Origin of the sequence: Pseudoneobacillus rhizosphaerae, assembly GCF_917563885.1 — a bacterium.
Lineage (GTDB): Bacteria > Bacillota > Bacilli > Bacillales > Cytobacillaceae > Pseudoneobacillus > Pseudoneobacillus rhizosphaerae.
Window position 1 is genome coordinate 1 of sequence record NZ_CAKJTG010000027.1, and the last position, 56477, is coordinate 56477.

Annotated in this window: 70 protein-coding genes, 2 rRNA genes and 2 other annotated features; all 72 genes read left to right on the plus strand. The window is 38.6% G+C overall.

Translation table 11 applies throughout. From position 1 onward, the window contains the following. Positions 1-117 (plus strand): 23S ribosomal RNA (locus tag LRP83_RS18720); the annotation flags it as partial. A gap of 101 nt (positions 118-218) precedes the next feature. Continuing rightward, positions 219-334 (plus strand): 5S ribosomal RNA (gene rrf / locus LRP83_RS18725). 610 nt (positions 335-944) lie between these two features. Next, positions 945-1406, plus strand: a complete 462-nt coding sequence (locus LRP83_RS18730) for a CtsR family transcriptional regulator (protein WP_230498234.1) — start codon at positions 945-947, stop codon at positions 1404-1406. 25 nt (positions 1407-1431) lie between these two features. Beyond that, positions 1432-1980, plus strand: a complete 549-nt coding sequence (gene mcsA, locus LRP83_RS18735) for a protein-arginine kinase activator protein McsA (protein ID WP_230498235.1) — start codon at positions 1432-1434, stop codon at positions 1978-1980. 2 nt (positions 1981-1982) lie between these two features. After that, positions 1983-3041 (plus strand): protein-arginine kinase McsB, encoded by a 1059-nt coding sequence (gene mcsB / locus LRP83_RS18740; protein WP_230498236.1) that lies wholly within the window; start codon positions 1983-1985, stop codon positions 3039-3041. A 22-nt stretch (positions 3042-3063) separates the two neighbouring features. Continuing rightward, on the plus strand, positions 3064-5496 hold the full coding sequence (gene clpC / locus LRP83_RS18745; protein ID WP_230498237.1) for an ATP-dependent protease ATP-binding subunit ClpC: 2433 nt from the start codon (positions 3064-3066) through the stop codon (positions 5494-5496). 184 nt (positions 5497-5680) lie between these two features. Continuing rightward, positions 5681-7057: a DNA repair protein RadA gene (radA, locus tag LRP83_RS18750; RefSeq protein ID WP_230498238.1), complete on the plus strand. Its 1377-nt coding sequence runs from the start codon at positions 5681-5683 to the stop codon at positions 7055-7057. Positions 7058-7070: 13 nt separating this feature from the next. Further along, on the plus strand, positions 7071-8144 hold the full coding sequence (disA, locus tag LRP83_RS18755; RefSeq protein ID WP_230498239.1) for a DNA integrity scanning diadenylate cyclase DisA: 1074 nt from the start codon (positions 7071-7073) through the stop codon (positions 8142-8144). Positions 8145-8217: 73 nt separating this feature from the next. Continuing rightward, positions 8218-9303 (plus strand): PIN/TRAM domain-containing protein, encoded by a 1086-nt coding sequence (locus LRP83_RS18760; RefSeq protein ID WP_230498240.1) that lies wholly within the window; start codon positions 8218-8220, stop codon positions 9301-9303. A gap of 19 nt (positions 9304-9322) precedes the next feature. Further along, entirely contained in the window at positions 9323-10003 is a 681-nt protein-coding gene (ispD, locus tag LRP83_RS18765) for a 2-C-methyl-D-erythritol 4-phosphate cytidylyltransferase (protein WP_290369583.1), read from the plus strand. Positions 10004-10030: 27 nt separating this feature from the next. Beyond that, entirely contained in the window at positions 10031-10507 is a 477-nt protein-coding gene (gene ispF / locus LRP83_RS18770) for a 2-C-methyl-D-erythritol 2,4-cyclodiphosphate synthase (protein ID WP_230498241.1), read from the plus strand. 72 nt (positions 10508-10579) lie between these two features. After that, entirely contained in the window at positions 10580-12031 is a 1452-nt protein-coding gene (gltX, locus tag LRP83_RS18775) for a glutamate--tRNA ligase (RefSeq protein ID WP_230498242.1), read from the plus strand. 50 nt (positions 12032-12081) lie between these two features. Continuing rightward, positions 12082-12305: a binding site (T-box leader), on the plus strand. A 48-nt stretch (positions 12306-12353) separates the two neighbouring features. Further along, a complete protein-coding gene (cysE, locus tag LRP83_RS18780; RefSeq protein WP_230498243.1) occupies positions 12354-13013 on the plus strand; it encodes a serine O-acetyltransferase in 660 nt (219 codons plus the stop codon). After that, the gene (cysS, locus tag LRP83_RS18785; RefSeq protein WP_230498244.1) at positions 13003-14403 is read left to right on the plus strand and encodes a cysteine--tRNA ligase; all 1401 of its coding nucleotides are present in this window, start codon (positions 13003-13005) and stop codon (positions 14401-14403) included. Before cysE ends, cysS begins: the two co-directional genes overlap by 11 nt. Next, positions 14404-14832 carry a Mini-ribonuclease 3 gene (locus tag LRP83_RS18790; protein ID WP_230498245.1) on the plus strand — a complete coding sequence of 143 codons (429 nt, stop codon included), beginning with the start codon at positions 14404-14406 and terminating at the stop codon, positions 14830-14832. Beyond that, positions 14825-15568 (plus strand): 23S rRNA (guanosine(2251)-2'-O)-methyltransferase RlmB, encoded by a 744-nt coding sequence (rlmB, locus tag LRP83_RS18795; RefSeq protein ID WP_230498246.1) that lies wholly within the window; start codon positions 14825-14827, stop codon positions 15566-15568. The genes LRP83_RS18790 and rlmB overlap by 8 nt, the downstream gene beginning before the upstream one ends. 2 nt (positions 15569-15570) lie before the next feature. Continuing rightward, positions 15571-16080, plus strand: coding sequence for an NYN domain-containing protein (locus LRP83_RS18800; RefSeq protein ID WP_230498247.1), 510 nt, complete (start codon positions 15571-15573; stop codon positions 16078-16080). Positions 16081-16152: 72 nt separating this feature from the next. Further along, entirely contained in the window at positions 16153-16803 is a 651-nt protein-coding gene (gene sigH / locus LRP83_RS18805; RefSeq protein WP_230498248.1) for an RNA polymerase sporulation sigma factor SigH, read from the plus strand. 127 nt (positions 16804-16930) lie between these two features. Beyond that, a complete protein-coding gene (rpmG, locus tag LRP83_RS18810; RefSeq protein ID WP_230498249.1) occupies positions 16931-17080 on the plus strand; it encodes a 50S ribosomal protein L33 in 150 nt (49 codons plus the stop codon). Between the two features lie 48 nt (positions 17081-17128). Beyond that, positions 17129-17311, plus strand: a complete 183-nt coding sequence (secE, locus tag LRP83_RS18815) for a preprotein translocase subunit SecE (protein ID WP_230498250.1) — start codon at positions 17129-17131, stop codon at positions 17309-17311. Positions 17312-17459: 148 nt separating this feature from the next. Further along, positions 17460-17993: a transcription termination/antitermination protein NusG gene (nusG, locus tag LRP83_RS18820; RefSeq protein ID WP_230498251.1), complete on the plus strand. Its 534-nt coding sequence runs from the start codon at positions 17460-17462 to the stop codon at positions 17991-17993. A 172-nt stretch (positions 17994-18165) separates the two neighbouring features. Beyond that, entirely contained in the window at positions 18166-18591 is a 426-nt protein-coding gene (rplK, locus tag LRP83_RS18825; RefSeq protein ID WP_192654866.1) for a 50S ribosomal protein L11, read from the plus strand. Between the two features lie 110 nt (positions 18592-18701). Next, positions 18702-19400, plus strand: coding sequence for a 50S ribosomal protein L1 (gene rplA, locus LRP83_RS18830; RefSeq protein ID WP_230498252.1), 699 nt, complete (start codon positions 18702-18704; stop codon positions 19398-19400). A gap of 79 nt (positions 19401-19479) precedes the next feature. Further along, positions 19480-19625: a sequence feature (ribosomal protein L10 leader region), on the plus strand. 35 nt (positions 19626-19660) lie between these two features. After that, positions 19661-20161, plus strand: coding sequence for a 50S ribosomal protein L10 (gene rplJ, locus LRP83_RS18835; RefSeq protein WP_230498253.1), 501 nt, complete (start codon positions 19661-19663; stop codon positions 20159-20161). A 54-nt stretch (positions 20162-20215) separates the two neighbouring features. Further along, entirely contained in the window at positions 20216-20575 is a 360-nt protein-coding gene (gene rplL, locus LRP83_RS18840) for a 50S ribosomal protein L7/L12 (protein WP_230498254.1), read from the plus strand. A 96-nt stretch (positions 20576-20671) separates the two neighbouring features. Beyond that, the gene (locus LRP83_RS18845) at positions 20672-21280 is read left to right on the plus strand and encodes a class I SAM-dependent methyltransferase (RefSeq protein WP_230498255.1); all 609 of its coding nucleotides are present in this window, start codon (positions 20672-20674) and stop codon (positions 21278-21280) included. Between the two features lie 245 nt (positions 21281-21525). Continuing rightward, entirely contained in the window at positions 21526-25080 is a 3555-nt protein-coding gene (gene rpoB / locus LRP83_RS18850) for a DNA-directed RNA polymerase subunit beta (protein ID WP_230498256.1), read from the plus strand. A 102-nt stretch (positions 25081-25182) separates the two neighbouring features. After that, complete coding sequence (gene rpoC / locus LRP83_RS18855; protein WP_230498257.1) at positions 25183-28782, plus strand: DNA-directed RNA polymerase subunit beta'; 3600 nt, start codon at positions 25183-25185, stop codon at positions 28780-28782. A gap of 143 nt (positions 28783-28925) precedes the next feature. Then, entirely contained in the window at positions 28926-29174 is a 249-nt protein-coding gene (locus LRP83_RS18860; RefSeq protein ID WP_230498258.1) for a 50S ribosomal protein L7ae-like protein, read from the plus strand. A 104-nt stretch (positions 29175-29278) separates the two neighbouring features. Beyond that, a complete protein-coding gene (gene rpsL, locus LRP83_RS18865; RefSeq protein ID WP_230498259.1) occupies positions 29279-29701 on the plus strand; it encodes a 30S ribosomal protein S12 in 423 nt (140 codons plus the stop codon). Positions 29702-29748: 47 nt separating this feature from the next. Further along, complete coding sequence (gene rpsG, locus LRP83_RS18870; RefSeq protein WP_230498260.1) at positions 29749-30219, plus strand: 30S ribosomal protein S7; 471 nt, start codon at positions 29749-29751, stop codon at positions 30217-30219. Between the two features lie 48 nt (positions 30220-30267). Next, positions 30268-32346, plus strand: coding sequence for an elongation factor G (gene fusA, locus LRP83_RS18875; protein ID WP_230498261.1), 2079 nt, complete (start codon positions 30268-30270; stop codon positions 32344-32346). Positions 32347-32469: 123 nt separating this feature from the next. Next, a complete protein-coding gene (gene tuf / locus LRP83_RS18880; RefSeq protein ID WP_230498262.1) occupies positions 32470-33657 on the plus strand; it encodes an elongation factor Tu in 1188 nt (395 codons plus the stop codon). Between the two features lie 653 nt (positions 33658-34310). Then, positions 34311-34619, plus strand: a complete 309-nt coding sequence (gene rpsJ, locus LRP83_RS18885; RefSeq protein WP_009336571.1) for a 30S ribosomal protein S10 — start codon at positions 34311-34313, stop codon at positions 34617-34619. 34 nt (positions 34620-34653) lie between these two features. Continuing rightward, positions 34654-35280, plus strand: a complete 627-nt coding sequence (gene rplC / locus LRP83_RS18890) for a 50S ribosomal protein L3 (protein WP_230498263.1) — start codon at positions 34654-34656, stop codon at positions 35278-35280. 30 nt (positions 35281-35310) lie between these two features. Then, positions 35311-35934 (plus strand): 50S ribosomal protein L4, encoded by a 624-nt coding sequence (gene rplD, locus LRP83_RS18895; protein ID WP_230498264.1) that lies wholly within the window; start codon positions 35311-35313, stop codon positions 35932-35934. After that, on the plus strand, positions 35934-36218 hold the full coding sequence (gene rplW / locus LRP83_RS18900) for a 50S ribosomal protein L23 (RefSeq protein WP_230498265.1): 285 nt from the start codon (positions 35934-35936) through the stop codon (positions 36216-36218). The genes rplD and rplW overlap by 1 nt, the downstream gene beginning before the upstream one ends. 29 nt (positions 36219-36247) lie before the next feature. Beyond that, positions 36248-37078 carry a 50S ribosomal protein L2 gene (gene rplB, locus LRP83_RS18905; protein ID WP_230498266.1) on the plus strand — a complete coding sequence of 277 codons (831 nt, stop codon included), beginning with the start codon at positions 36248-36250 and terminating at the stop codon, positions 37076-37078. 60 nt (positions 37079-37138) lie between these two features. Further along, positions 37139-37417, plus strand: a complete 279-nt coding sequence (rpsS, locus tag LRP83_RS18910) for a 30S ribosomal protein S19 (RefSeq protein WP_230498267.1) — start codon at positions 37139-37141, stop codon at positions 37415-37417. A gap of 17 nt (positions 37418-37434) precedes the next feature. Beyond that, positions 37435-37776, plus strand: a complete 342-nt coding sequence (rplV, locus tag LRP83_RS18915) for a 50S ribosomal protein L22 (RefSeq protein ID WP_230498268.1) — start codon at positions 37435-37437, stop codon at positions 37774-37776. A 3-nt stretch (positions 37777-37779) separates the two neighbouring features. Beyond that, a complete protein-coding gene (rpsC, locus tag LRP83_RS18920) occupies positions 37780-38436 on the plus strand; it encodes a 30S ribosomal protein S3 (RefSeq protein WP_230498269.1) in 657 nt (218 codons plus the stop codon). 1 nt (position 38437) lies between these two features. Beyond that, on the plus strand, positions 38438-38872 hold the full coding sequence (rplP, locus tag LRP83_RS18925; RefSeq protein WP_230498270.1) for a 50S ribosomal protein L16: 435 nt from the start codon (positions 38438-38440) through the stop codon (positions 38870-38872). Next, on the plus strand, positions 38862-39065 hold the full coding sequence (gene rpmC, locus LRP83_RS18930; protein WP_230498271.1) for a 50S ribosomal protein L29: 204 nt from the start codon (positions 38862-38864) through the stop codon (positions 39063-39065). The genes rplP and rpmC overlap by 11 nt, the downstream gene beginning before the upstream one ends. A gap of 19 nt (positions 39066-39084) precedes the next feature. Beyond that, on the plus strand, positions 39085-39348 hold the full coding sequence (gene rpsQ, locus LRP83_RS18935; protein WP_230498272.1) for a 30S ribosomal protein S17: 264 nt from the start codon (positions 39085-39087) through the stop codon (positions 39346-39348). A gap of 39 nt (positions 39349-39387) precedes the next feature. After that, a complete protein-coding gene (gene rplN / locus LRP83_RS18940) occupies positions 39388-39756 on the plus strand; it encodes a 50S ribosomal protein L14 (protein ID WP_230498273.1) in 369 nt (122 codons plus the stop codon). Positions 39757-39788: 32 nt separating this feature from the next. Continuing rightward, positions 39789-40100, plus strand: coding sequence for a 50S ribosomal protein L24 (rplX, locus tag LRP83_RS18945; protein ID WP_230498274.1), 312 nt, complete (start codon positions 39789-39791; stop codon positions 40098-40100). A 25-nt stretch (positions 40101-40125) separates the two neighbouring features. Next, positions 40126-40665: a 50S ribosomal protein L5 gene (rplE, locus tag LRP83_RS18950; RefSeq protein ID WP_230498275.1), complete on the plus strand. Its 540-nt coding sequence runs from the start codon at positions 40126-40128 to the stop codon at positions 40663-40665. 18 nt (positions 40666-40683) lie between these two features. Continuing rightward, positions 40684-40869 (plus strand): type Z 30S ribosomal protein S14, encoded by a 186-nt coding sequence (locus tag LRP83_RS18955; protein WP_230498276.1) that lies wholly within the window; start codon positions 40684-40686, stop codon positions 40867-40869. Positions 40870-40899: 30 nt separating this feature from the next. After that, positions 40900-41298: a 30S ribosomal protein S8 gene (gene rpsH / locus LRP83_RS18960; RefSeq protein WP_230498277.1), complete on the plus strand. Its 399-nt coding sequence runs from the start codon at positions 40900-40902 to the stop codon at positions 41296-41298. Positions 41299-41329: 31 nt separating this feature from the next. Continuing rightward, entirely contained in the window at positions 41330-41866 is a 537-nt protein-coding gene (gene rplF, locus LRP83_RS18965) for a 50S ribosomal protein L6 (protein WP_230498278.1), read from the plus strand. Between the two features lie 32 nt (positions 41867-41898). Further along, the gene (gene rplR / locus LRP83_RS18970) at positions 41899-42261 is read left to right on the plus strand and encodes a 50S ribosomal protein L18 (protein WP_230498279.1); all 363 of its coding nucleotides are present in this window, start codon (positions 41899-41901) and stop codon (positions 42259-42261) included. 24 nt (positions 42262-42285) lie between these two features. Beyond that, positions 42286-42786, plus strand: a complete 501-nt coding sequence (gene rpsE / locus LRP83_RS18975; protein WP_230498280.1) for a 30S ribosomal protein S5 — start codon at positions 42286-42288, stop codon at positions 42784-42786. A gap of 14 nt (positions 42787-42800) precedes the next feature. Next, complete coding sequence (gene rpmD / locus LRP83_RS18980; protein ID WP_230498281.1) at positions 42801-42983, plus strand: 50S ribosomal protein L30; 183 nt, start codon at positions 42801-42803, stop codon at positions 42981-42983. A 32-nt stretch (positions 42984-43015) separates the two neighbouring features. Further along, complete coding sequence (gene rplO, locus LRP83_RS18985; RefSeq protein ID WP_230498282.1) at positions 43016-43456, plus strand: 50S ribosomal protein L15; 441 nt, start codon at positions 43016-43018, stop codon at positions 43454-43456. Then, on the plus strand, positions 43456-44751 hold the full coding sequence (gene secY, locus LRP83_RS18990) for a preprotein translocase subunit SecY (protein ID WP_230498283.1): 1296 nt from the start codon (positions 43456-43458) through the stop codon (positions 44749-44751). The genes rplO and secY overlap by 1 nt, the downstream gene beginning before the upstream one ends. Before the next feature lie 59 nt (positions 44752-44810). After that, a complete protein-coding gene (locus LRP83_RS18995; protein WP_230498284.1) occupies positions 44811-45464 on the plus strand; it encodes an adenylate kinase in 654 nt (217 codons plus the stop codon). Then, a complete protein-coding gene (gene map, locus LRP83_RS19000) occupies positions 45461-46207 on the plus strand; it encodes a type I methionyl aminopeptidase (protein WP_230498285.1) in 747 nt (248 codons plus the stop codon). The genes LRP83_RS18995 and map overlap by 4 nt, the downstream gene beginning before the upstream one ends. Before the next feature lie 65 nt (positions 46208-46272). Continuing rightward, positions 46273-46491 carry a translation initiation factor IF-1 gene (gene infA, locus LRP83_RS19005; protein ID WP_230498286.1) on the plus strand — a complete coding sequence of 73 codons (219 nt, stop codon included), beginning with the start codon at positions 46273-46275 and terminating at the stop codon, positions 46489-46491. A gap of 36 nt (positions 46492-46527) precedes the next feature. Continuing rightward, positions 46528-46641, plus strand: a complete 114-nt coding sequence (rpmJ, locus tag LRP83_RS19010) for a 50S ribosomal protein L36 (protein WP_000868344.1) — start codon at positions 46528-46530, stop codon at positions 46639-46641. A gap of 24 nt (positions 46642-46665) precedes the next feature. Beyond that, on the plus strand, positions 46666-47031 hold the full coding sequence (gene rpsM, locus LRP83_RS19015) for a 30S ribosomal protein S13 (protein WP_230498287.1): 366 nt from the start codon (positions 46666-46668) through the stop codon (positions 47029-47031). Between the two features lie 22 nt (positions 47032-47053). Further along, positions 47054-47443 (plus strand): 30S ribosomal protein S11, encoded by a 390-nt coding sequence (gene rpsK, locus LRP83_RS19020; protein WP_230498288.1) that lies wholly within the window; start codon positions 47054-47056, stop codon positions 47441-47443. Between the two features lie 168 nt (positions 47444-47611). After that, complete coding sequence (locus LRP83_RS19025) at positions 47612-48556, plus strand: DNA-directed RNA polymerase subunit alpha (RefSeq protein ID WP_230498289.1); 945 nt, start codon at positions 47612-47614, stop codon at positions 48554-48556. A 71-nt stretch (positions 48557-48627) separates the two neighbouring features. After that, positions 48628-48990 (plus strand): 50S ribosomal protein L17, encoded by a 363-nt coding sequence (gene rplQ, locus LRP83_RS19030; RefSeq protein ID WP_230498290.1) that lies wholly within the window; start codon positions 48628-48630, stop codon positions 48988-48990. Between the two features lie 367 nt (positions 48991-49357). Beyond that, positions 49358-50197, plus strand: a complete 840-nt coding sequence (locus LRP83_RS19035; RefSeq protein ID WP_230498291.1) for an energy-coupling factor ABC transporter ATP-binding protein — start codon at positions 49358-49360, stop codon at positions 50195-50197. Next, positions 50173-51042 (plus strand): energy-coupling factor ABC transporter ATP-binding protein, encoded by an 870-nt coding sequence (locus LRP83_RS19040; RefSeq protein ID WP_230498292.1) that lies wholly within the window; start codon positions 50173-50175, stop codon positions 51040-51042. Before LRP83_RS19035 ends, LRP83_RS19040 begins: the two co-directional genes overlap by 25 nt. Then, positions 51039-51836 (plus strand): energy-coupling factor transporter transmembrane component T family protein, encoded by a 798-nt coding sequence (locus LRP83_RS19045; RefSeq protein WP_230498293.1) that lies wholly within the window; start codon positions 51039-51041, stop codon positions 51834-51836. The genes LRP83_RS19040 and LRP83_RS19045 overlap by 4 nt, the downstream gene beginning before the upstream one ends. 12 nt (positions 51837-51848) lie before the next feature. Next, positions 51849-52586, plus strand: a complete 738-nt coding sequence (gene truA, locus LRP83_RS19050) for a tRNA pseudouridine(38-40) synthase TruA (protein ID WP_230498294.1) — start codon at positions 51849-51851, stop codon at positions 52584-52586. Between the two features lie 179 nt (positions 52587-52765). Then, complete coding sequence (gene rplM / locus LRP83_RS19055) at positions 52766-53203, plus strand: 50S ribosomal protein L13 (protein ID WP_230498295.1); 438 nt, start codon at positions 52766-52768, stop codon at positions 53201-53203. Between the two features lie 21 nt (positions 53204-53224). Next, complete coding sequence (gene rpsI / locus LRP83_RS19060; protein ID WP_230498296.1) at positions 53225-53617, plus strand: 30S ribosomal protein S9; 393 nt, start codon at positions 53225-53227, stop codon at positions 53615-53617. A 268-nt stretch (positions 53618-53885) separates the two neighbouring features. Next, the gene (locus tag LRP83_RS19065; RefSeq protein WP_230498297.1) at positions 53886-54902 is read left to right on the plus strand and encodes a DUF3231 family protein; all 1017 of its coding nucleotides are present in this window, start codon (positions 53886-53888) and stop codon (positions 54900-54902) included. Between the two features lie 162 nt (positions 54903-55064). After that, the gene (locus tag LRP83_RS19070) at positions 55065-55508 is read left to right on the plus strand and encodes a YbaK family protein (protein ID WP_230498298.1); all 444 of its coding nucleotides are present in this window, start codon (positions 55065-55067) and stop codon (positions 55506-55508) included. A gap of 141 nt (positions 55509-55649) precedes the next feature. Then, the gene (cwlD, locus tag LRP83_RS19075) at positions 55650-56360 is read left to right on the plus strand and encodes an N-acetylmuramoyl-L-alanine amidase CwlD (RefSeq protein WP_230498299.1); all 711 of its coding nucleotides are present in this window, start codon (positions 55650-55652) and stop codon (positions 56358-56360) included. The last annotated feature ends 117 nt before the right edge of the window (positions 56361-56477 follow it).

A 56477-nucleotide genomic window follows, 5' to 3' on the forward strand; every position in this document is an offset into this window, starting at 1 on the left:
ATTTCCCATAGCGTAAGCTAGTAAGAACCCTGAAAGATGATCAGGTTGATAGGTCAGAGGTGGAAGCGCGGTGACGTGTGGAGCTGACTGATACTAATCGTTCGAGGACTTAACCAAATTTTAAAAGCGATATGATTTACTTCTTCTTCTATTACATTATCTAGTTTTGAGGGAATAAAGTTTTTGCGTAAGCAAATAACATTTCCTTATGAATACAGTCTGGTGGCGATGGCAAGAAGGTCACACCCGTTCCCATACCGAACACGGAAGTTAAGCTTCTTTGCGCCGATGGTAGTTGGGGGATTCCCCCTGTGAGAGTAGGACGTCGCCAGGCAAATTAAAGAGCAACCCATTTGGGTTGCTTTTTTGTATGAAGAAAATAATAGGGTTATTGTGACAAAAATGTGAAAAAAGCGCATAATGTTGTTTTTTAGACGCATTAATGCCGAAAATAGGCGCATAACATGGACAAAATGACCCAAAGACGCCGTAAAAAGGCGCATAAATCAAGAAAAAGTCATCAGCATCTGAAAATCAGCGAATTTCTTCGCTGATTTTTTTCTGTATACCCATCCAAAATACAAGAAAACAAACGTTTTTTCCCCTGCTTGTACTAACTAATATGATAACTATGAAGGAAATAGTGGTAGGTTCACTAATTTAAATACATAAACGACCCTTTTTTTAGATTTAGGTACTGCACTAGAAGTTACCATTCCGGAAACGAAATTAATAAACGGCACATATAGTATTTTTTAAGGCAGGTAGATGCTAAGAATCAGCTCATAAATCCGAACAAAAAACTCTAAATTCCACAACAAAACGTTTCGACCTGCCCATTTTTGGCGAAAATGAAAAAAGGGGAATCATGCAAGTTGATTCTTAAATATTGATTCGTTATAATATAGTCAAAGATAGTCAAAGTCAGATTAGGAGGTGTTCGGATGAGAAATATCTCTGATATCATTGAAAGTTATTTAAAACAAGTATTAGACATTAGTGATTCTGACTTAGTTGAAATAAAGCGGAGTGAGATCGCTGATAAATTTCAATGTGTTCCATCCCAAATAAATTATGTCATTAATACTCGATTTACAATTGAGCGAGGTTACATCGTTGAAAGTAAGCGTGGTGGCGGTGGATATATCAGAATTATGAAAGTACAAACAGACGATCATGCCCATTTAATTGAACAGCTACTGGCGCTATTTGCAAACCGAATAAGCCAAAACAGTGCTGAAGACGTGATTTTCCGTCTTGTGGGAGAAGAGGTTATTAACAATCGTGAAGCAAAAATTATGATGAGTGTGATAGACCGTTCTGTTTTATATATTGACCTTCCTTACCGGGATGAATTGCGAGCAAGAATGCTTAGAGCAATGTTAACATCATTAAAATATAAATAGATTAATTTTAAGTGGGTGAGCAAACATGATTTGTCAGGAATGTAATCAGAGACCAGCTACTCTACATTTTACAAAAATCATGAATGGTGAGAAAACGGAAATTCATCTTTGTGAAAAATGTGCCCATGAAAAGGGTGAGATGTTCATGATGAATGGTACATCCGCTTTTCCTATTCATAATCTGTTAGCAGGACTTTTAAATGTAGACCATGATTTTCCGAAGCCTAAACAAGATGCTTTTCAACAGAATGAGATTCAACAATGTGATCATTGTAAGATGACTTTTCCTCAGTTTGTTAAAGTAGGGAGATTTGGATGCTCTCATTGCTATGATGCTTTTAAGGATCAGCTAAAGCCTATTTTAAGAAGACTTCATAGTGGTAACTGGAGTCATAACGGTAAGATCCCGAAAAAAATGGGTGGAAATATTCGATTACGTAAAGAAATAGAAGATAAGAAGTCTCGCCTGAAGGATTTAATTTCTAAAGAAGAGTTTGAAAGTGCAGCTGTCATACGTGATGAAATCCGTTCGTTAGAGAGACTCTTGAACATCGGGTCTGAAGGAGGGGAATAAAGGTGTCATTAGAACGTTTTTTGAGTCAGGCAATCAGCTCATGGATGAGTGAGGATGGTCCTGATTCTGACATTGTCTTAAGTTCGCGAGTAAGGTTAGCGCGTAACTTACAGGAGTACAAATTCCCAACTTTAGCTACAAATGAAGAAGCTGCATTGATTATTCAAACTCTAGAGCAAGTCATACAAGATGGCTCCCCTTTGAAGTCACTTGAATTGTTAAAAATGAATGAGCTTCAATCCTTACAAAAGCGAGTTTTAGTAGAAAAACATTTAATCAGTCCCCATTTAGCAGAGGATTCTCCTCATGCTGCGGTTTTACTATCAGAAAATGAAGAAGTAAGTATTATGATTAACGAAGAAGATCATATTCGAATACAATGCTTGTTCCCGGGATTACAATTAGTTGAGGCATTACAATTAGCTAGTCAGATGGATGATTATTTAGAACAGTATGTGAGATATGCCTTTGATGAAAAGCACGGTTATTTAACTAGTTGCCCAACAAATGTCGGAACAGGATTAAGAGCATCGGTAATGATGCATTTGCCTGGACTTATCTTAACTCAACAAATGAATAGGATTATTCCAGCTATTAATCAACTTGGGTTAGTAGTTAGAGGGATATATGGTGAAGGTAGTGAAGCGTTAGGTAATATATTTCAAATCTCCAATCAAATTACTCTAGGTAAGTCGGAAGATGATATTGTCTCAGATTTAATAAGTGTTGTTAGTCAACTAATTCTTTCGGAAAGAAACGCACGAGAAGCATTAGCGAAAACTTCTAACATACAATTAGAAGACAGGGTCTTTCGATCTCTAGGAATTTTATCAAATTGTAGAATCATTGAATCAAAGGAAGCGGCAAAGTGCTTGTCAGATGTTCGTTTAGGGATTGATATGGGTTATATAAAGGATATCTCTAAAAACATACTAAATGAATTAATGATTTTAACTCAACCAGGATTTCTTCAGCAATTTGCAGGCGGGGCACTCCGCCCAAATGAAAGAGATATAAGAAGAGCTACTTTGATTAGAGAGAGACTTAAATTAGAGAAATAATACCCGATAGGAGGAATGTACGATGATGTTTGGACGATTTACAGAAAGAGCACAGAAGGTGTTAGCTCTTGCACAAGAAGAGGCTATTAGACTAGGACATAATAATATTGGTACAGAACATATTTTGCTTGGATTAATTCGTGAAGGGGAAGGAATTGCTGCAAAAGCATTAAATGCTCTTGGTCTAGGGTCTGATAAAATCCAAAAGGAAGTAGAGAATCTGATTGGAAAAGGCCAGGATACTTCACAAACCGTTCATTATACTCCTAGAGCAAAGAAGGTAATCGAGCTTTCTATGGATGAGGCGAGAAAGCTTGGCCATTCCTATGTGGGCACGGAGCATATATTATTAGGTCTGATTCGAGAAGGTGAAGGTGTAGCCGCTCGAGTATTAAATAATCTGGGGGTTAGCTTAAATAAAGCTCGCCAACAAGTCCTACAACTACTAGGGAGCAATGAATCTGGTGGGCATCAAGGGGCAACAGCTAATGCAAATACCCCGACATTAGATAGTTTAGCACGTGACTTAACAGCGATTGCTCGTGAAGGAAGTCTTGACCCTGTTATTGGGCGTAGTAAAGAAATTCAACGGGTTATTGAAGTTTTAAGTCGCCGTACTAAAAATAATCCAGTCCTAATTGGTGAGCCAGGTGTAGGAAAGACAGCGATTGCTGAAGGTTTAGCTCAACAAATTGTGAACAATGAGGTTCCTGAAATTTTAAGAGATAAACGTGTGATGACTTTAGATATGGGTACAGTAGTAGCCGGAACAAAGTATCGCGGTGAATTTGAAGACCGTCTGAAAAAGGTAATGGATGAAATTCGCCAAGCTGGAAACATTATTCTTTTTATTGATGAGCTTCATACCCTCATCGGTGCAGGTGGAGCAGAAGGGGCTATTGATGCTTCTAATATTTTAAAACCATCTTTAGCACGTGGTGAGTTACAATGTATAGGCGCCACTACACTCGATGAATACCGTAAGTATATTGAGAAAGATGCAGCTTTAGAAAGACGATTCCAGCCTATTCGTGTAGATGAGCCAACTCTTGAAGAATCCGTACAAATTTTATACGGACTACGTGATCGCTATGAAGCTCATCATCGTGTGTCGATAACAGATGAAGCTATTGATGCAGCGGTTAAGCTATCCGATCGCTACATTTCTGATCGCTTTTTACCAGATAAGGCCATTGATTTGATGGATGAAGCAGGCTCTAAGGTTCGACTTCGTTCCTATACAACTCCTCCAAATCTAAAGGAGTTAGAGTTAAAGCTTGAAGAGGTAAGAAAAGAGAAGGATGCTTCCGTTCAGAGCCAGGAATTTGAGAAAGCAGCATCTTTAAGAGATACTGAACAACGTTTAAGAGAAAAGCTTGAAGAAACAAAGAAAAGTTGGAAAGAAAAACAAGGTCAAGAAAATAATGAAGTCACAGTGGAGGATATCGCCAATGTGGTAGCTAGCTGGACTGGAATTCCAGTGTCTAGATTAGCACAAACCGAAACAGATAAACTATTAAAGCTTGAGGAAATTCTCCATTCTAGGTTAATTGGCCAAGAGGAAGCAGTAATAGCGATTTCTAAAGCTGTTCGCCGAGCTCGTGCTGGTTTGAAGGACCCTAAGCGTCCTATTGGTTCTTTTATCTTCTTAGGCCCAACAGGTGTAGGTAAAACAGAGCTTGGTCGAGCGTTGGCTGAAGCGATGTTTGGTGATGAGGATGCGATGATTCGTATTGATATGTCCGAGTACATGGAGAAGCATTCCACTTCTAGACTAGTAGGTTCGCCTCCAGGATATGTAGGCTATGAAGAAGGTGGACAATTAACGGAGAAGGTTCGTAGAAAGCCTTATTCCGTCATACTGTTAGATGAGATTGAAAAGGCTCACCCAGATGTATTCAACATTCTACTTCAAGTACTTGAGGATGGTCGTCTGACCGATTCTAAGGGTAGAACGGTCGATTTTAGAAATACAGTCTTAATCATGACGTCAAATGTTGGGGCTCAGTCACTTAAGAGCAATAAATATGTTGGGTTTAATATTCAAGATGGCGAACATAGCTACAAGGATATGAAAGGGAAGGTGATGGAGGAGCTGAAGAAGGCATTCCGCCCTGAATTCCTAAATCGTATTGATGAAATTATTGTTTTCCATGCATTAGAGAAAAAACATCTTAGAGAGATTGTTACGTTAATGTCCGATCAATTAGTAAAACGTTTGAAAGAGCAAAATATTGATATTGGCTTAACGGAAGCGGCTAAAGATAAAATCTCTGAAGAAGGATACGACCCAGAATACGGAGCACGTCCATTACGCCGAGCAATTCAAAAGCATATTGAGGATCGATTATCTGAAGAGCTACTAAAAGGTAATGTATTAACTGGACATCAGGTTTTAATTGATGTGGAAGACGGTGAGTTTGTCGTCAGAACTGCCCAACCAACTGAAAGCTAAACTTAAAACGAGACTGAGGTACACGAATGACACAACTCGTGTACCTCTTTCGTTTTTTGAGGAATGCTTATTTTGTCCTAATCTTCTACTCTAAAAACAAAAAAGCGTCTTAATCATTATAATAAAATAAAATATTATCATAAAAATGATCAAAACTTGGTAATTTAAAGAGAGGAAGAAATATATGGCAAAACAGAAGACAAAATTTATGTGCCAGGATTGTGGGTATGAATCTGCTAAATGGATGGGAAAATGCCCAGGCTGTGGCGAATGGAACAAGATGGTCGAGGAAATCGAGCGAACTGGGCAAAATAGGAGAGGGGCATTTGCTCATTCGAGTCCTGATAAATCGATGTCTAAAGCGCAACCCATTACATCCATTGTGACAGAAAATGAGCCTCGAGTTCAAACAAAGTTAAACGAATTGAACCGTGTTCTCGGAGGAGGTGTCGTTCGTGGTTCTCTAGTTCTAATTGGTGGGGATCCAGGAATTGGGAAGTCAACATTATTGCTTCAGGTTTCATCACAATTAGCGATTCTTAATCACCGTGTCCTTTATATTTCTGGTGAGGAATCTTTACGACAAACGAAGCTGCGCGCGGACCGTTTAGGTGTGATGTCAGAGAATTTACTAGTTTATTCTGAAACAAATCTAGAGGACATCAATCAAACGATAGAAGCGATGACTCCTAACTTTGTTATTATTGATTCCATTCAAACGATATTCCATCCGAATGTTACTTCGGCACCTGGTAGTGTTTCACAGGTCCGTGAATGTACAGCTGAACTGATGAGAATTGCTAAAACAAAAGGAATTGCTATATTCATTGTCGGACATGTAACAAAAGAAGGTTCAATTGCCGGTCCGAGACTTTTAGAACATATGGTCGATACGGTTCTTTATTTTGAAGGAGAAAGACATCATACATATCGAATTTTACGAGCAGTTAAAAATCGGTTCGGTTCTACTAACGAAATGGGTATCTTTGAAATGAAGGAATTCGGTCTCGAAGAAGTGGAAAATCCATCTGAAATTTTTTTAGAAGAGCGTTCTAAAGGGACGGCTGGATCGACAGTAGTTGCTTCTATGGAAGGAACTCGACCTGTGTTAGTTGAAGTTCAAGCGTTGATTTCTCCAACTAGCTTCGGAAATCCAAGACGAATGGCAACAGGAATTGATCATAACCGCGTTCCTCTTTTAATGGCTGTTTTAGAAAAACGAATGGGAATGCTCCTTCAGAATCAGGATGCTTATTTAAAGGTAGCGGGTGGGGTAAAGCTTGATGAACCAGCCATTGATTTGGCCATAGTGGTTAGTATAGCATCTAGCTTTCGAGATAAGCCGACAAGACCAACGGATTGTATTGTAGGAGAAGTAGGTTTAACTGGGGAAGTAAGAAGGGTATCAAGAATAGAGCAGCGTGTCCAAGAAGCAGCAAAGCTAGGATTCCTTAGGGTCATTCTCCCGGCTAATAATCTAGGTGGCTGGAAGATTCCTGCTGGCATCGAATTGATTGGAGTTTCAACGGTAGCAGAAGCTCTTAAAGCGACATTAGATTAGGAGGAACCAATAGATGGATCCAAAAAAGCAAAGCGATAAGAAAAAGAGTGAGGTTTTACAATTTGTGGCCCCAGGTACACCGATTCGTGATGGGATAGATAATGTACTCCGTGCTAATACAGGTGGACTCATAGTTCTAGGCTATAATGATAAGGTGGCACAAATAGTCGATGGTGGCTTTCAAGTAAATTGTGTATTCACTCCAAGCTTTTTGTATGAGTTAGCCAAAATGGATGGGGCAATTATTTTAAATGAACAAGGTAATAAAATACTAATTGCTAATGCCCAGCTAGCTCCGGATTCAGCTATTCCTTCGTCTGAGACAGGTATGCGTCATCGTACAGCTGAAAGGGTCGCTAAGCAAACGAAGGCCCTTGTCATTGCTATTTCCCAACGTAGAAATGTTATTACCTTGTATCAAGGGAATTTTCGTTATACGATTAAAGATATTGCCGTAAATTTAGCAAAAGCTAATCAGGCACTTCAAACGTTAGATAAGTATAAAAATGTATTAGAACAAGCTATTACGAACCTAGGTATTCTTGAATTTGAGGAGCTTGTTACATATGGGGACGTTCTCCAGGTATTGAGACGAGTTGAAATGGTACAACGTATAAAAAATGAACTGTTAAACTATTTGAATGAATTAGGTATAGAAGGTAGATTAATTTATCTTCAAATGAACGAGCTATTAGCCGATATGGAAGAGGAAGCAGCACTTGTGATAAAGGATTATGCAAATGATCGAAAAATTGACCATCAACAAGTACTTTGTAAATTCCAGGAGATGACTCATGAAGAAGTGATTGAAGATTCCTTTTTCTTAAAGCAACTTGGACATTCAGGCTATGTTCATTTAGATGAATTTATCTGTCCAAGAGGCTATCGCATGCTTCATAAGGTACCAAGATTACCAGTAATTATTATCGAAAACCTTATTAATCGATTTCAAACCCTACCACATATAGTTTCAGCTACAGTTGAAGAATTGGACGATGTCGAGGGAATTGGGGAAGTACGTGCTAGAAAGATTAAAGAAGGCTTACAGTTAATCAAGGAGCAATTATTTGCGGACAGACAACTATAATAGTTAAAATATTACTGGATAACACGTTTCAAACGATTGAAATTGTTTATAATGGTTATAAGGAGGTGAAGGAATGTTAAAACGTGTTGTGCAGGCATGCTTCCTTATTATTGGAGGTACTCTAGGGATATTTTTAATCCCTGATTTGCTAAGATTAATAAATCTTGATCACATTCCTCTTTTGAATAATGGATATATTTCAGCTGTTTTAGGTGCAATTATTTTTTATTTTATTACTTTTTGGGCAATCGATTACGTTGTTGATTTCGTAAAATGGGTAGAAGAATCCTTACTGAAAGTTCCTATTACTGATGTTCTATTTGGGAGTATCGGTCTTATTTTTGGTTTGTTCGTCGCCTTTTTAATCGGTTTCGCGCTTAATGCGATTCAAGTTCCAGTTGTTAATACAGTTGCGCCAATCATCCTTACGCTTCTATTTGGATACTTAGGATTTCAGGTAGGGTTTAAAAAACGCGATGAATTATTGAGTTTGTTTGGGAATAAAGGACGGAAGAAGTCTGGTGAAGAGGAACAAGAGAAACTGGACAAACATTCCTTTAAAATTCTAGATACGAGTGTTATTATTGATGGTCGAGTAGCGGATATTTGCCAAACCGGCTTTTTAGAAGGGACAGTTGTCATCCCTCGTTTTGTCTTAGAGGAATTACAGCATATTGCTGATTCATCAGATGCTCTAAAAAGAAATCGCGGAAGAAGAGGATTAGATATTTTAAATCGAATTCAAAAGGAACTATCCGTGAAAGTTGAAATCCATGAGGTAGATTTTGAAGATATTTCAGAAGTGGATAGCAAGCTTGTAAAATTAGCAAAATTATTAAATGGTTATGTCGTAACGAATGATTTTAATTTAAATAAAGTATGTGAGCTTCAACAAGTTGGGGTTTTAAATATCAATGATCTCGCAAATGCAGTAAAGCCAGTGGTATTACCTGGGGAAGAAATGAGCGTTCAGGTAATCAAAGATGGTAAGGAGTATCATCAAGGTGTTGCCTATTTAGATGATGGAACCATGATTGTTGTAGAGGATGGCAGAGAATTTATTGGGAAGCGAATAGATGTTCTTGTGACAAGTGTACTCCAAACCTCTGCTGGAAGAATGATTTTTGCAAAGCCTAAATTATTAGAGAAAGCATTATAGGAGTTAGGGGTTATTTTTTATGGTGTATCAAGTCATTCTACCTGCTGCAGGTATGGGTAAGAGAATGGGTGCGGGCAAAAATAAGCTATTTTTAGAATTACAAGGAATTCCTGTATTTATTCATACATTGCGTACTTTCAATTCTGATAATCAGTGTCAAGAAGTCATTATGTCGGTTCATCCTGATGATCAAGTAGAAATGAATCATCTAATTAAGAAGTATCAAATTGAAAAAAAGGTAACCTTTGTATCGGGTGGAACAGAAAGACAACATAGTGTTTATAATGGTTTAAAGAACATAACGGTTGACGGAATTGTGCTTGTTCATGATGCGGCAAGGCCATTTATTCAAAAGGATCTTATTGCTGAATTGGTAGAATCAGCTGAAAACTTCGGAGCAGCTGTTGTGGCAGTTCCTGTTAAGGATACGATTAAAAAAGTGGCAAATGGAATGGTTATAGAAACTGTGGAACGTTCTAGCTTGTGGGCAGTTCAAACCCCACAAGCTTTTCGTATTCCGTTACTATATAAAGCCCACCAACATGCTGAAAAAATGAGTTTTTTAGGGACCGATGACGCAAGTTTAGTAGAGTTTTTAGGTGAAAAGGTCGCTATTGTTAAAGGGGATTACAATAATATTAAGCTAACGACCCCTGAAGATTTATCGTTTGCGAATGCTATTTTATCTGGCTTAATATAAGCTTTTTAGTTGAAGGGAGTTAATGAAATGTTTAGAATTGGGCAAGGGTTCGATGTTCATCAATTAACTGAAAATCGACCATTGATTATTGGTGGAATTACCATTCCGTATGAATTGGGTTTGTTAGGTCACTCAGATGCAGACGTACTTTTACATACTGTAGCGGATGCTTGTTTAGGTGCGATTGGTGAAGGGGATATCGGTAGACATTTTCCAGATACTGATCCAGAATTTAAAGATGCAGATTCAGCTAAGCTTATGGAGCAAGTATGGGAAATTGTAAAGGAGAAAGGCTATCGTCTAGTAAATATCGATTGCACCATTATTGCCGAAAAGCCAAAAATGGCTCCATATATTCCGCAAATGCGTGAACGAATTGCTGATTTACTAGAGGCAACTGTTGATCAAGTGAATGTTAAGGCAACAACTACTGAAAAACTTGGGTTTACTGGTCGAGGAGAAGGAATTGCTTCTCAAGTAGCGGTATTACTACAAAAAGTGTAATGAAATTCAGGCACAATATGTTAAAATATATGGGCAATTAGCCAATATTATTTTTTGGGAGGATTCATAAATATGTCAAGCGAGGTTCGCGTTCGTTATGCACCAAGTCCGACGGGACATTTACATATAGGAAATGCACGTACAGCTCTTTTTAACTACTTATATGCACGAAATAAAGGTGGAAAATTCATCATTCGAATCGAAGACACCGATAAAAAGAGAAATATTGAAGGCGGAGAAGAAAGTCAACTAAAATATTTAGCTTGGTTGGGTATCGATTGGGATGAAAGTGTAGATGTTGGCGGAGAGTACGGTCCTTACCGTCAATCGGAACGTAATGATATTTATGAAACATACTACTCTCAACTGTTAGAAGAAGGAAAAGCGTATAAATGCTACTGTACTGAAGAAGAACTTGAAGCGGAGCGGGAAGCTCAAATTGAGAAAGGTGAGAACCCTCAATACTCTGGGAAGTGTCGCCATTTAACTACGGAGCAAAAAGCGGCTTTTGAAGCAGAAGGTCGTTTACCAAGCATTCGCCTTAAAGTCCCGGCTAACAAAATTTACTCTTTTGAAGATATGGTAAAGGGTAACGTTTCATTTGAATCTGATGGAATTGGCGACTGGGTAATGGTTAAAAAGGATGGAATTCCAACCTATAATTTCGCCGTTGCCATTGATGATTACTTAATGAAAATCACCCATGTACTAAGGGGAGATGACCATATTTCTAATACACCGAAGCAATTGATGGTTTATGAAGCTCTTGGCTGGGATGTTCCCCAATTTGGTCACATGACTTTAATTGTTAATGAAAGCCGTAAAAAATTAAGTAAGCGTGATGAGAGTATCATTCAATTTATCGAACAATATGAAGAGTTAGGCTATTTGCCAGAAGCCTTATTTAACTTCATTACGTTATTAGGTTGGTCACCATCGGGTGAGGAAGAGATGTTCACAAAGGAACAATTTATTGAGATTTTTGATGCAAATCGTCTTTCAAAATCACCAGCTTTATTCGATAAACAAAAACTTACTTGGATGAATAACCAATACATTAAAAACTTAGATGTAGATAAATTGGTAGAAATATCATTACCGCATTTAATCAAATCTGGTCGTCTTCCAGAGAAATTATCTCCAGAGCAAACAAGCTGGGGACGTCAATTAATTGCTTTATTCCAAGAAAAAATGAGTTTTGGGGCGGAAATCGTGCCATTAACAGAATTATTTTTCCAGGATGAAGTAAACTATGAAGAAGAAGCAAAAGAAGTATTGGCTGGAGAACAGGTGCCTGAGGTTCTGCAAGCATTTGCCAATGAGGTCGAATCCCTATCAGATTTTAAAGCAGATGAAATTAAAGCTGCAATGAAAGCTGTTCAAAAATCTACTGGTCAAAAGGGTAAAAATTTATTTATGCCAATTCGCTCTAAGTTAACAGGTCAAACTCATGGGCCAGACCTGCCTGAGGCTATTTCTCTATTAGGGAAGGAAAAAGTTCTTGCACGTTTGAGACAATTATAGTTAACATTTTTAGCGATTTGTAATATAGTAAAAGTATTATAAAAGTATATGTGAAAATGTTGATGAGGAAGAGTAAGGAAATGAAGCTTATTAGAGAGAACCATCACCGGCTGAAAGTGGTTTAAGTCAATCATTTCTTGAAGTGCCCCTCTGAGTCCCTAATTAAACGGTTATCCAAGTAAATTAGGGCGGGACCTTCCGTTACAAGGTTTAAGTGAGATGACTTTTTTGTTATCTAATCAGAGTGGAACCGCGCCAATAAAGCGTCTCTGTCTTCGGACAGGGGCGTTTTTTTATTTTTTAAAAAGGAGGGATAAACAGTATGTTTAAAACACTAAAAGAGGATATTGAGGTTGTTTTTGAACAGGATCCCGCAGCAAGAACATATCTTGAAGTGATTCTCACTTATTCAGGATTACATGCGATATGGGCACATCGCATTGCTCATCCTTTATATAAACGGAAATTTTTCTTCATTGCACGTGTAATTTCTCAAATTAGTCGCTTTTTTACCGGAATTGAAATTCATCCTGGAGCCAAAATCGGTCGACGCCTTTTTATTGATCATGGGATGGGAGTTGTTATTGGAGAAACCTGTGAAATTGGCGATAATGTCACTGTCTTTCAAGGAGTAACACTAGGAGGAACAGGGAAGGAAAAAGGGAAACGGCACCCAACAATTATGGATAATGCTTTAATTGCGACAGGGGCAAAGGTATTAGGTTCGATTACCGTTGGAGAGAATTCTAAGATAGGAGCTGGTTCAGTCGTATTGAAGGATGTTCCGCCTAATTCCACAGTTGTTGGTATTCCCGGCCGAGTAGTGATACAGGATGGAATCCGGATTGGTAAGGATCTAGATCATTGCGACCTGCCAGATCCAATTAATGACCGATTAAAAGAATTAGAATTAGAGATTGAAAAATTAAAAATAGAACTAAAGGGAGCAACCCTTGAAAGGAGCAAAGTAAGTGGCCATTAAAATTTATAATACATTAACTAGAAAAAAAGAAGAGTTTGTCCCACTAGAAGAAGGAAAGGTAAAAATGTATGTATGTGGACCTACTGTATATAACTATATCCATATAGGCAATGCAAGACCTGCCATTGTCTTTGATACAGTAAGAAGGTATTTTGAATTCAGAGGCTACGACATAAAGTTCATCTCTAATTTTACCGATGTAGATGATAAACTTATTCGTGCGGCTAATGAGTTAGGATCAGATGTCCCAACAATTGCAGAACGTTTTATCAATGCATACCATGAAGATGTTTCAGCTTTAGGATGCAAAAGAGCTGATGCACACCCAAGAGTAATGGAAAGTATCGATATCATTATAGAGTTTATTAGTAAATTAATTGAGAAAGATTTTGCCTATGAGTCTGAAGGAGATGTATATTTTCGCACTCGGAAATTCGAAGGCTACGGAAAACTTTCACATCAATCTGTAGATGATCTTAGACTTGGAGCGCGTATTGAAGTTGGTGAGAAAAAACAAGATGCCTTAGATTTTGCACTTTGGAAGGCGGCAAAAGAAGGTGAGATTTCATGGGAAAGTCCGTGGGGTAAGGGGCGGCCAGGTTGGCATATTGAATGCTCGGCAATGGCTAAGAAATACTTAGGAGATACAATCGATATCCATGCAGGAGGTCAAGATTTAACCTTCCCACATCATGAAAATGAAATTGCTCAATCGGAGGCTTTCTCAGGTAAGCAATTTGCTCGTTATTGGATGCATAATGGATATATTAATATTGATAATGAAAAAATGTCAAAATCACTAGGAAACTTTGTCTTAGTGCACGATATTATTAAAATGCATAACCCACAGGTATTAAGATTTTTCATGCTATCTGTCCATTATCGTAACCCTATTAACTATAGTGAAGAGCTTTTGGAGAATACAGCAGCTGCTTTTGATCGAATCAAAACTTCTTATGAAAACTTAAAGCATCGCCGTGAAATGAGTGTTAACCTAAATGAACAAAAACAAGAATGGCTAGAAAAAATTGCAGCTTTAAGAAATGAGTTTATTGATGCGATGGACGATGATTTCAATACAGCCAATGCCGTTTCCGTTTTATTTGAGCTTTCCAAACAAGCCAATTATTATTTATTAGAAAAAAATACATCAATTGAAGTGATTGACGCTTTCTTAAAGGAAATGGATGAGTTGGTTACGGTTTTAGGTTTAACCCTTAAAGACGAAGAGCTTCTAGATGAGGACATCGAAGAACTCATTCAAAAGAGAATTGAGGCAAGAAAAAATCGAGACTTCCAGTTATCTGATCAAATTCGCGATCAATTAAAAGAAATGAATATCATTTTGGAAGACACGCCTCAAGGCACACGCTGGAAAAGAGGCTTCTAGATGCTTCCTTATGAACAAGAATTAGATGAAAAACAGTTAAATAGTTTAGCACTTGCCTATATGGGTGATGCGGTCTTTGAAATTTACGTCCGTCATCACCTCTTACAGGCTGGGCAGGTGAAGCCTAATCAGTTACATAAGGAAGCAACTAAATATGTTTCAGCAAAGGCACAAGCAAGTATTCTGTTTCATTTTATTGACCTGGGTATATTAACAGAATATGAAATGGCGGTTGCGAAACGTGGTCGTAACGCTAAATCAGGCTCTGTACCGAAAAATACAGATGTTCAAACCTATCGCTATGGCACCGCCTTTGAGGCCTTGATTGGATATTTATATTTATCAAAAAATGAAGCTCGATTAGAAGAAATTATCGGTATCAGTTTAGTGTTTATTGAAAACAAGGAAGGAGGAATTATTCATGAGTGAAGATCACATAATTGGTAAAAACACCGTATTAGAAGCATTAAAATCAGGTCGAGATATTAATAAAATATTTATCTTAGAAGGTTTACAAAAAGGGGCAATGGCACAAATTGCTCATTTAGCAAATGAAAACAAAGTATTAGTTCAATTAGTACCTAAGAAGAAGCTTGATCAAATGAGTGATGGTAACCATCAAGGAGTCATTGCTAGTGTAGCTGCTTATCAATATTCTGAGTTGGATGATTTATACAAAATGGCTGAAAAAAGAAATGAACCACCTTTTTTCCTTATCTTAGATGAAATAGAAGACCCTCATAATCTAGGGTCGATTATGAGAACAGCAGATGCAGTAGGTGCACATGGAATCATTATTCCGAAACGTCGTGCGGTTGGCTTAACAGCAACTGTGGCAAAGGTTTCAACAGGTGCGATTGAATATATACCTGTAGTTAGGGTTACGAATATAGCCCAAACCATCGATGAGTTGAAAGAACGGGGTCTGTGGATAGCTGGTACTGACGCAAAGGGAAGTCAAGATTATCGAAAGCTTGATGGAGCAATGCCACTCGGCCTTGTTATTGGTAGCGAAGGTAAAGGCATGGGCCGCCTAATTCGAGAAAAATGTGATTTTCTTTTTCATCTCCCAATGGTAGGCCATGTTACTTCGTTAAATGCATCAGTAGCGGCAGCTATTCTAATGTATGAGGTTTACCGAAAAAGACACTCACTTGAGGGATAGGTATGGATATCCTCCTAGTTGATGGATATAACATTATCGGAGCTTGGGCAGAGCTACGGGCTTTAAAGGAGAAGGATTTACCAGCTGCGAGGGATCGTTTAGTAGAAATGATGGCAGACTATCAAGCATTTACAGGGTATCGTGTCATCATTGTTTTCGACGCTCATTATGTCAAAGGCACGGAAAAAAAATATCATAACTTCAAGATAGAAACTATTTTTACGAAAGAGAACGAATCAGCTGACGAACGTATTGAAAAGCTGGCAATTCAATTAAATAATCGAAAAACACAAATTCACGTTGCCACCTCTGATTTTACAGAACAATGGTCTATATTTGGACAAGGAGCGTTAAGAAAGTCGGCGCGGGAATTATTTATTGAGGTCCAAGGAATTGATAATAAAATTGAAAAAAGTGTTCAGAAAATTCAGGAGCAGCGCCCTTTAACGAAAATAAGGCTAAGTTCAGAAGTGGCAGAAATTTTTGAAAAATGGCGCAGAGGAGAGCACTGACTCCCTTGACGCTTGGAAAAACCCTACTGTATAATATTCCTATCTATGCTTGTACGATTGGAGGGATCTATTGTGACTGTCGACTTAAGAACAAAAATCAACGATACATACACCCACCTAGAAGACGAAGAAATCGTTGATTTGGTCCACAAAGGTGAAAGCGAAGCGTTAGATTACCTCATACATAAGTATCGTAATTTTGTTCGTGCAAAAGCTAGGTCATACTTTCTGATCGGTGCGGATAAAGAGGATATTGTACAGGAAGGAATGATCGGGTTATATAAGGCTATACGCGACTTTAAAGAGGACAAGTTAACCTCGTTTAAAGCGTTTGCAGAGCTCTGTATCACAAGGCAAATTATTACAGCAATTAAAACAGCAACAAGACAAAAGCATATTCCGCTTAACTCTTACGTCTCTCTGGATAAGCCAATTTATGATGAAGAGTCAGACCGTACTTTAATGGATGTGATTTCTGGAGCAAAAGTGTTAGACCCAGAAGAATTAATCATTAGTCAGGAAGAATTTGACCAAATTGAATTTAAGATGGCAGAACTACTAAGTGATTTAGAGAGAAAAGTATTAGCTCTTTATTTAGATGGCCAATCATATCAAGAAATTTCAGAAGAGTTAAACAGGCATGTCAAATCCATAGATAATGCTTTGCAGCGCGTAAAGCGAAAGTTGGAGAGATATTTAGAGATTCGGGAGTTCTCCTTGTAATACAACTCCAACTCCAAGGCATTGGTTATGTTTTGTGCTTTTAAAATATTGTGACGATTGTTGACATCCTCTAGGTACCATGTTACATTTTTAAGGATATAATGATAGACTTTAGTAGGTGTCAAAGATGAATAAAAAAATCGTTCTTGCCTGTGAGGATTGTGGCTCCCGTAATTATACAACTCAGAGTAACAAGGAAACGCAGTCAGCAAGACTTGAATTAAAAAAGTTTTGTAAGGTTTGTAATCAACATAGTATCCATCGTGAAACAAAGTAAGTATATAGATAAGGTAATCCTTGTATTCCGATAGTTGGGGGTAAAGAAATGCAATTTATAATCGGTTTTTTACGTGATACTGTTCGAGAAATGAAAAAGGTTAGCTGGCCAAAACGTAAGGAGTTAACTCGTTATACGATTACAGTTATGGCTACCGTTACTTTTTTCGCTATCTTTTTTGCTGTTATCGATTTAGGGATTTCAGAGCTAATTCGACTAGTTCTTGAATAACTCCTGGTAGGTTATGGTATAATGGAAATGAAAGAAACACTCTTGTAAAAACCCGTTTAGCGGGTTTTTTAATTTGGCTTAAAAAATTTTAAAATAAAGTACTCAGATGTAACTTAAGGGAGGGAAAGGACGTTTAAGTCCTCTAACAATGGAAAAGAATTGGTATGTTGTTCATACGTATTCAGGGTATGAGAACAAAGTAAAAGCAAATCTAGAAAAACGCGTTGAGTCAATGGCGATGCAAGATAAAATATTTCGGGTAGTTGTGCCTGAAGAAGAAGAAACAGATTTCAAAAATGGAAAAAAGAAAATAGTAAAAAGAAAAGTATTTCCTGGTTATGTACTAGTTGAAATCGTCATGACAGATGATTCATGGTATGTGGTTAGAAATACTCCAGGAGTTACTGGGTTTGTAGGATCAGCAGGTTCTGGTTCAAAACCAACTCCACTTTTACCAGAAGAAGTTGCGTTTATATTAAAACGTATGGGTGTTGATGAAAAACGAGTGGACTATGACTTTGAATTAGGTGAGACAGTTCAAGTTAAAGAAGGTCCGTTCGCAAACTTCACAGGTACGATTGAAGAGATGGATAAAGACAAGTCTAAGCTTAAGGTTTTAGTTAATATGTTCGGCCGTGATACCCCGGTAGAACTTGATTTTACACAAATTGAAAAAATATAAAACGAAAAAACTTGAAATCATGTTTGAAAAGTGGTAATATTTCATAGGTCAGTATGTCTCAGAAATGGGACGGGACAAAATTGTAAGTTCTTTATTTTCACATAAAGAAATTTGTTGAGTGGGAGGGTAAATACCCTATTACCACATCACGGACTTTAAGGAGGTGTGTCTCGTGGCTAAAAAAGTAATTAAAGTTGTTAAATTACAAATCCCTGCTGGAAAAGCTAATCCAGCGCCACCGGTTGGTCCTGCATTAGGTCAAGCAGGTGTTAATATCATGGGATTCTGTAAGGAGTTCAACGCTCGTACAGCTGATCAAGCTGGTTTAATCATTCCTGTTGAAATCACGGTATTTGAAGACCGTTCATTTACATTTATTACGAAAACTCCTCCTGCTGCAGTTCTTTTAAAAGTAGCAGCTGGAATCCAGTCTGGTTCTGGTCAACCAAACCGTAATAAAGTAGCAACAGTTAAACGTAATACTGTACGCGAGATTGCGGAACAGAAAATGCCTGATCTTAACGCAGCTAGTGTAGAAGCGGCTATGCGTATGGTTGAAGGTACTGCTCGCAGCATGGGTATCGTAATCGAAGATTAATCCATGTAGAAATGATTGTCTGGGGTTGTGGGGTCGAATTAAGTTTCACTCTGCAACCTTTATTCGTGGGAGAATAATTCGTTAATACCACAATCTAGGAGGATTTTAAAATGGCTAAAAAAGGTAAAAAGTATTTAGAAGCTGTAAAGCTTGTAGATCGTACAAAAGCTTATCCAATTGCTGAAGCAATTGAACTTGCAAAGAAAACAAACTTTGCTAAATTCGATGCAACGTTAGAAGTAGCTTTCCGTTTAGGAGTAGACCCTAAGAAAGCTGACCAACAAATCCGTGGAGCAGTTGTGCTTCCAAACGGAACTGGTAAAGTTCAACGTGTATTAGTATTCGCTAAAGGTGAAAAAGTGAAAGAAGCAGAAGCTGCTGGTGCAGATTATGTGGGCGATGCTGAATTCATCACAAAAATCCAACAAGGTTGGTTTGAGTTCGACGTTATCGTTGCAACTCCTGACATGATGGGTGAAGTTGGTAAATTAGGACGCGTATTAGGACCAAAAGGTTTAATGCCAAACCCTAAAACAGGAACAGTTACATTTGATGTAACTAAAGCTGTTAACGAAATTAAAGCTGGTAAAGTTGAATACCGTGTTGACAAAGCTGGAAATATCCACGTGCCAATCGGAAAATCATCTTTCGAAAACGAAAAGCTTGTTGAAAACTTCAGCACTGTTTTTGAAACTATGCTTAAAGCGAAGCCTTCAGCTGCAAAAGGAACATATATGAAGAACGTAACAGTTGCTTCTACTATGGGACCTGGTGTGAAAGTGGATCCTTCAACTGTAACAGTAAAATAATATTGGTTTTTTAAAAAAGCCAAAAACAACCAATTGACAATGATATAACAGCAATATATAATCATATATGTTGTTTAAAAAATATATAACATTTGTACCGTAGACAGTAGGGGCTTTTGCTTAAAAATCCTACCGAGGTTAATTGATAGAATTATGTTCGTATCAAACGACTAATTTATCTGCCTCCATGTCTACAATTGAGCGTGGAGGCTTTTATATGCTCGGTATAAATGTAGTAAGAACTACAGGAGGTGTTATGGATGAGCAGCGCTATCGAATCAAAAAAGCTTATTGTTGATGAAATCGCAGACAAGTTAAAAAATAGTAAATCAACTATTGTTGTTGACTACCGTGGATTAACAGTTGGACAAGTAACTGAACTTCGTAAGCAATTACGTGAGGCAGGAATCGATTTCAAAGTATACAAAAACTCAATGACTCGCCGTGCAGCTGAAGCTGCTGGGTTAGAAGGTTTAAATGCGGCTCTAACAGGCCCTAACGCTATTGCATTCTCTAACGAAGATGTAGTAGCACCAGCGAAAATCCTAAACGATTTCGCAAAAAAGAATGATGCATTAGAACTTAAAGCTGGTGTAATCGAAGGAAACATTGCGACTGTTGAAGAAGTGAAAGCACTTGCTGAACTTCCATCACGCGAAGGTTTACTATCTATGCTACTCAGCGTTCTTCAAGCTCCTATTCGCAATCTTGCTCTTGTTACAAAAGCAGTTGCAGAGCAAAAAGAAGAACAAGGCGCGTAAGTTAAACTTACCTGCACTAACGATATAAAACAACATATAAGGAGGAAACAAATCATGACTAAAGAACAAATCATTGAAGCAGTTAAATCTATGACTGTTTTAGAATTAAACGACCTAGTAAAAGCAATCGAAGAAGAATTCGGTGTAACTGCTGCTGCTCCTGTAGCAATGGGTGGCGCTGCTGTAGCTGCTGTTGAAGAGCAAACTGAATTTGATGTAATCCTAGCTAGCGCTGGCGATCAAAAAATCAAGGTTATTAAAGTTGTACGTGAAATTACTGGCCTTGGACTTAAAGAAGCAAAAGACCTTGTTGATAACACTCCAAAAGCTATCAAAGAAGGCGTTTCTAAAGAAGAAGCTGAAGAAATCAAAGCTAAACTTGATGAAGTTGGAGCTAACGTTGAAGTTAAGTAATCCAATTAAAAAAAAGCTCGCTTAATATAGCGGGCTTTTTTCCTCTATATTAAATTTCTCATATCTCTTCTATTTCACCTCTGGAGGTGACGATGTATGAATGAACACTATTATTCCAAAGAACAAAGTGTTGAAAGCGCACCGAAATTTTTAAACTTTACGCTAAGGGAACAATCGATGCAGTTTAAGACTGATAATGGTGTTTTCTCGAAAGGTGAAGTGGATTTCGGTTCGAAGTTATTAATTGAAACATTTGAATTTCCGAATAGTAATGGGGATTTCTTAGATGTAGGCTGTGGTTATGGGCCGATTGGTCTTTCGCTTGCGAAGGGAGATTCTAGCCGGACTGTACATATGGTTGATGTCAACGAGAGAGCATTAAACTTAGCGGCAGAAAATGCTCAATTAAATCAAATCCATAATGTTGCAATCTATGAAAGTAGTTGTCTTGATCGTGTTGCCAAAAATGATTTTATAGCCATTCTAACAAACCCACCAATACGCGCGGGTAAGAAAATTGTACATACAATTTTAGAGGATAGTTTTAATCATTTGCAAGCTGGTGGAGAATTGTGGGTTGTTATTCAAAAGAAACAAGGTGCACCTTCAGCGATTGAGCTACTCAAGGGGATTTTTGCAGAAGTTGAGGTAGTTGAAAAGAAGAAGGGTTACTTCATCATAAAGGCTACAAAACATTTGACGTAAGTTTATGCCCTATGTTAATATTATAAAATGCCAACATAGTATACTCTGTATAAATTCTAAATTAAACAAACTTTGTATAATTATGGAATTGAACGGGTATGCTAATAAAATAATAGTGTAAATGTGGAAATGTGGTTTTTTAGCTTAAAAACCCTTTTTCTTTTTGTCTTATTGATGCTATTATATCATGCATTAATGAGATTTAATAGATGTAACTATAACGCTTAATTTGAGGGGTGAATCAGTTGACAGGTCAACTAGTTCAGTATGGACGGCACCGCCAACGTAGAAGTTATGCGCGAATCAGTGAAGTTTTAGAATTACCTAATTTAATTGAAATCCAAACCTCTTCTTATCAGTGGTTTCTTGATGAGGGTTTACGTGAAATGTTTCAGGATATTTCACCAATTGAAGACTTTACGGGTAATCTATCGCTTGAATTTATTGATTACAGTCTTGGCGAACCGAAATATTCCGTTGCGGAATCAAAAGAACGAGATGTAACATATTCAGCGCCTTTGCGCGTGAAAGTACGTCTTATCAACAAAGAAACTGGTGAAGTAAAAGACCAGGATGTTTTCATGGGAGATTTCCCTCTGATGACTGAAACAGGTACATTCGTGATCAATGGAGCTGAACGTGTAATCGTATCTCAGCTAGTTCGTTCACCGAGTGTTTATTTCAGTGGGAAGGTTGATAAAAACGGCAAAAGAGGATATTCTGCTACGGTTATTCCTAACCGTGGGGCATGGCTTGAATATGAAACAGATGCGAAAGATGTAGTATATGTTCGGATCGATCGTACTCGGAAACTGCCCGTTACGGTTCTTTTGCGTGCTTTAGGGTTCGGCTCTGATCAGGAAATCACTGAATTGTTAGGAGATAACGAATATCTTCGTAATACTCTTGATAAAGACAATACAGAAAGCACTGAAAAAGCTCTATTAGAAATTTATGAGCGTCTTCGCCCAGGTGAGCCACCTACTGTTGAAAATGCGAAAAGCCTATTAGTATCTAGATTTTTCGATCCTAAGCGTTATGACTTAGCAAGTGTTGGACGTTATAAAATTAATAAGAAGCTTCATATAAAAAATCGTTTGTTTGGTCAACGTGTGGCTGAAACTCTAGTAGATCCTGAAACAGGCGAAATTATTGTTGAAAAGGGTACAGTTCTAGATAGACGTACACTTGATAAGGTTCTACCATACTTAGAGAATAACCATATTGGTTATAAGACTACTCAACCAGTAGGTGGAGTTATTCAAGAGGATGTTACATTACAATCGATTAAAATATATGCACCACACGATGATAGTGAGAAGGAAATTAATGTTATTGGTAATGCATATATCCAGGAACAAGTGAAAAATATTACTCCTGCTGATATCATGGCATCTATTAGTTACTTCTTTAATCTATTACATGGCGTTGGTGACACAGATGATATCGATCATCTAGGTAACCGTCGTTTACGTTCAGTAGGTGAATTATTACAGAATCAATTCCGTATTGGTTTATCTCGTATGGAGCGTGTAGTTAGAGAAAGAATGTCGATACAGGATACAGCTACGATTACACCGCAGCAATTAATTAATATTCGTCCTGTTATTGCTTCTATTAAAGAGTTTTTCGGAAGCTCTCAGTTATCTCAGTTCATGGACCAAACGAATCCATTAGCTGAGTTGACACATAAACGTCGTTTATCTGCATTAGGACCTGGTGGATTAACACGTGAACGTGCTGGATTTGAAGTGCGTGACGTTCACTATTCACACTATGGTCGTATGTGTCCGATTGAAACTCCTGAGGGACCGAACATTGGATTAATTAACTCTTTATCATCATATGCAAAAGTAAATCGATTTGGCTTTATCGAAACTCCTTATCGTCGGGTTGACCCTGAAACGGGTAAAGTTACGGCTCGAATCGACTATTTAACAGCTGATGAGCAGGATAACTATGTAGTAGCCCAAGCGAATTCTCTTCTTGGTGATGACGGTTCATTCTTAGATTCAGATGTTGTAGCACGTTTCCGTGATGAAAACGTAGTTGTTAACCGTGATCGTATTGACTATATGGACGTATCGCCAAAGCAGGTTGTATCTGCTGCAACAGCTTGTATCCCGTTCTTAGAGAATGATGACTCAAACCGTGCCCTAATGGGAGCGAACATGCAACGTCAGGCAGTACCTCTAATGCAACCGGAAGCTCCACGAGTAGGAACAGGAATGGAATATGTTTCTGGTAAAGACTCTGGTGCTGCTGTTATCTGTAAACATGATGGTGTTGTTGAACATGTTGAATCACGTGAAGTATGGGTTCGTCGTGTGAAGGAAATTGATGGTCAAGAGGTTAAAGGTGACCTAGATAAATATAAGTTACTTAAATTTATTCGTTCCAATCAAGGTACTTGCTATAATCAAAGACCGATAGTTGCTGTTGGAAATCATGTAACTAGAGGCGAAATACTAGCAGATGGACCTTCTATGGAATTAGGAGAATTAGCATTAGGCCGTAACGTGCTTATTGGTTTCATCAACTGGGATGGTTATAACTACGAGGATGCCATCATTATGAGTGAACGTCTAGTTAAGGATGACGTATACACTTCTATTCATATTGAAGAATATGAATCAGAGTCTCGTGATACAAAACTAGGGCCAGAAGAAATCACTCGTGATATTCCAAACGTTGGTGAAGATGCTCTTCGTAATTTAGATGAGCGTGGAATTATCCGTGTAGGTGCAGAAGTTAAAGACGGAGATCTATTAGTTGGAAAAGTTACACCTAAAGGAGTAACAGAGCTAACAGCAGAAGAACGTCTGTTACATGCCATTTTTGGTGAAAAGGCTCGTGAAGTTCGCGATACATCTCTGCGCGTACCAAATGGTGGTGGCGGTATCGTTTTAGATGTCAAAGTCTTTAACCGTGAAGATGGAGATGAACTACCACCTGGAGTAAACCAACTCGTTCGTGCTTATATCGTTCAGAAACGTAAAATCTCTGAAGGAGATAAGATGGCCGGACGACATGGAAATAAGGGGGTTATCTCTCGTATCTTACCTGAAGAGGATATGCCTTACTTACCAGATGGAACACCGATTGATATCATGTTAAACCCATTAGGGGTACCATCACGTATGAACATTGGTCAGGTGTTAGAACTTCATCTTGGAATGGCGGCAAGATACCTAAACATTCATGTTGCCTCTCCTGTATTTGACGGAGCCACTGAGGATGATGTTTGGGAAACGATTGAAGAAGCAGGAATGGCGAGAGACGCTAAGACTGTTCTATATGATGGTCGTACTGGAGAACCGTTTGATAACCGTGTATCCGTAGGGGTTATGTATATGATTAAACTTGCCCACATGGTTGATGATAAGCTTCATGCTCGTTCGACTGGACCTTACTCACTTGTTACGCAACAACCACTTGGTGGTAAAGCCCAGTTCGGTGGACAACGTTTTGGTGAGATGGAGGTATGGGCACTTGAAGCTTATGGAGCTGCCTATACTTTACAAGAAATCTTAACGGTTAAATCGGATGACGTTGTTGGACGTGTAAAAACGTATGAAGCAATTGTTAAAGGTGAAAATGTTCCTGAACCAGGTGTACCTGAGTCATTTAAAGTATTAATTAAAGAACTTCAAAGTTTAGGAATGGATGTTAAAATCCTTTCAAGTAACGATGAAGAAATCGAAATGAGAGATACAGAGGATGACGATGATATGCAACAGGCAGAGTCATTTACAATCGCTCCAGAACTAGAAGTGGAACCTGTAAGCATTAAGGATTAACTATAAATTATTTAACAGATGCCAATTAAAGAGCTTCAATTCTTTGATTGGCTCTGATTAATTGCCATTACGGTATATGTAGATCGAAAGGGAGGTAGCCCCTTGATAGATGTTAATAATTTTGAATATATGAAGATTGGTTTAGCTTCGCCAGACAAGATTCGTTCTTGGTCTTTTGGTGAGGTTAAGAAACCAGAAACGATCAATTATCGTACATTAAAACCAGAAAAAGACGGCCTCTTCTGTGAACGTATTTTTGGTCCTACTAAGGACTGGGAATGTCATTGTGGAAAGTATAAGCGAGTACGCTATAAAGGCGTTGTTTGTGACCGTTGTGGTGTTGAAGTAACTCGTGCAAAAGTACGTCGTGAACGAATGGGGCATATTGAATTAGCTGCTCCAGTATCACATATCTGGTATTTCAAAGGTATTCCAAGCCGTATGGGGCTAGTGTTAGATATGTCCCCTCGTGCTCTTGAAGAAGTCATCTACTTTGCATCATATGTGGTAACTGAAATCGGAGACACACCTCTTGAGAAGAAGCAGTTGTTATCTGAAAAAGAATATCGTGCTTATCGTGATAAATATGGTAGTAAGTTCCAAGCGGCAATGGGAGCTGAAGCGATTAAGAAACTTTTACAAGATATAGACCTTCAAAAAGATGTCGGTGCTTTAAAAGAAGAATTAAAGACAGCTCAAGGTCAACGTAGAACTCGTGCGATTAAACGATTAGAAGTACTTGAAGCTTTCCGTAATTCTGGAAATGAGCCTTCATGGATGATTTTAGATGTACTTCCTGTGATCCCGCCTGAATTGCGCCCGATGGTTCAACTAGATGGTGGTCGTTTCGCTACATCTGACTTAAACGATCTATATCGTCGTGTTATTAACCGTAACAATCGATTAAAACGTTTATTAGATTTGGGAGCACCTAGCATCATTGTTCAAAATGAAAAGCGTATGCTTCAAGAAGCAGTAGATGCTTTAATCGATAATGGTCGTCGTGGCCGTCCGGTAACTGGACCAGGTAATCGTCCATTAAAATCGCTTTCTCATATGTTAAAAGGAAAACAAGGACGTTTCCGTCAAAACTTACTAGGAAAACGTGTCGACTACTCTGGTCGTTCCGTAATCGTAGTTGGTCCGAACTTAAAGATGTATCAATGTGGTCTACCGAAAGAAATGGCGTTAGAGCTATTTAAACCATTTGTAATGAAAGAGTTAGTGGAAAAAGGATTAGCTCATAATATTAAATCAGCTAAACGAAAGATTGAAAGAGTTTCATCAGATGTTTGGGATGTTTTAGAAGATGTTATTAAGGAGCATCCTGTTCTATTAAACCGTGCTCCAACACTACACAGATTGGGTATCCAAGCGTTTGAACCGACACTTGTTGAGGGTCGTGCCATTCGTTTGCATCCATTAGTTTGTACAGCGTATAACGCCGACTTTGACGGAGACCAAATGGCTGTTCACGTTCCACTTTCAGCTGAAGCACAAGCAGAGGCTCGTTTACTAATGCTTGCTGCTCAAAACATCTTGAACCCTAAAGATGGTAAGCCAGTAGTAACTCCTTCGCAGGATATGGTATTAGGTAACTACTACTTAACACTGGAAAGAGAAGATGCTATTGGTGAAGGGATGATCTTTAAAGATACAAATGAAGCGCTAATTGCTTATCAAAATGGTTATGTTCATCTTCATACTCGTGTAGCGGTCCATGCAGGATCACTTAATAACGAAACGTTCAATGAAGAGCAGAACCAGAAATTGTTATTAACAACAGTTGGTAAGTTGATTTTTAATGAAATTTTACCTAAATCATTCCCTTACATTAATGAACCAACACAAAATAACCTAGAAGTTGAAACTCCTTCGAAATATTTTGTTGAAAAAGGTGCCAATGTTTTGGCGTTAATTAAGGAAATGCCGTTAGTTGATCCGTTTAAAAAGAAAATCCTTGGAAACATCATCGCCGAAGTCTTTAAACGTTTTAAAATTACTGAAACGTCAAAAATGCTTGACCGTATGAAGGACCTAGGATTCAAGTATTCCTCTAAGGCTGGTATCACAGTAGGGGTTTCAGATATCGTGGTATTAGGGGAAAAGCAAGAAATTTTAACGGAAGCTCAAACGAAGGTAGACAATGTATTAAAGCAATTTAGACGTGGTCTAATTACTGAAGATGAGCGTTATGATCGTGTTATTTCGATTTGGTCGCAGGCGAAGGATAACATTCAAGGTAAATTAATGAAGTCTCTAAGTAAAACGAACCCAATCTTCATGATGAGTGACTCAGGAGCTCGTGGTAATGCTTCAAACTTCACTCAGCTTGCGGGTATGCGTGGACTTATGGCCAACCCGGCAGGACGTATCATTGAATTACCAATTAAATCGTCTTTCCGTGAAGGTCTGACGGTTCTTGAATACTTCATTTCCACGCATGGTGCTCGTAAAGGTCTTGCGGATACAGCGCTAAAAACGGCTGACTCAGGTTACTTAACTAGACGTCTTGTTGATGTTGCCCAAGATGTAATTGTTCGTGATGATGATTGTGGAACTGACCGTGGATTGTTAGTGAGTGCTCTAAGAGACGGTACAGAAATTATCGAGCCTTTAGAAGAGCGTTTAATTGGTCGATATGCACGTAAGTCAATTAAACATCCAGAAACGAAACAAGTGTTAGTTGCAGAAAATGATTTAATCACTGAAGATATTGCAAAAGAAATCGTAACATCAGGTATTGAAACGGTAAATATCCGTTCAGCCTTTACTTGTAACACTCGTCATGGTGTTTGTAAAAAATGTTACGGTCGCAATTTAGCAACTGGTCAAGAAGTTGAAGTAGGTGAAGCGGTTGGTATTATCGCTGCACAATCCATTGGGGAACCAGGTACACAGTTAACAATGCGTACTTTCCATACAGGTGGGGTTGCAGGAGACGATATCACTCAAGGTTTACCTCGTATCCAAGAGCTATTTGAAGCACGTAATCCTAAAGGGCAAGCAGTTATCTCTGAACTTAATGGTGTTGTCGTTTCGATTGGTGAAGGTAAAGACCGTCAACATGAAATCACCGTTCAAGGTGAGATAGAAACACGTACGTACAATGCTCCTTATACCGCTCGCCTTAAAGTGGCTGTCGGTGATAACGTCCTTCGAGGTGGAGAACTTACAGAGGGTTCTATCGATCCGAAGGAATTATTAAAGGTAAAAGACGTAGGCTCTGTCCAAGAGTACTTATTACGTGAAGTACAAAAAGTATACCGTATGCAAGGGGTAGAAATTGGAGATAAGCACGTTGAAGTAATGGTACGCCAAATGCTTCGTAAAGTTCGTGTAATCGATGCCGGTGAAACAGATGTTTTACCAGGATCATTACTAGATATCCACCAATTTACAGATGCCAATGAAAAAGCTTTACTAAAAGGAAATCTTCCAGCAACTTGTCGTCCTGTTCTACTAGGTATTACAAAAGCATCACTTGAAACAGATTCCTTCTTATCTGCTGCTTCATTCCAAGAAACAACACGTGTTCTGACTGATGCTGCAATTAAAGGTAAACGTGATGAATTACTAGGACTAAAAGAAAATGTTATTATCGGTAAACTAGTTCCAGCTGGTACTGGAATGCAACGTTACCGTAAAGCAGAATCTTATTTAAAGAGTGAAACTCCTGAAGAGCCACTTTTAGTTGAATAATCTTTAATAAAAATAACACGGTACCTGTGTTCAATCACAAGTACCGTGTTATGAAAAAAAATAAATGTAGTTGACAATAGTTTTTACAAATGATAATATAGCAAAGGTGTTCCAATTCACCTGATACTTTGGAGGATGTCATAATGTCTTATGAAAAAGTATTACAGGCAAAAGAAGTTATTGTCGGAACTAAGCAAACAGTGAAAGCCTTGAAGGAAGGGAAAGTAAAACACTTGGTAGTTGCTTCTGATGCAGACTCGAAAGTCACATCAAAAGTGTTGCAAGCTGCTAATGATGTTCAAGTTCCTATTTCTTACGTAGATTCGATGAAAAAGCTCGGCAAAGCTTGTGGAATCGAAGTTGCTGCTGCAGCTGTTGCCATACTTTATTAAAAACTGTTTTTGTTGATTGAATGTCATCAAGAACTTTGTTTTTTGCTTTAAAATGAACCACCTGGATGTGTGGGCTTACAAAAAAGTGAAGGGAGGAAAAACAAATGCCTACTATTAATCAATTAGTGCGCAAGCCTCGTAAATCTATCGAGGAAAAGTCAAAATCACCTGCGCTAAATAAAGGTTATAACAGCTTCAGAAAGTCTCAAACGAATTTATCTTCACCTCAAAAACGTGGTGTATGTACTCGTGTTGGTACAATGACACCAAAGAAACCGAACTCAGCATTACGTAAATATGCTCGTGTTCGTTTAACAAATGGAATTGAGGTAACTGCTTATATTCCTGGTATTGGTCACAATTTACAAGAACACAGCGTAGTATTAATCCGCGGTGGACGTGTAAAAGACTTACCGGGGGTACGTTATCACATCGTTCGTGGTGCACTTGATACAGCTGGTGTTAACAACCGTATGCAAGGTCGTTCTAAATACGGAACTAAGAGACCTAAAGCTCCAAAGAAATAATAAATAAAACGTAAATAGATAAAGCAACATTGAAAGGAGGAAATAAAATGCCACGTAAAGGTCCTGTAGCAAAAAGAGACGTTTTACCAGATCCGTTATACAATTCAAAGTTAGTTACTCGCTTAATTAACAAAATGATGGTAGACGGTAAAAGAGGTAAGTCTCAAGCTATTCTTTATTCATCATTTGAAATTATCCGTGAACGCACGGGCAAAGAACCAATGGAAGTTTTTGACCAAGCACTTAAGAACATCATGCCAGTACTAGAGGTAAGAGCACGCCGTGTAGGTGGAGCAAACTACCAAGTACCAGTTGAGGTGCGTCCAGACCGTCGTACAACACTTGGTCTTCGTTGGTTAGTAAACTATTCTCGTAAACGCGGAGAAAAAACAATGGAAGAGCGTTTAGCACATGAGATTCTTGATGCAGCTAACAACTCTGGTGCATCTGTTAAGAAACGCGAAGATACACACAAGATGGCTGAAGCGAACAAAGCGTTTGCTCACTATCGTTGGTAGAATAACCTTCAAAACTATACTATCCTTATTAGGAAGGAGAAATACCCAATGGCAAGAGAGTTCTCCTTATTAAATACTCGTAATATCGGTATCATGGCTCATATTGATGCTGGTAAAACGACTACTACTGAGCGTGTACTTTATTACACTGGTAAAATCCACAAAATTGGTGAAACACATGAAGGTGCTTCTCAAATGGACTGGATGGAGCAAGAACAAGAGCGCGGAATTACAATCACTTCTGCTGCAACAACTGCTTCTTGGAAAGGCCATCGCGTAAACATCATTGATACTCCAGGACACGTAGACTTCACAATTGAAGTTGAGCGTTCCCTACGTGTACTTGATGGAGCGGTTGCTGTACTTGATGCACAGTCTGGTGTTGAACCTCAAACTGAAACAGTTTGGCGTCAAGCAACAACTTACGGTGTACCACGTGTAGTATTCGTTAACAAAATGGACAAAATCGGCGCGGATTTCTTGTATTCGGTTAGAACAATTCATGACCGTTTACAAGCTAACGCTCATCCAATTCAGTTACCAATCGGTGCTGAAGACCAATTCTCAGGAATTATTGATTTAGTTGAAATGAAAGCTACATTCTATTCAAATGACTTAGGTACAGATATTCAAGTAGGTGAAATTCCTGCTGAGTACATGGACTTAGCATTAGAATGGCGTGAAAAATTAGTAGAAGCTGTTGCTGAATTAGATGAAGAATTAATGGAGAAGTACTTAGGTGGAGAAGAGCTTACTATCGAAGAGATTAAAGCTGCTATTCGTAAAGGTACTACTAACGTTGAATTCTACCCAGTAATTTGTGGATCAGCATTCAAAAACAAAGGTGTTCAATTAATGCTAGATGCAGTAATCGACTATCTTCCATCTCCATTAGATGTACCTGCAATTAAAGGTATTCTACCGGATTCAGATGAAGAAGTAGAACGTCATTCAGATGACAGTGAGCCATTCTCAGCTCTTGCATTCAAAGTTATGACAGACCCTTATGTTGGTAAATTAACGTTCTTCCGTGTTTACTCTGGTACTTTAGAGTCTGGATCATATGTTCAAAACTCTACAAAGGGTAAGCGTGAGCGTGTAGGACGTATTCTGCAAATGCATGCAAATAGCCGTCAAGAAATCTCAAAGGTTTATGCTGGTGACATTGCTGCAGCAGTTGGTCTGAAAGATACGACTACTGGTGATACATTATGTGATGATAAGAACCTTGTAATCTTAGAATCAATGATTTTCCCAGAGCCTGTAATTCAGCTTTCTGTTGAACCAAAATCAAAAGCAGACCAAGACAAAATGTCTACTGCTTTACAAAAGCTTCAAGAAGAAGATCCTTCTTTCCGTGCACATACAGACCAGGAAACTGGACAAACAATCATCGCTGGTATGGGTGAACTTCACTTAGATATCATTGTTGACCGTATGCGTCGTGAATTCAAGGTGGAAGCTAATGTTGGTGCTCCACAGGTTGCTTATCGTGAAACTTTCCGTGCTTCTGCTTCTGTAGAAGGAAAGTTTGCTCGTCAATCAGGTGGACGCGGACAATACGGACATGTTTGGATCGAATTCTCTCCAAATGATGAAGGTAAAGGCTTCGAATTCGTTAACGGTATCGTCGGTGGAGTAGTACCTCGTGAATATATTCCTGCAGTTCAAGCTGGTCTTGTAGACGCACTTGATCGTGGAGTACTTGCTGGTTATCCACTAGTTGATATTAAAGCTCGTCTATTTGATGGATCTTACCATGATGTTGACTCCTCTGAAATGGCGTTTAAAATCGCTGCTTCAATGGCGCTTAAGAATGCTGCTTCTAAATGTAGCCCAGTAATCTTAGAGCCGGTTATGAGAGTCGAAGTAATTGTCCCAGAAGAATACTTAGGGGATATTATGGGCCAAATCACAGCACGTCGTGGACGCGTTGAAGGTATGGACGCTCGTGGTAATGCGCAAGTAGTTCGTGCAATGGTTCCACTTTCAGAAATGTTTGGTTATGCAACATCTCTTCGTTCAAGTACACAAGGTCGTGGAGTATTCTCCATGCACTTCGATCACTACGAAGAAGTTCCAAAATCAATCTCTGAAGAAATCATTAAAAAAAATAAAGGTGAATAATTGATTTTCAATCACCTTTAAAGTATAACTACTAATGTAAGCTATGAAGCAAGAAGAAGGACAACCCTTTTTCTTGCTTACATAAATATATAAAACCTTAAAATTTAAAGGAGGATTTTCCTAATGGGTAAAGCTAAATTCGATCGCTCAAAGCCACACGTAAATATCGGAACTATCGGTCACGTTGACCATGGTAAAACAACTTTAACTGCTGCTATCACATCAGTACTTGCAAAAGCTGGTGGTGCAGAAGCTAGAAGTTATGACCAAATTGACGGAGCTCCAGAAGAAAAAGAACGTGGAATCACAATTAATACTTCTCACGTTGAGTATCAAACAGAAACTCGCCACTATGCACACGTTGACTGCCCAGGACATGCTGACTATGTTAAAAACATGATCACTGGTGCTGCTCAAATGGACGGCGGTATCCTAGTTGTATCTGCAACTGACGGTCCAATGCCACAAACTCGTGAGCACATCCTTTTATCTCGTCAAGTAGGTGTACCTCACCTTGTAGTATTCATGAACAAGTGTGACATGGTTGACGATGAAGAGCTTCTTGAATTAGTTGAAATGGAAATTCGTGATCTATTATCAGAATATGAATTCCCTGGCGACGACATTCCAGTAATCAAAGGTTCAGCTCTTAAAGCATTAGAAGGCGAAGCTGAATGGGAAGAAAAAGTTGTTGAATTAATGAACGCTGTTGATGAGTATATCCCAACTCCAGCTCGTGATACTGAAAAGCCATTCATGATGCCTGTTGAGGATGTATTCTCAATCACTGGTCGTGGAACAGTTGCTACTGGACGCGTTGAGCGTGGAGTAGTTAAAGTTGGAGACGTAGTTGAAATCGTAGGTTTCACTGAAGAGCCAAAATCTACTACTGTTACAGGTGTAGAAATGTTCCGTAAGCTTCTTGATTATGCAGAAGCTGGTGATAACATCGGTGCACTTCTTCGTGGGGTTTCTCGTGAAGAAATCGAACGTGGTCAAGTATTAGCTAAGCCAAAATCAATCACTCCTCACACAAAGTTCAAAGCTGAGGTTTATGTTTTATCTAAAGAAGAAGGTGGACGTCATACTCCATTCTTCACTAACTACCGTCCACAATTCTATTTCCGTACTTCTGATATTACTGGAATCTGTAATCTTCCAGAAGGCGTTGAAATGGTTATGCCTGGTGACAACATCGAAATGACTGTTGAACTAATTGCTCCTGTTGCTGTTGAAGAAGGAACAAAGTTCTCAATCCGTGAAGGTGGACGTACAGTAGGCGCTGGCGTAGTTGCTTCTATCACTGAGTAATTATTAGTTATATATAAAAAAGCAGATGGGACGCCATCTGCTTTTTTTGTGCATTTTTATAGGGGGAGTATCGTGAGGGTTTTTTGAAGGGCAAAGCTAGTGGAGATTAGAGTGAAATGTCCTTCATAGGGTAGATGAAGGACAAATCAAGCAGAAAAAGAGAGTGAAATGTCCTTCACAAGGGAGTTGAAGGAAAAACCAAAAGAAATCCTGATCAAATGTCAATCAATGGTCCAATATTGTTCTAACCTACAACAATAACACTCAAAATTCATCTACAAAGCCACTCAAAACTACAAAAAACAATGAACAAAATTACAATATTATCCGAGTTTCTTCTATATAATAATCGCTCCCTAAAACGCCAGCAAAAACCTATCAAAATAATTGTAATTTTTGGCGATTCCATTCTTCTATTGAATTTGTGTAAATGAGTAGATATAATAGAAAAAGTGCGAAACATAAGTTTGTAATATTAATATCAAATTAATTGTTGCAATTGATTTATGTTTTATGTATAATAGACAATGTTGGTCTTTGACTGCGATGATGTGGAAGGTTGCTGACACACCCGGCCGCTTTGCCATGGCGAGTGTGTGGGAAATTTTCACTGAGAATGTCTATAGTAAAATAGGCGAAAAGGAGGGAAAGTAATGGCAAAACAAAAAATTCGTATCCGTTTAAAGGCGTATGATCATAGAATTCTAGATCAATCAGCTGAGAAGATTGTAGAAACTGCAAAACGTTCTGGTGCGGCTGTATCTGGCCCGATTCCATTACCGACTGAGAAGTCAATTTATACAATTCTTCGTGCGGTTCATAAGTACAAAGATTCTCGTGAACAATTCGAGATGCGTACTCACAAACGTCTAATTGATATCGTGAATCCAACTCCACAAACAGTTGATTCATTAATGCGTTTAGACTTACCGTCAGGTGTAGATATCGAAATTAAATTATAATGAAATATATAAGAGAAAACAGGAGGTGTGACTAATGACCAAAGGAATCTTAGGAAGAAAAATTGGTATGACTCAAGTGTTTGCTGATAACGGAGATCTTATCCCAGTAACTGTAATTGAAGCAGCTGATAACGTTGTTCTACAAAAGAAAACAACTGAAGTTGATGGATATGTAGCAGTTCAAGTAGGATTTGAAACTAAACGTGAAAAGGTATCTAATAAGCCAGAAAAAGGCCATGCTACTAAAGCTAACACTGCTCCTAAGCGCTTCGTTAAAGAATTTCGCGGAGAAGGCTTAGCAGCATATGAGGTTGGTCAGGAAGTCAAAGTTGAAATTTTCGCTACAGGCGATATCGTAGATGTAACAGGAGTTTCAAAAGGTAAAGGATTCCAAGGTGTTATCAAACGCCACGGACAATCTCGTGGACCAATGGCCCACGGATCTCGTTACCACCGTCGTCCAGGTTCAATGGGACCTGTAGCTCCAAACCGCGTATTCAAAGGTAAGAAATTAGCTGGCCGCATGGGTGGAGAACAAGTAACTGTACAAAACCTTGAAATCGTTAAGGTTGATGTTGAACGTAACCTTTTATTAGTAAAAGGAAATGTTCCAGGACCTAGAAAAGGATTAGTTCAAGTTAAAGGTGCGGTAAAAGCATAATAACTTTCCAAAGAAAGGAGGAAAAACGAAATGCCGAAAGTAGCATTATTTAGCCAAACAGGTAGTCAAGTTGGCGAAATCGAATTAAATGATTCCGTATTTGGTATCGAGCCTAATAACCATGTTCTTTTTGAAGCGGTTGTTATGCAAAGAGCATCATTACGTCAAGGAAATCATAAAGTAAAAGGCCGTTCAGAAGTACGTGGTGGTGGTCGTAAACCATGGAAACAAAAAGGAACTGGTCGTGCACGTCAAGGTTCTATCCGTTCACCACAATGGCGTGGAGGTGGAATCGTATTCGGTCCAACACCACGTAGCTATAGCTACAAGTTACCGAAGAAAGTTCGTCGTTTAGCAATTAAATCTGCTTTATCTTCAAAAGTCTTAGCAGAAAACGTAATGGTATTAGACAACTTAGCATTCGAGGCACCAAAAACAAAAGAATTTGCTTCAGTATTAAAGGGGCTTTCAATTGAGAAAAAAGCTTTAATCGTAACTGCAGATTTAGATGAGAATGTTGCATTATCTGCTCGTAACATCCCAGGTGTTACTGTAGTAACTGCAAATGGCATTAATGTTTTAGATGTTTTAAATCATGATCAATTAATCATGACGAAAGCTGCAGTTGAAAAAGTAGAGGAGGTGCTTGCATAATGGATGCACGCGATATCATTAAGCGCCCCGTAATCACTGAACGCTCGACTGATTTAATGACTGAAAAGAAATATACGTTTGAAGTTGATGTGAAAGCTAACAAAACTCAAGTTAAAGATGCTGTTGAAACAATCTTTGGCGTTGATGTTGAGAAAGTAAACATCATGAACTATAAAGGTAAATTCAAGCGTATGGGTAAATTTGGCGGATACACTAACAAACGCCGAAAAGCAATCGTAAAATTAACTGCTGATAGCAAAGAAATCGAATTCTTTGAAGCATAATACATTCACTAGAAGAGGAGGGAAATAGAATGGCGATTAAAAAGTACAAACCTACCTCCAACGGTCGTCGTGGTATGACTACTTCTGATTTCGCAGAAATCACAACTAGCACACCAGAAAAATCTTTATTAGCACCTGTTAAGAGAAAAGGTGGCCGTAATAATCAAGGTAAGTTAACTGTTCGTCATCAAGGTGGAGGCCATAAGCGTCAATACCGTATCATTGATTTTAAACGTGATAAAGATGGCATTCCAGGACGCGTTGCTACAGTTGAGTATGATCCAAACCGTTCTGCAAATATTGCACTAATTAATTATGTTGATGGAGAAAAGCGTTATATCCTAGCTCCTAAAAATTTAGTAGTTGGAACTGAAGTAATGTCAGGTCCAGATGCTGATATTAAAGTAGGTAATGCTTTACCATTAGTGAACATTCCAGTGGGTACTGTTGTCCACAATATTGAATTAAAACCAGGTAAAGGTGGACAATTAGTTCGTTCTGCTGGTACTTCTGCACAGGTTCTTGGTAAAGAAGGAAAGTACGTTCTAGTTCGTTTAAATTCTGGTGAGGTTCGTATGATTCTTGCTACTTGTCGTGCTACTGTAGGTCAAGTTGGTAACGAACAACACGAATTAATTAAAATTGGTAAAGCAGGTCGTAGTCGTTGGTTAGGTAAACGCCCAACTGTACGTGGATCTGTAATGAACCCTAACGATCACCCACACGGTGGTGGGGAAGGTAAATCACCAATCGGACGTAAATCTCCAATGTCTCCTTGGGGTAAACCAACTCTTGGATTCAAAACTCGTAAGAAGAAGAATAAATCCGACAAGTTCATCGTACGTCGTCGTAAAAAATAACGTGATTATCCTACGGTTCGCGCTAAGAACCGTAGAACAGTCACGAAGGGAGGTACTATCATGGGTCGCAGTTTGAAAAAAGGACCATTTGTTGATGACCATTTAATGGTTAAGATCGAAAAGTTAAATGAAACTGAAGGCAAACAAGTTGTAAAAACTTGGTCACGCCGTTCTACGATCTTCCCACAATTTATCGGCCATACAATCGCGGTTTATGATGGTCGTAAACATGTGCCAGTATACGTTACTGAAGACATGGTAGGTCACAAGCTTGGAGAATTCGCTCCATCTCGTACTTACAAAGGCCATGGTAATGATGACAAGAAAACAAGACGCTAATGAGAGGAGGCATTTTCATGCAAGCTAAAGCTGTTGCAAGAACAGTTCGTATTGCTCCTCGTAAGGCACGTTTAGTGGTTGACTTAATTCGAGGTAAGCAAGTTGGTGAAGCGGTAGCAATTTTAAACCTAACACCTAAAGCAGCTTCTCCAATCGTGGAAAAAGTATTAAAATCCGCATTGGCTAACGCTGAGCACAATTATGAAATGAATGTAAATAGTTTAGTGATTTCACAAGCATTCGTTGACGAAGGACCGACTTTAAAGAGATTCCGTCCGCGCGCAATGGGCCGTGCTAGCCAAATCAACAAACGTACTAGCCATATCACTATCGTTTTATCAGAAAAGAAGGAGGGATAAGCTGTGGGTCAAAAAGTAAATCCAGTCGGTTTGCGTATCGGGATCATCCGTGATTGGGAATCCAAATGGTACGCTGGTAAAGACTATGCTGATCTTTTGCACGAAGACATCAAAATTCGTCAGTACATCACAAAGCGTTTGAAAGATGCTTCAGTTTCTAAAGTTGAAATTGAGCGTGCTGCAAACCGTGTAAATGTTACTATTCACACTGCGAAGCCTGGTATGGTTATCGGAAAAGGCGGTACTGAAGTGGAAGCACTTCGTAAAGCACTTAACGAACTAACTGGCAAGCGTGTACACATAAACATTCTTGAAATCAAAAAAGCAGATATGGATGCACTATTAGTTGCAGAAAATATCGCTCGTCAATTAGAAAATCGTGTTTCTTTCCGTCGTGCACAAAAGCAAGTTATTCAACGTGCAATGCGTGCTGGCGCTAAAGGAATTAAAACAATGGTATCTGGTCGTTTAGGCGGAGCAGATATTGCTCGCTCAGAACATTATAGCGAGGGAACAGTTCCACTTCATACTCTACGTGCAGATATCGATTATGCACATGCTGAAGCAGATACAACTTACGGTAAACTTGGCGTAAAAGTATGGATTTATCGTGGCGAGGTCCTTCCTACGAAGAAGAAAACTGTGGAAGGAGGCAAATAATATGTTATTACCAAAACGCGTAAAATATCGTCGTGTACATCGCGGAAATATGCGCGGTCAGTCTAAGGGCGGCACTGAAGTAACATTCGGTGAATTCGGCTTACAAGCTACAGAAGCTTCTTGGATTACTAACCGTCAGATCGAAGCTGCGCGTATTGCGATGACTCGTTACATGAAGCGTGGAGGAAAAGTTTGGATTAAAATTTTCCCTCACAAATCATATACAGCTAAGCCTCTAGAAGTGCGGATGGGTTCCGGTAAAGGGGCACCTGAAGGATGGGTAGCGGTTGTAAAACCTGGAAGAATTATGTTTGAGGTTGCAGGTGTTTCTGAAGAAATCGCTCGTGAAGCATTGCGCCTAGCAGCACACAAACTTCCTGTAAAATGTAAGTTTGTAAAACGTGAAGAAATTGGTGGTGAATCAAATGAGAGCTAATGAAATTAAAGAACTTACCACTGCCGAAATTGAACAAAAAGTAAAATCATTAAAAGAAGAGCTTTTCAACCTTCGCTTTCAGTTAGCGACTGGACAACTTGAAAATACAGCTCGCATTCGTGAAGTGCGCAAAGCGATTGCTCGCATGAAAACTGTGATTCGTGAAAGAGAAATCGGCGTTAACAATCGATAATTGGGGAGGAGGTTCGCAAATGAGTGAACGCAACCAACGCAAAGTTTATACTGGACGCGTTGTTTCTGACAAGATGGATAAAACGATCACTGTTCTTGTAGAAACATACAAAAAGCATCCTCTTTACGGTAAGCGCGTAAAGTACTCTAAAAAGTTTAAAGCTCATGATGAGCAAAACGAAGCAAAAGCAGGCGACGTGGTTCGTATAATGGAAACACGCCCACTTTCAGCTACAAAACGATTCCGTTTAGTAGAAGTTGTAGAAAAAGCAGTTATTATTTAATTGTTCGGATAAGCATTATTCCGAAGGGAGGTTACACACATGATCCAACAAGAAAGTCGTTTAAAGGTTGCTGACAACTCTGGTGCACGTGAAGTTCTTACTATTAAAGTACTAGGTGGTTCTGGCCGTAAAACAGCTGGTATTGGTGACATTATTGTTTGTACAGTGAAACAAGCAACACCAGGTGGCGTTGTTAAAAAAGGTGATGTTGTTAAGGCGGTTATTGTTCGTACTAAAAGCGGCGCACGTCGTAAAGATGGTACTTACATTAAGTTCGATGAAAACGCATGTGTAATCATCAAAGATGACAAGAGCCCACGTGGAACTCGTATATTTGGCCCAGTTGCCCGCGAACTACGCGATAGCAACTTTATGAAAATCGTTTCTTTAGCTCCAGAAGTACTATAATAAATATTTATGCCTTTAAGGAGGTGCGCAAGATGCATGTAAAAAAAGGTGACAAAGTAATGGTCATCTCCGGTAAGGATAAAGGCAAAACAGGAGTAATCCTTGAAGCCTATCCTAAACAGAGTCGTGTACTCGTAGAAGGAATCAACGTGGTGAAAAAACACTCAAAACCTTCACAAGCTAATCCGCAAGGCGGAATCATTAGCCAAGAGGCACCTGTCCATGTATCAAACGTTATGCCTATCGACCCTAAAACTGGAACACCAACACGTGTTGGTTATACTACAGTTGATGGTAAGAAAGTGCGCGTAGCAAAAAAATCTGGTCAAGTTCTTGATAAATAGTCAATAAAGAAGGGAGGTACTATGGATGAACCGCCTAAAAGAAAAGTATATTAACGAAATTACTCCTGCTCTAATGAGCAAGTTTAACTATAAATCAGTGATGCAAGTTCCTGCTTTAGACAAAATCGTAATTAACATGGGTGTTGGTGATGCAGTTCAAAACGCAAAAGCATTAGATGTTGCCGTTGAAGAACTAGCAACTATCACTGGTCAAAAGCCAGTTGTAACTCGTGCAAAGAAATCAATCGCAGGTTTCCGTTTACGTGAAGGTATGCCAATCGGAGCGAAAGTAACACTTCGCGGCGAGCGCATGTATGAGTTTGTTGATAAATTAGTATCAGTATCTCTACCACGTGTACGTGACTTCCGTGGTGTATCTAAAAAGGCATTCGACGGACGTGGAAACTACACTTTAGGTGTTAAAGAGCAATTGATCTTCCCTGAAATTGATTACGATAAAGTAAACAAGGTTCGTGGTATGGATATCGTTATCGTTACTACAGCTAACACTGATGAAGAAGCTCGTGAACTGTTAACGCAAATCGGAATGCCATTCCAAAAGTAAATAGAGGGAGGCGAAATCGTGGCTAAAAAGTCAATGATTGTGAAACAAAAGCGCACTCAGAAATTTAAGGTTCAAGAGTATACACGTTGCGAGCGTTGCGGACGTCCACACTCTGTATACCGTAAATTTAAGCTTTGCCGTATTTGTTTCCGTGAATTAGCATACAAAGGACAAATTCCTGGTGTGAAAAAAGCTAGCTGGTAAAACCCAATTCTGGGAAGGAGGTAAAAACAAATGGTCATGACAGATCCAATTGCAGATATGCTTACTCGCATTCGTAATGCGAATATGGTGCGTCACGAGAAGTTAGAAGTACCTGCTTCTAACATGAAAAAAGAGATCGCTGAAATTCTTAAGCGTGAAGGTTTCGTTCGTGATGTTGAATATATCGAAGACAATAAACAAGGTATTATCCGTATCTTCTTAAAATACGGTGCAAATAATGAGCGTGTTATTACTGGTTTGAAGCGTATTAGTAAGCCAGGATTACGTGTTTATGCGAAATCAACAGAAGTACCTCGTGTACTTAACGGTCTTGGTATCGCTCTAGTTTCTACTTCACAAGGTGTTTTAACAGATAAAGAAGCTCGTGCTAAACAAGCTGGTGGAGAAGTATTAGCTTACGTTTGGTAAAAGTTTTTTGAAATGATAGGAGGTGCACTAAATGTCTCGTATAGGTAAAAAACCAATTGAACTTCCAACAGGAGTTACATTAACAAATGATAATGGTAATGTTACAGTGAAGGGGCCAAAAGGTGAGTTATCTCGTACTTTTAACCCTGAAATTACCGTTGCGGTTGAGGAGAACGTAATTACTGTTTCTCGTCCATCTGACGCTAAGGAACACCGTGCTTTACATGGTACAACTCGTGCCGTTATCGCTAACATGGTTGAAGGTGTATCTAATGGTTTCGTTAGAAACCTTGAGTTAATCGGGGTTGGATATCGTGCTCAAAAGCAAGGTAACAAGCTTGTATTAAACGTAGGTTACTCTCATCCGGTAGAATTCGAAGCTGAACCAGGCTTAGAAATCGAAGTTCCTTCAAATACAAAGATCACAATCCGTGGTACTGACAAAGAACGTGTTGGTGCGTTAGCAGCTAACATTCGTGATGTTCGTCCGCCAGAGCCTTATAAAGGTAAAGGGATCCGTTACGAAGGCGAATTTGTTCGTCGTAAAGAAGGTAAAACTGGTAAGTAATGCCGCATAAGTAAACGAAAGGAGTGACGTAAATGATTACGAAGCTTGATAAAAACGCTACTCGCAAGAAAAGACACGCTCGTGTTCGTGCGAAACTTAGCGGTACTGAAGCTCGTCCTCGTCTAAATGTGTTCCGTTCAAATCAACACATTTATGCTCAAGTTATTGACGATGTTAACGGAGTAACTATTGCTAGTGCTTCTACTTTAGATAAAGAATTAACTTTTGAATCTACAAAGAACGTTGATGCAGCACAAAAGGTCGGAGAATTAGTTGCTAAACGTGCGGTAGAAAAAGGTATTACGGCTGTCGTGTTTGACCGTGGTGGATATCTATATCACGGACGCGTTCAAGCATTAGCTGACGCTGCTCGCGAAAACGGCTTACAATTTTAATAGTCAAAGGAGGGACACACAAAGATGCGTCGTATTGATCCAAACAAACTTGAACTTGAAGAACGCGTAGTTACGGTTAATCGTGTAGCTAAAGTTGTTAAAGGTGGACGTCGTTTCCGTTTCTCTGCTCTTGTAGTAGTTGGAGATAAAAACGGTCACGTTGGTTTTGGTACTGGTAAAGCACAAGAGGTACCTGATGCGATCCGTAAAGCAATTGAAGATGCAAAGAAGAACTTAATCGAAGTACCAATGGTTGGAACAACTCTTCCACATTTAGTAATTGGACATTTCGGTGCTGGTGAAATTCTTTTAAAGCCTGCTGCTGAAGGTTGTGGAGTTATCGCTGGTGGACCAGTTCGTGCTGTACTAGAATTAGCTGGTGTACAAGATATTCTTTCTAAATCATTAGGAACTAACACTCCTATTAATATGGTTCGTGCTACTATGGACGGATTAAAACAACTAAAACGTGCTGAAGACGTAGCAAAACTACGTGGTAAATCAGTAGAAGAAATATTAGGTTAAGGAGGGGAAATATAATGGCAAATAAATTACAAATTACCCTCACTCGCAGTGTCATTGGTCGTTCACAAGATCAACGTGACACAGTCATAGCACTTGGACTACGCAAAACAAACCAAACTGTTGAGCAACAAGATAACGCGGCTATCCGTGGAATGATCAATAAAGTTGCTCATCTTGTCACGGTTAAAGAACTTTAATTGATCTTTCTTAACAATAAGGAGGTGCCCAAATGAAACTTCATGAATTAAAACCTGCAGAAGGTTCTCGTAAAGAACGTAAGCGTTTAGGACGTGGTATCGGTTCTGGTCAAGGAAAAACTGCTGGTAAAGGTCATAAAGGTCAGAACGCTCGTTCCGGTGGTGGTGTTCGTCTAGGATTTGAAGGTGGTCAAACACCATTATTCCAACGTTTACCGAAACGCGGATTTACTAACATTAATCGTAAAGAATTTGCAGTAGTAAACCTTGACACTTTAAACCGTTTTGAAGATGGTACAGTAGTAACACCTGAACTATTAATCGAAACTGGTATTGTTAAAAGTGAAAAAGCAGGAATCAAAATTCTTGCTAAAGGTAATGTAGAGAAAAAGTTGACAGTTAAAGCTCACAAATTCTCCTCATCTGCTGTAGTAGCGATTGAAGCTGCTGGCGGTCAAACTGAGGTGTTGTAATGTTTCAGACAATCTCCAATTTTATGCGCGTGGGTGATATAAGACGAAAGATCGTATTCACCCTTTTAATGTTAATCGTATTCCGTCTTGGGACATTTATTCCTGTTCCAAACGTAAATGCCGATATCTTAGCTGCACAAGATCAGATGAGCGTATTCGGTGTTCTAAATACATTCGGCGGTGGAGCGTTAAAAAACTTCTCGATCCTAGCAATGGGAATCATGCCGTATATTACAGCATCAATCATCGTTCAGTTATTACAAATGGACGTCGTGCCTAAATTTACGGAATGGTCCAAACAAGGAGACGTAGGACGTCGTAAACTAGCTCAGTTTACCCGCTATTTCACTATTGTGCTTGGTTTAATTCAAGCCTTTGGTATGTCATATGGCTTTAATAACATTGCCAGTGGCCAATTAATTGAAAACCCTGGATTTGGTACGTATGCATTGATTTCAATTGTTTTAACTGCTGGTACAGCTTTCCTTATGTGGTTAGGTGAACAGATTACTGAGAAAGGTGTAGGGAATGGTATCTCCATTATTATCTTTGGTGGGATTGTTGCTGGTATTCCAACAACGATCAACCAGATTTATGCTCAGCAATTTGAAAATGCTGGAGAAAAACTTTTCCTAAACATCATCATCGTATTACTGATTCTACTAGCTGTTGTAGCTATCGTAGTTGGAACTATATTTATTCAACAAGCATTACGTAAAATTCCAATTCAATATGCGAAGAAAATGAGTGCTGGACGCAGTCAAACTGGCGGGCAGTCAACACATTTACCGTTAAAAGTAAATGCGGCAGGGGTTATCCCAGTTATCTTTGCGGTTTCGTTCATTATAACACCTAAAACGGTTGCATCATTTTTCCCAACTAATGATGTAACACTTTGGATTCAACGAGTTTTTGATTATACGCATCCAATTGGTATGATCATGTATGCTGTGCTTATTATCGCCTTTACTTATTTCTATGCATTTATTCAGGTTAATCCAGAACAAATGGCTGAGAATTTAAAGAAACAAGGTGGTTATGTTCCGGGTATCCGCCCAGGAAAAAGCACTCAGGAATACTTAACACGTATTTTATACCGTTTAACTTTAGTTGGATCTTTATTCTTAGCAGCTATTGCTGTACTTCCAGTTTTATTCATTAATATTGCAAACTTACCGCCATCAGCTCAAATTGGTGGAACGAGTTTACTAATCGTTGTAGGTGTTGCCTTAGATACAATGAAGCAACTAGAGTCACAGCTTGTAAAACGTCATTATAAAGGTTTCATTAAGTAGAGGACTAAAGGGAACAAACTGTTCCCTTAACCGATACGTTTTAACTAGGGGGGATATACGTGAACTTAGTATTAATGGGTCTTCCTGGTGCTGGAAAAGGAACACAGGCTGAAAGAATCGTTGAACAGTACGGTATTCCTCATATCTCTACCGGAGATATGTTCCGTGCCGCAATGAAAGAGGAAACTGAACTAGGCTTAAAAGCGAAATCCTTCATGGATCAAGGTGCTCTTGTTCCTGATGATGTGACAATTGGGATTGTACACGAACGTCTAAGCAAGCCCGACTGTGAAAAGGGATTTTTACTTGATGGCTTTCCAAGAACAGTACCTCAAGCAGAAGCACTGGAAGGAATTCTTACCGAATTAAATAAAAAGATTGATTTCTGTATTAATATTGATGTCGATCATGAGCTTTTAATGGCTCGTTTAACAGGAAGACGTATTTGTAAAAACTGTGGTGCTACGTATCATCTTGTTTTTAATCCTCCTACTACTGATGGTGTTTGTGATCGTTGTGGTGGAGAGTTATATCAACGTGCTGATGATAATGAAGCTACAGTCCAAAATCGTTTAGAAGTAAATATGCAACAAACTGCACCATTGTTAAACTTCTATGAAGCAAAAGGATATTTGCGTAATATAAATGGACAGCAGGATATCAATGTGGTATTTGCTGAAATTAACGAGCTACTTGGGAGCTTATCTGAATGATCATCTGTAAAACCCCTCGTGAACTCGATATTATGCGAGAAGCTGGACGAATTGTAGCCCTAACACATCAGGAATTAAAGAAACATATAGCTCCTGGAGTAACGACTGAAGAATTGGATCGAATTGCCGAGGAGTTTATACGCAAACATGATGCAATTCCATCGTTTAAAGGTTATAATGGTTTTCGTGGCAGTATCTGTGCTTCTGTGAATGAAGAACTTGTTCATGGTATTCCTGGTAATCGGGTTTTAAATAATGGCGATATTATTAGTATCGACATTGGTGCTAAATTCAATGGTTATCATGGAGATTCTGCTTGGACATACGGTGTTGGAACTATTGATGATGCGACTGCAAGACTATTAGAAGTCACAGAAGAGTCATTATATAGAGGTTTGAAAGAAGCAAAACCAGGTGAACGCCTATCGAACATCTCCAATAAAATCCAAACGTATGTGGAAGAGAACGGCTTTTCTATTGTACGCGAGTATGTTGGTCACGGTATCGGGCAAGACTTACATGAGGATCCACAAATTCCACATTATGGTCCACCTAATAAAGGACCTCGTCTAAAGCCTGGAATGGTACTGGCAATCGAACCGATGGTGAATGCAGGCAGTCGATATGTAAAGACGTTAGCCGATAACTGGACGGTTGTTACAGTTGACGGACGTTGGTGTGCTCACTTCGAGCATACAATTGCTATCACTGATTCTGGTTATGAAATATTCACAATAGTGTAGATGATCTGCCTTGGCAAAGTTCATCGACCACAACGTCAATTAGGATGAGAAGGGAGACGATATGAATGGCGAAAGATGATGTAATTGAGATTGAAGGCACAGTCACGGAAACTTTGCCTAACGCCATGTTTAAGGTAGAATTGGAAAATGGTCATTCTGTCCTTGCACATGTATCAGGGAAAATTCGTATGCATTTTATTCGAATTTTACCAGGTGACAAGGTAACGGTTGAACTATCTCCATACGACTTAACACGTGGTAGAATCACTTACCGTTTTAAATAAATTATTGCACTCCGTACTATCAGGGAGGTTAGGATAATGAAAGTAAGACCATCTGTTAAACCAATCTGCGAAAAATGTAAAGTTATTCGTAGACGTGGGAAAGTTATGGTTATTTGTGAAAACCCTAAACATAAACAAAAACAAGGTTAATATTGAAGGAGGTGCGCTATTTTTATGGCACGTATAGCTGGTGTGGATATTCCACGTGAAAAGCGTGTAGTTATTTCATTAACATACATTTATGGTATTGGAAAAATTACAGCACAAAAAGTATTAGCTGATGCAGGTGTTTCTGAAGACACTCGTGTACGCGATTTAACAGAAGATGAGTTAAATAAAATTCGTGATCTTATTGATAAGTTAAAAGTTGAAGGTGACCTTCGTCGTGAAGTATCCCTTAACATTAAGCGTTTAATGGAGATTGGCTGCTATCGCGGTTTACGTCACCGTCGTGGCTTACCGGTTCGCGGACAAAACACTAAAAACAACGCTCGTACTCGTAAAGGTCCTCGTAAGACTGTTGCGAACAAGAAAAAATAATCCGTAAAGGAGGTAACAATCGATGGCTCGTAAAACAAATACTCGTAAACGTCGTGTGAAAAAGAATATCGATACTGGTATTGCACACATCCGTTCTACATTCAATAATACAATTGTAACGATTACTGATGCTCATGGTAATGCTCTTGCATGGTCAAGCGCTGGTGCTCTTGGATTCAGAGGTTCTCGTAAATCTACTCCATTTGCTGCACAGATGGCTGCTGAAACTGCTGCAAAGGCTTCTATCGAACATGGTATGAAAACTTTAGAAGTAACTGTTAAAGGTCCTGGTGCAGGTCGTGAAGCTGCTATCCGTGCATTACAAGCTGCTGGTCTTGAAGTTACTGCTATTAAAGACGTTACTCCAGTTCCACATAATGGATGCCGCCCACCAAAACGTCGCCGTGTTTAATTTCTCTGTATAGAGTTTTGTATCATTGTCTATAATGGATATGATGCAATTATTCTTGGTAATACAGTTAAAAATATCGAGTTGTTGTGCACATACGGGAACGTAAACAGGGGAATTTCAGTTGAAGGATTTAACTGAGGTTCGACGTTTTGAAGGAGGGTGTATTTGATGATCGAAATAGAAAAACCAAAAATCGAAACGGTTGAGATCAGCGATGATGCCAAGTACGGGAAGTTCATCGTAGAGCCACTTGAGCGTGGATATGGAACAACTTTGGGTAACTCCTTACGTCGTATCCTTTTATCTTCACTCCCAGGTGCCGCTGTTACGTCGATTCAAATCGATGGGGTACTTCATGAGTTTTCAACAATCGAAGGCGTCGTAGAGGATGTAACATCCATTATCTTAAACATCAAAAAGCTGGCTCTTAAAGTGTATTCGGATGAAGAGAAGACATTAGAAATTGATGTACAAGGTGAAGGTGTCATTAAGGCTTCTGATATCACTCATGATAGTGATGTTGAAATCCTAAATCCAACACTTCATATTGCTACATTGGGTAAAAATGGACATCTTCGCATGCGTTTAACAGCTAGACGTGGTCGTGGGTATACTCCTGCTGACCAGAACAAAAGGGAAGATCAACCGATTGGTGTCATCCCGATTGATTCCATCTATACTCCAGTAGCTCGTGTATCTTATCAAGTTGAAAATACTCGTGTTGGTCAAATGACTAACTATGATAAGTTGACGTTAGATGTATGGACTGATGGAAGCACTGGACCGAAGGATGCTATTGCCTTAGGCTCAAAAATCTTAACAGAGCATTTAAATATCTTTGTTGGATTAACTGATGAAGCTCAAAATGCTGAAATTATGATTGAAAAAGAAGAAGATCAAAAAGAAAAGGTTCTAGAAATGACAATTGAAGAACTTGACCTTTCTGTTCGTTCTTATAATTGCTTAAAGCGTGCTGGTATTAATACCGTACAAGAATTAGCAAATAAAACAGAAGAAGATATGATGAAGGTTCGTAACTTAGGCCGCAAATCTCTAGAAGAAGTTAAAGCTAAGCTTGAAGATCTAGGATTGGGTTTAAGGAAGGATGACTAGTTAAACCATTTATCTAGTATATTGTCATATCGTAAAGACATTTCATTACTTCAACAAAGGAGGGAATCCTCATGGGATACAGAAAGTTAGGACGCACTAGCTCTCAACGTAAAGCTATGCTTCGTGATTTAACTACTGATTTAATCATCAACGAGCGTATTGAAACAACTGAAACTCGTGCGAAAGAGCTTCGTGGGACAGTTGAAAAAATGATCACTTTAGGTAAGCGCGGTGATTTACACGCTCGTCGTCAAGCTGCATCATACGTTCGTAATGAGATTGCTAATGCTGAAACTGGTACAGATGCATTACAAAAACTATTTACTGATATCGCTCCTCGTTATGCTGAGCGTCAAGGTGGATACACTCGTATTATGAAACTTGGACCACGCCGCGGTGACGGTGCACCAATGGTCATCATCGAATTAGTTTAATAGCTTTCACACAAAAACAAGGGCGATGGACAGTTTAGAACAAACTTGTTCTTTGCCCTTTTTTGTAAGACGGTACCCGTCTATGTTGAGACAGATTTTTTCTCAAGCCGAAAGCCAAGCCAAGATTGAGCGTTATGATGAGCATTAGCGAAAAGCATATGTTTTTCGGGATATTAACTTTATGAATAATAGCAGTTCTAGTGTCTCGTCTAGCTCATGCCTCCCCTTCCATTCCATTAACCATATGGATTGCAATAGCAATAGTAATCGTCTTTTGCTATTGGAAGGGGAAGCAGGCTTTTTTTTATACCTTTTAAATATAGAGTTTAGTTGAGTAGGGAAGGTTGAGACGAGGGGATGAGTGATTATGAAGAAGCCGATTGTGGAAATTAAGGATGTAGCATTTCGGTATGATCATCAACCAAGTAGGGCTCTCGAGAATATTCATATGAATATTTATGAAGGAGAATGGCTTGCGATAGTTGGTCATAATGGATCAGGGAAGTCGACACTTGCAAAACTACTAAATGGCCTTCAATTTGCCGAAGAAGGTAGTATTTCTGTTTGCGGGCTTGAAATAAGCGAAGAAAATTTATGGACAGTTCGGAAGCAAATAGGGATGGTTTTTCAAAATCCAGATAACCAATTTGTCGGAACAACCGTTCAGGATGATGTGGCTTTTGGTTTAGAAAATAACGGATTAGCTAGAGAAATTATGGTTGATAGAGTTCATAATTCATTAAAGAAAGTAAAAATGGAGGAATTTCTGAATCAAGAGCCGCACCATCTTTCCGGTGGCCAAAAGCAACGAGTGGCGATTGCAGGCGTTCTTGCCCTGCAGCCTGCTATTATTATCCTAGATGAGGCAACTTCGATGTTAGATCCAGTTGGGCGAATAGAGGTATTAGAAACGGTAAGAAAGCTTAAAGAGGAAAATGTCATGACTGTCATATCGATTACACATGACCTTGATGAAGCAGCTAGGGCTGACCGGATTATTGTGATGAATAAAGGTAAAGTATATCGCGAAGGAACCCCTGAGGAAATTTTTCAAATGGATAAGGAACTATTGGAGCTAGGTTTGGATATTCCTTTTTCAGTGAAGGTAAGTAAGTTACTTAGAGAAAAAGGCATTCCCCTCATTAAGCACCATTTATCAGAAAGTGAGTTGGTAACGGAGCTATGGACATCACATTACAACAAGTAGAATATCGCTACCAAGCTAAAACGCCCTTTGAAAGGCTAGCTATCTTTGATGTGTCCTTTACCGTTCCTTCAGGTACTTATCTTGCTATTATTGGTCACACAGGCTCAGGGAAATCAACAATTCTCCAGCATTTGAACGCCATTTTACAGCCAACAAAAGGTCAAATAGTGGTTGGAGCTAGGAAAATTGAGGCAGGAAAAAAGGAAAAGAATCTAAAGGACATACGAAGAAAAATAGGGATTGTTTTTCAATTTCCTGAACATCAGCTTTTTGAAGAAACAGTTGAAAAGGATATTTGTTTTGGCCCAATGAATTTTGGTGTTTCTGAAGGTGAAGCTAAAAAACGTGCTAGGCAGTCGATTGAACTTGTCGGTTTAACAGAAGATATTCTCGAAAAGTCTCCTTTTGACTTATCAGGTGGACAAATGAGACGAGTTGCGATTGCCGGAGTTCTTGCCATGGAACCTGATGTCATAGTTTTAGATGAACCAACGGCTGGATTAGACCCTAGAGGTCGTAAGGAAATCATGGAACTCTTTTATAATCTTCATAAAAAGAAAGGCCTTTCTACCATATTAGTCACGCATAGTATGGAGGATGCAGCCGAATATGCTGATCAAATCGTGATTATGCACAAGGGAACGGTATACAAGCAGGGGGATCCAGAAGAAATTTTTTCTTCTCCGAAAGAATTAGTTGAGTTAGGATTAAACGTCCCTGAGGTCATTCGTTTTCAAATGCTATATGAGAGTAAAATGGGCATAGAGTTTCCAAAGAAATATCTAAAGCTTGACCAGCTTACTGATGCAATTGCCGCTCAATTGAAAGAAGGTATAGGTTTATGATGGAGAAAATGATATTTGGACGATATGTTCCAATGGATTCCGTCATCCATCGAATGGACCCTCGATCCAAGCTTTTATTAGTTTTTTTATTTGTTTGTATCGTTTTCTTAGCGAATAATTTGCTAACCTATATTTTACTTGGACTATTTACATTATTAATGTTGGGAATGTCTAAAATTCCATTTCGTTTTTTATACGCCGGCTTAAAGCCTGTTGTCTTTCTAGTTATTTTCACTCTAATCTTGCATCTTTTTTTAACAAAAGAAGGTGAGTTATTATTTAAACTTGGTTGGATTGAAATCTATGAAGAAGGTTTAAGACAAGGTATCTTTATTAGTTTGCGCTTTTTTTATTTAATTTTGATGACGTCGCTATTGACGTTGACAACCACACCAATTGAAATTACTGATGGTCTTGAAACTCTACTTAATCCAATGAAAAAGATAAAATTCCCTGTACATGAGATGGCTTTAATGATGTCTATTTCTTTAAGGTTTATACCAACCCTTATGCAGGAAACAGATAAAATTATGAAGGCACAAATGGCTAGAGGAGTAGAATTTTCAAGTGGACCGATTAAAGATCGATTAAAAGCGATTGTCCCTTTATTAATTCCTCTATTTGTGAGTTCCTTCAAACGTGCAGAGGAATTAGCTATTGCAATGGAAGCTAGAGGATATCGTGGTGGGGAAGGTAGAACAAAATATCGTCAATTAGTCTGGACTTATATTGATACAATAATTCTTACCTTTATGGCCATTTTAACGATACTCTTAATTTTATTTAGAACATAGGGATGTATGGAAATGCAGAGACTAAAATGTACAATGGCATACGATGGAACTGATTTTTTTGGTTATCAAATTCAGCCGAATAATCGAACGGTTCAAGAGGAAGTAGAGAACACACTGAAGAAATTGCATAAAGGGAAAGACGTAAAGATTTTTGCATCAGGTAGAACAGATGCGGGTGTTCATGCTAAAGGCCAGGTATTTCACTTTGATACCCATCTCGATATTCCCGCCGAGAAATGGCCAATAGCTCTTAACTCCATGCTTCCTAATGATGTGGCTATACTTGATGCTGAAAAGGTTGAAAATGAATTTCATGCCCGTTTCGATGTAAAGGGTAAAGAATATCGTTATTTTATAAATCCTGCAACCAAACGAGACCCCTTTAGCCGAAACTATTCAGCTAGCTTTCCATTTCCTGTTGATGTCGTAGCCATTCAAGAAGCAATGAAATCTCTAGTAGGAACTCACGATTTTACAAGCTTCTGTTCTGCAAAAACGGAAGTGGAAGATAAGGTAAGGACCATATATGAACTTGAGCTTATAGAAGAGAATGGATTACTAGTATTCCGTTTTGTTGGTAGTGGCTTTTTGTATAATATGGTAAGGATTATATCGGGAACACTTCTAGAAGTGGGGAATGGCAAACGTATGTCCAGTTGTATATCTGAAATAATTGAAAAAAGAGATCGAATATATGCTGGGAAAACAGCTCCTGCACAGGGATTGTATTTATGGAAGGTAAATTATTAAATAATTTTTTTCAATAACAACCCTCCCTGGTGTAACATTTTCTTGACATATGATTGTAGAAGTTATATTATAGCATATGGTATGTTATATATCCCCACAAATAAGCCCCGGAACTTATCTGTGATTAAAAATATACGAAACCAATTTTCATTAAAGGATTATTTATAGGAGGGAAAACCATGCGCACAACATTTATGGCGAACGCACAAAATATCGAACGTAAATGGCTAGTTGTAGATGCTGAAGGTCAAACTTTAGGTCGTCTTGCAAGTGAAGTAGCAGCTATCCTACGTGGTAAACATAAACCAACTTTCACACCAAACGTTGACACTGGTGATCATGTAATCATCATCAACGCTTCAAAGATACATTTAACAGGTAAAAAATTAACGGATAAAATTTATTACCGTCACACAATGCATCCAGGTGGATTAAAGCAAAGAACAGCTCTTGAAATGAGAACTAACTATGCTGAAAGAATGCTTGAGCTTGCGATCAAAGGAATGCTTCCAAAGAATTCTTTAGGACGTCAAATGTTCAAGAAATTACACGTATATGCAGGTCCTGAGCATAAGCAACAAGCACAACAACCTGAAGTTTACGAACTTCGCGGATAATTTTTAGGGGAGGTTATTAACTTGGCACAAGTTCAATATATTGGTACAGGCCGTCGTAAGAGTTCTGTTGCACGTGTACGTCTAGTACCTGGTAACGGAAGCATCATTATCAACGATCGTGAAATTACAGAATACATTCCATTCGAAGCATTACGTGAAGTGGTTAAACAACCATTAAATGCAACTGAAACTTTAGGTGCATACAATGTGCTTGTAAATGTTAAAGGTGGAGGTTACACTGGTCAAGCTGGCGCTATCCGTCATGGTATCGCTCGTGCTTTACTACAAGTTGACCCAGAATACCGTCCAACATTAAAGCGCGCTGGTTTATTAACTCGTGATGCACGTATGAAAGAGCGTAAAAAATACGGACTTAAAGGTGCTCGTCGTGCGCCTCAGTTCTCAAAGCGTTAATTTTTCGTTCGAAGACTCTCTACCATTTTGGTTGGGGGTCTTTTTTTTGTGGAAATTTACTGAATTTAGATAAGATACGGTATGAATGGAAAAATTAGAGTGTATGAATAAGTACTTGATTCGGACTGGATAAGCCAGAAATAGATCAAGAGTAGTACGAATTTTGTTTTCTGAAGGAAAGATAGCCTCACTTTTTGTAAAAAATGGTATAGGGATTTAAAGCAAAGGAGATGGTAAAGGTAAAATAACTATTTAAGAGGACGATATAATGGAAAATAACAGTATACGATTAACAGCCCCTGAAATCACAAGCCTTTGGACCCAATATATGTTTGAAACGATGTCTATTTGCTTTATTAAATATGCCCTTGAACATATTGAAGATAAGGATATATATAAAATATATAAGACAGCTTTAAATCTTTCAGAAAATCATGTCCAACAAATAATAGTCTTCTTTAATGGAGAAAATTATCCTATTCCAAAAGGTTTCACGGAAGAGGATGTAAATGTTCTAGCTCCACGTCTTTTTCAAGATCCCTTTTACTTGTACTACATTTATATAATGTCTCTTCAAGGATTAACAGGATATGCACTGTCAGTGGGTACTTCTATCCGTTCTGATTTAAGAAAATATTACATAGCTTGCAATACTGAAACAATGATGCTTTATGAAACAACTATGGATACACTGCTTACGAAAGGTCTTTTCTCACGGCCACCAGTTATTTCACCACCTGAAAAAATTGATTTTGTTAAACACCAAAGCTTTCTAACAGGATGGTTTGGAGAACGTCGCCCATTAACAGGTATGGAAATAGGAGATATTACCTTTAATATGAATAAGATGAATCTACATGTGGCTTTAAAGGTTGGATTTAGCCAAGTCGCAGCTTCTGACAAAGTTCGTAAATTTATTAAAAGAGGTATGGAGATTTCCAATAAACATCTTGGAATCTTTTTAACAATCTTTAACGAGGAAAAGCTCAATTCCCCAGTATCCTGGCAATCACTTGTGACTGATTCGACAAAAACGCCTTTTTCTGACAAATTTATGATGTATCAAGTGCAATTATCAACACAACTCGCCATTGCTTTTTATGGTGCCGCATTGAGTGTTACATCAAGAAGAGATTTGGCTTTACAATATGGTTTACTCACTGCTGAACTTGCAAGATACGGGGAAGATGGGACAAACCTCATGATTGATAAAGGCTGGCTAGAAGAACCACCTAGGGCTACTGACCGAAGAGCGTTAACAAAAGGAAAAATAGATGATCAGTAAGTGGTATTGTCTAGTACCTCAGTTTTCGGACTGAGGTTTTATTAATTACTGGACTTAATTTAAATTTATGAAAATATTCGTTCCATCATAATGAAATATTGGAAATGGAATTTACGGATAGTCATCGCTTATGGTTAAAGACTATTTTTAAGAGGTGAGAATATGAATGTCATTACTTCTCTTAAAGATAAAAGAAGAGATAAACAAATTAAGTATGAACGTACCATTCTTCGTGACTTATCAATAAATATGCTAAAAGCACGTGTCCAACGTTTATTCGGCTCAACAAGCTTTACAAAAAACTTATTAATGCAAAATGGAATAGAAGAGGCTTGTTATGATGTTGCCATTGAGGCCTATCTGCTTGGAGCGAAATTTAGTAAATTTGGCTATTATGGAGAATCGATGGAATCCATTCGGATGCGTTGTGCCACCGAAGAGAAACATTTTGCAGATACCTTATACAATTTTATCTTATATTGGGGCTCTTTAGATGAAGGTATGTTTAATGAGTCACTCTACTTTATATGTGAACAATATGTAAGTGAGTGGTGGGTCGAGGGCTTCAAAAAAGGAGAACTAAGATATAAATTGCGTCTTCATTAATAACATATGTTCATTGGCTAACATCTCGAGGGAAATCTTTTTTCCTCGAGTTTTGGTCGATTAACTATTTAATGTTCTAAAATTCTTTCCTGTCCCATATAGTGAATTGACAAGGGACGAGCAGGAAGGAATGGTTACTTCGTGAAAAAGAAACTCAAAATAGGTGCATTTTCGGTTGGTTTGCTTTTGTTGTTTTTAATTTTGCAGTATGACTTTATGGAGAATGATTCATGGAACTCATGGAATTTGCCTCTATCTGGAAAGATTATTTTGATTGACCCTGGACATGGTTATCCAGATCCAGGTGCTGGACCGAAGGATGCTATTGAAAAAGACATTGCCCTGAAGGTTTCATTAAAAATGAAAGACTATCTTCAGCAGCAAGGTGCTCTCGTAGTCATGACCAGGGAAACAGACACCGATCTAGCAGACCCAGGTTTAAAAGGGCTTAGTAAAAGAAAAGCTCAAGATTTAAAGCGAAGAGTAGAAATGATAAATGATCCACAAGTGGATTTCTTTTTAAGTATTCATCTAAATGCGATACCTGAACCACAGTGGAGAGGAGCACAAGTCTTTTATGCACCTCAATTTATTGAAAATAAAAGGGCTGCAAAGTTAATACAGGCTGAACTTCGCCGTAACTTAGAAAATACTGATAGAGAAGCAAAGCCAATGAATAGTACGTATATGCTTAAACATGCACAAAAACCCGGTGTATTGGTTGAAATTGGATTTTTATCAAATCCAGCAGAAAAAGAATATTTAAAATTAGATAAATACCAGGAGAAAGTAGCTGCATCGGTTTACAATGGAATATTAAGGTATTATTCTAATGAGGATAAACAAGACTAAGAGGGCTACTTTTTGGCACCTCTTTTTCAATTAAGTTCTTTATCGAAGGCTCTTTTCGTAAACATTGTTGCTAATGCATATAAAATAGCAAACAAAATCATAGATTAGCACAAAAAA

Excerpts from the sequence above, each read along its gene's own strand:
- LRP83_RS18730 (WP_230498234.1), top strand. The coding sequence starts at position 945 with ATGAGAAATATCTCTGATATCATTGAAAGTTATTTAAAACAAGTATTA.
- mcsA (WP_230498235.1), top strand. The coding sequence starts at position 1,432 with ATGATTTGTCAGGAATGTAATCAGAGACCAGCTACTCTACATTTTACA.
- clpC (WP_230498237.1), top strand. The coding sequence starts at position 3,064 with ATGATGTTTGGACGATTTACAGAAAGAGCACAGAAGGTGTTAGCTCTT.
- radA (WP_230498238.1), top strand. The coding sequence starts at position 5,681 with ATGGCAAAACAGAAGACAAAATTTATGTGCCAGGATTGTGGGTATGAA.
- disA (WP_230498239.1), top strand. The coding sequence starts at position 7,071 with ATGGATCCAAAAAAGCAAAGCGATAAGAAAAAGAGTGAGGTTTTACAA.
- LRP83_RS18760 (WP_230498240.1), top strand. The coding sequence starts at position 8,218 with ATGTTAAAACGTGTTGTGCAGGCATGCTTCCTTATTATTGGAGGTACT.
- ispD (WP_290369583.1), top strand. The coding sequence starts at position 9,323 with ATGGTGTATCAAGTCATTCTACCTGCTGCAGGTATGGGTAAGAGAATG.
- ispF (WP_230498241.1), top strand. The coding sequence starts at position 10,031 with ATGTTTAGAATTGGGCAAGGGTTCGATGTTCATCAATTAACTGAAAAT.
- gltX (WP_230498242.1), top strand. The coding sequence starts at position 10,580 with ATGTCAAGCGAGGTTCGCGTTCGTTATGCACCAAGTCCGACGGGACAT.
- cysE (WP_230498243.1), top strand. The coding sequence starts at position 12,354 with ATGTTTAAAACACTAAAAGAGGATATTGAGGTTGTTTTTGAACAGGAT.
- LRP83_RS18790 (WP_230498245.1), top strand. The coding sequence starts at position 14,404 with ATGCTTCCTTATGAACAAGAATTAGATGAAAAACAGTTAAATAGTTTA.
- rlmB (WP_230498246.1), top strand. The coding sequence starts at position 14,825 with ATGAGTGAAGATCACATAATTGGTAAAAACACCGTATTAGAAGCATTA.
- LRP83_RS18800 (WP_230498247.1), top strand. The coding sequence starts at position 15,571 with ATGGATATCCTCCTAGTTGATGGATATAACATTATCGGAGCTTGGGCA.
- rpmG (WP_230498249.1), top strand. The coding sequence starts at position 16,931 with ATGAATAAAAAAATCGTTCTTGCCTGTGAGGATTGTGGCTCCCGTAAT.
- secE (WP_230498250.1), top strand. The coding sequence starts at position 17,129 with ATGCAATTTATAATCGGTTTTTTACGTGATACTGTTCGAGAAATGAAA.
- nusG (WP_230498251.1), top strand. The coding sequence starts at position 17,460 with ATGGAAAAGAATTGGTATGTTGTTCATACGTATTCAGGGTATGAGAAC.
- rplA (WP_230498252.1), top strand. The coding sequence starts at position 18,702 with ATGGCTAAAAAAGGTAAAAAGTATTTAGAAGCTGTAAAGCTTGTAGAT.
- rplJ (WP_230498253.1), top strand. The coding sequence starts at position 19,661 with ATGAGCAGCGCTATCGAATCAAAAAAGCTTATTGTTGATGAAATCGCA.
- rplL (WP_230498254.1), top strand. The coding sequence starts at position 20,216 with ATGACTAAAGAACAAATCATTGAAGCAGTTAAATCTATGACTGTTTTA.
- LRP83_RS18845 (WP_230498255.1), top strand. The coding sequence starts at position 20,672 with ATGAATGAACACTATTATTCCAAAGAACAAAGTGTTGAAAGCGCACCG.
- LRP83_RS18860 (WP_230498258.1), top strand. The coding sequence starts at position 28,926 with ATGTCTTATGAAAAAGTATTACAGGCAAAAGAAGTTATTGTCGGAACT.
- rpsL (WP_230498259.1), top strand. The coding sequence starts at position 29,279 with ATGCCTACTATTAATCAATTAGTGCGCAAGCCTCGTAAATCTATCGAG.
- rpsG (WP_230498260.1), top strand. The coding sequence starts at position 29,749 with ATGCCACGTAAAGGTCCTGTAGCAAAAAGAGACGTTTTACCAGATCCG.
- fusA (WP_230498261.1), top strand. The coding sequence starts at position 30,268 with ATGGCAAGAGAGTTCTCCTTATTAAATACTCGTAATATCGGTATCATG.
- tuf (WP_230498262.1), top strand. The coding sequence starts at position 32,470 with ATGGGTAAAGCTAAATTCGATCGCTCAAAGCCACACGTAAATATCGGA.
- rpsJ (WP_009336571.1), top strand. The coding sequence starts at position 34,311 with ATGGCAAAACAAAAAATTCGTATCCGTTTAAAGGCGTATGATCATAGA.
- rplC (WP_230498263.1), top strand. The coding sequence starts at position 34,654 with ATGACCAAAGGAATCTTAGGAAGAAAAATTGGTATGACTCAAGTGTTT.
- rplD (WP_230498264.1), top strand. The coding sequence starts at position 35,311 with ATGCCGAAAGTAGCATTATTTAGCCAAACAGGTAGTCAAGTTGGCGAA.
- rplW (WP_230498265.1), top strand. The coding sequence starts at position 35,934 with ATGGATGCACGCGATATCATTAAGCGCCCCGTAATCACTGAACGCTCG.
- rplB (WP_230498266.1), top strand. The coding sequence starts at position 36,248 with ATGGCGATTAAAAAGTACAAACCTACCTCCAACGGTCGTCGTGGTATG.
- rpsS (WP_230498267.1), top strand. The coding sequence starts at position 37,139 with ATGGGTCGCAGTTTGAAAAAAGGACCATTTGTTGATGACCATTTAATG.
- rplV (WP_230498268.1), top strand. The coding sequence starts at position 37,435 with ATGCAAGCTAAAGCTGTTGCAAGAACAGTTCGTATTGCTCCTCGTAAG.
- rplP (WP_230498270.1), top strand. The coding sequence starts at position 38,438 with ATGTTATTACCAAAACGCGTAAAATATCGTCGTGTACATCGCGGAAAT.
- rpmC (WP_230498271.1), top strand. The coding sequence starts at position 38,862 with ATGAGAGCTAATGAAATTAAAGAACTTACCACTGCCGAAATTGAACAA.
- rpsQ (WP_230498272.1), top strand. The coding sequence starts at position 39,085 with ATGAGTGAACGCAACCAACGCAAAGTTTATACTGGACGCGTTGTTTCT.
- rplN (WP_230498273.1), top strand. The coding sequence starts at position 39,388 with ATGATCCAACAAGAAAGTCGTTTAAAGGTTGCTGACAACTCTGGTGCA.
- rplX (WP_230498274.1), top strand. The coding sequence starts at position 39,789 with ATGCATGTAAAAAAAGGTGACAAAGTAATGGTCATCTCCGGTAAGGAT.
- rplE (WP_230498275.1), top strand. The coding sequence starts at position 40,126 with ATGAACCGCCTAAAAGAAAAGTATATTAACGAAATTACTCCTGCTCTA.
- rpsH (WP_230498277.1), top strand. The coding sequence starts at position 40,900 with ATGGTCATGACAGATCCAATTGCAGATATGCTTACTCGCATTCGTAAT.
- rplF (WP_230498278.1), top strand. The coding sequence starts at position 41,330 with ATGTCTCGTATAGGTAAAAAACCAATTGAACTTCCAACAGGAGTTACA.
- rplR (WP_230498279.1), top strand. The coding sequence starts at position 41,899 with ATGATTACGAAGCTTGATAAAAACGCTACTCGCAAGAAAAGACACGCT.
- rpsE (WP_230498280.1), top strand. The coding sequence starts at position 42,286 with ATGCGTCGTATTGATCCAAACAAACTTGAACTTGAAGAACGCGTAGTT.
- rpmD (WP_230498281.1), top strand. The coding sequence starts at position 42,801 with ATGGCAAATAAATTACAAATTACCCTCACTCGCAGTGTCATTGGTCGT.
- rplO (WP_230498282.1), top strand. The coding sequence starts at position 43,016 with ATGAAACTTCATGAATTAAAACCTGCAGAAGGTTCTCGTAAAGAACGT.
- secY (WP_230498283.1), top strand. The coding sequence starts at position 43,456 with ATGTTTCAGACAATCTCCAATTTTATGCGCGTGGGTGATATAAGACGA.
- map (WP_230498285.1), top strand. The coding sequence starts at position 45,461 with ATGATCATCTGTAAAACCCCTCGTGAACTCGATATTATGCGAGAAGCT.
- infA (WP_230498286.1), top strand. The coding sequence starts at position 46,273 with ATGGCGAAAGATGATGTAATTGAGATTGAAGGCACAGTCACGGAAACT.
- rpmJ (WP_000868344.1), top strand. The coding sequence starts at position 46,528 with ATGAAAGTAAGACCATCTGTTAAACCAATCTGCGAAAAATGTAAAGTT.
- rpsM (WP_230498287.1), top strand. The coding sequence starts at position 46,666 with ATGGCACGTATAGCTGGTGTGGATATTCCACGTGAAAAGCGTGTAGTT.
- rpsK (WP_230498288.1), top strand. The coding sequence starts at position 47,054 with ATGGCTCGTAAAACAAATACTCGTAAACGTCGTGTGAAAAAGAATATC.
- LRP83_RS19025 (WP_230498289.1), top strand. The coding sequence starts at position 47,612 with ATGATCGAAATAGAAAAACCAAAAATCGAAACGGTTGAGATCAGCGAT.
- rplQ (WP_230498290.1), top strand. The coding sequence starts at position 48,628 with ATGGGATACAGAAAGTTAGGACGCACTAGCTCTCAACGTAAAGCTATG.
- LRP83_RS19035 (WP_230498291.1), top strand. The coding sequence starts at position 49,358 with ATGAAGAAGCCGATTGTGGAAATTAAGGATGTAGCATTTCGGTATGAT.
- LRP83_RS19040 (WP_230498292.1), top strand. The coding sequence starts at position 50,173 with ATGGACATCACATTACAACAAGTAGAATATCGCTACCAAGCTAAAACG.
- LRP83_RS19045 (WP_230498293.1), top strand. The coding sequence starts at position 51,039 with ATGATGGAGAAAATGATATTTGGACGATATGTTCCAATGGATTCCGTC.
- truA (WP_230498294.1), top strand. The coding sequence starts at position 51,849 with ATGCAGAGACTAAAATGTACAATGGCATACGATGGAACTGATTTTTTT.
- rplM (WP_230498295.1), top strand. The coding sequence starts at position 52,766 with ATGCGCACAACATTTATGGCGAACGCACAAAATATCGAACGTAAATGG.
- LRP83_RS19065 (WP_230498297.1), top strand. The coding sequence starts at position 53,886 with ATGGAAAATAACAGTATACGATTAACAGCCCCTGAAATCACAAGCCTT.
- LRP83_RS19070 (WP_230498298.1), top strand. The coding sequence starts at position 55,065 with ATGAATGTCATTACTTCTCTTAAAGATAAAAGAAGAGATAAACAAATT.